General features: G+C 75.3%; 52 protein-coding genes (1 of these 52 running past the window's edge). 33 read left to right on the plus strand and 19 right to left on the minus strand.

The features are described 5' to 3' along the window. The first annotated feature begins 106 nt into the window (after positions 1-106). Positions 107-2,437: a bifunctional diguanylate cyclase/phosphodiesterase gene (locus ASG41_RS04560; RefSeq protein WP_056290685.1), complete on the plus strand. Its 2,331-nt coding sequence runs from the start codon at positions 107-109 to the stop codon at positions 2,435-2,437. 37 nt (positions 2,438-2,474) lie between these two features. Here ASG41_RS04560 and ASG41_RS25155 read toward each other — a convergent pair whose 3' ends face one another. Together ASG41_RS25155 and ASG41_RS04570 are read right to left on the minus strand one after the other, a co-directional pair. Continuing rightward, positions 2,475-3,119, minus strand: a complete 645-nt coding sequence (locus ASG41_RS25155; protein ID WP_056290687.1) for an STAS domain-containing protein — start codon at positions 3,117-3,119, stop codon at positions 2,475-2,477. 124 nt (positions 3,120-3,243) lie between these two features. After that, positions 3,244-4,758, minus strand: a complete 1,515-nt coding sequence (locus ASG41_RS04570; RefSeq protein WP_056290689.1) for a glycerol-3-phosphate dehydrogenase/oxidase — start codon at positions 4,756-4,758, stop codon at positions 3,244-3,246. A gap of 33 nt (positions 4,759-4,791) precedes the next feature. Between ASG41_RS04570 and ASG41_RS04575 the strand changes: the two genes are divergently transcribed. Continuing rightward, positions 4,792-6,483 carry an FAD-binding oxidoreductase gene (locus tag ASG41_RS04575; RefSeq protein WP_056290693.1) on the plus strand — a complete coding sequence of 564 codons (1,692 nt, stop codon included), beginning with the start codon at positions 4,792-4,794 and terminating at the stop codon, positions 6,481-6,483. A gap of 104 nt (positions 6,484-6,587) precedes the next feature. Beyond that, positions 6,588-6,938, plus strand: coding sequence for an STAS domain-containing protein (locus ASG41_RS04580; protein WP_056290695.1), 351 nt, complete (start codon positions 6,588-6,590; stop codon positions 6,936-6,938). A gap of 26 nt (positions 6,939-6,964) precedes the next feature. Here the strand turns inward: ASG41_RS04580 and ASG41_RS04585 are convergent, their stop codons facing one another. After that, positions 6,965-7,207 (minus strand): hypothetical protein, encoded by a 243-nt coding sequence (locus ASG41_RS04585; RefSeq protein WP_056290697.1) that lies wholly within the window; start codon positions 7,205-7,207, stop codon positions 6,965-6,967. Positions 7,208-7,263: 56 nt separating this feature from the next. Between ASG41_RS04585 and ASG41_RS04590 the strand changes: the two genes are divergently transcribed. The 4 genes from ASG41_RS04590 to ASG41_RS04605 all read left to right on the plus strand — a co-directional run bounded on the left by ASG41_RS04590 (position 7,264) and on the right by ASG41_RS04605 (position 10,541). Beyond that, positions 7,264-8,496, plus strand: a complete 1,233-nt coding sequence (locus ASG41_RS04590) for an arginine deiminase (RefSeq protein ID WP_056290700.1) — start codon at positions 7,264-7,266, stop codon at positions 8,494-8,496. A gap of 259 nt (positions 8,497-8,755) precedes the next feature. After that, entirely contained in the window at positions 8,756-9,082 is a 327-nt protein-coding gene (locus tag ASG41_RS04595) for a multidrug efflux SMR transporter (RefSeq protein WP_056290705.1), read from the plus strand. 3 nt (positions 9,083-9,085) lie between these two features. Further along, positions 9,086-9,709: a TetR/AcrR family transcriptional regulator gene (locus ASG41_RS04600; RefSeq protein ID WP_056290709.1), complete on the plus strand. Its 624-nt coding sequence runs from the start codon at positions 9,086-9,088 to the stop codon at positions 9,707-9,709. A 76-nt stretch (positions 9,710-9,785) separates the two neighbouring features. Continuing rightward, positions 9,786-10,541: a DUF4383 domain-containing protein gene (locus ASG41_RS04605; protein ID WP_082556571.1), complete on the plus strand. Its 756-nt coding sequence runs from the start codon at positions 9,786-9,788 to the stop codon at positions 10,539-10,541. Positions 10,542-10,611: 70 nt separating this feature from the next. Here ASG41_RS04605 and araA read toward each other — a convergent pair whose 3' ends face one another. The 7 genes from araA to chvE form a co-directional block, all read right to left on the minus strand. Then, positions 10,612-12,108 carry an L-arabinose isomerase gene (gene araA / locus ASG41_RS04610; protein ID WP_056290888.1) on the minus strand — a complete coding sequence of 499 codons (1,497 nt, stop codon included), beginning with the start codon at positions 12,106-12,108 and terminating at the stop codon, positions 10,612-10,614. Positions 12,109-12,113: 5 nt separating this feature from the next. Continuing rightward, the gene (locus ASG41_RS04615) at positions 12,114-12,860 is read right to left on the minus strand and encodes an L-ribulose-5-phosphate 4-epimerase (RefSeq protein ID WP_082556572.1); all 747 of its coding nucleotides are present in this window, start codon (positions 12,858-12,860) and stop codon (positions 12,114-12,116) included. Continuing rightward, on the minus strand, positions 12,844-14,568 hold the full coding sequence (araB, locus tag ASG41_RS04620; protein WP_056290712.1) for a ribulokinase: 1,725 nt from the start codon (positions 14,566-14,568) through the stop codon (positions 12,844-12,846). The genes ASG41_RS04615 and araB overlap by 17 nt, the downstream gene beginning before the upstream one ends. 108 nt (positions 14,569-14,676) lie before the next feature. Beyond that, the gene (locus ASG41_RS04625; protein ID WP_056290715.1) at positions 14,677-15,669 is read right to left on the minus strand and encodes a LacI family DNA-binding transcriptional regulator; all 993 of its coding nucleotides are present in this window, start codon (positions 15,667-15,669) and stop codon (positions 14,677-14,679) included. A 94-nt stretch (positions 15,670-15,763) separates the two neighbouring features. Next, positions 15,764-17,029, minus strand: a complete 1,266-nt coding sequence (gene mmsB, locus ASG41_RS04630; protein WP_056290717.1) for a multiple monosaccharide ABC transporter permease — start codon at positions 17,027-17,029, stop codon at positions 15,764-15,766. Then, positions 17,026-18,564, minus strand: a complete 1,539-nt coding sequence (mmsA, locus tag ASG41_RS04635) for a multiple monosaccharide ABC transporter ATP-binding protein (protein WP_056290720.1) — start codon at positions 18,562-18,564, stop codon at positions 17,026-17,028. The genes mmsB and mmsA overlap by 4 nt, the downstream gene beginning before the upstream one ends. 180 nt (positions 18,565-18,744) lie before the next feature. Beyond that, positions 18,745-19,899, minus strand: coding sequence for a multiple monosaccharide ABC transporter substrate-binding protein (chvE, locus tag ASG41_RS04640; protein WP_056290723.1), 1,155 nt, complete (start codon positions 19,897-19,899; stop codon positions 18,745-18,747). 403 nt (positions 19,900-20,302) lie between these two features. On the opposite strand from chvE, the gene ASG41_RS04645 reads away from it, so the two are divergent. Then, the gene (locus tag ASG41_RS04645; RefSeq protein ID WP_235564477.1) at positions 20,303-21,397 is read left to right on the plus strand and encodes a GGDEF domain-containing protein; all 1,095 of its coding nucleotides are present in this window, start codon (positions 20,303-20,305) and stop codon (positions 21,395-21,397) included. On the opposite strand, the gene ASG41_RS04650 is transcribed toward ASG41_RS04645, so the two are convergent. Further along, complete coding sequence (locus ASG41_RS04650) at positions 21,384-22,337, minus strand: DUF5926 family protein (protein ID WP_056290727.1); 954 nt, start codon at positions 22,335-22,337, stop codon at positions 21,384-21,386. The two genes, ASG41_RS04645 and ASG41_RS04650, sit on opposite strands and share 14 nt — an antisense overlap. 69 nt (positions 22,338-22,406) lie before the next feature. Between ASG41_RS04650 and ASG41_RS04655 the strand changes: the two genes are divergently transcribed. The 6 genes from ASG41_RS04655 (at position 22,407) to ASG41_RS22775 (ending at position 29,123) form a co-directional block, all read left to right on the plus strand. Continuing rightward, positions 22,407-23,597, plus strand: coding sequence for a cytochrome P450 (locus tag ASG41_RS04655; protein WP_235564478.1), 1,191 nt, complete (start codon positions 22,407-22,409; stop codon positions 23,595-23,597). 67 nt (positions 23,598-23,664) lie between these two features. After that, positions 23,665-25,266: a long-chain fatty acid--CoA ligase gene (locus ASG41_RS04660; RefSeq protein WP_235564480.1), complete on the plus strand. Its 1,602-nt coding sequence runs from the start codon at positions 23,665-23,667 to the stop codon at positions 25,264-25,266. A gap of 114 nt (positions 25,267-25,380) precedes the next feature. Then, positions 25,381-26,193: a polyprenol monophosphomannose synthase gene (locus tag ASG41_RS04665; protein ID WP_200938727.1), complete on the plus strand. Its 813-nt coding sequence runs from the start codon at positions 25,381-25,383 to the stop codon at positions 26,191-26,193. A gap of 131 nt (positions 26,194-26,324) precedes the next feature. Then, entirely contained in the window at positions 26,325-27,623 is a 1,299-nt protein-coding gene (mptB, locus tag ASG41_RS04670; RefSeq protein ID WP_157519034.1) for a polyprenol phosphomannose-dependent alpha 1,6 mannosyltransferase MptB, read from the plus strand. Between the two features lie 64 nt (positions 27,624-27,687). Continuing rightward, complete coding sequence (locus ASG41_RS04675) at positions 27,688-28,851, plus strand: EAL domain-containing protein (RefSeq protein WP_082556573.1); 1,164 nt, start codon at positions 27,688-27,690, stop codon at positions 28,849-28,851. Positions 28,852-28,946: 95 nt separating this feature from the next. Beyond that, complete coding sequence (locus ASG41_RS22775; protein ID WP_082556574.1) at positions 28,947-29,123, plus strand: DUF1059 domain-containing protein; 177 nt, start codon at positions 28,947-28,949, stop codon at positions 29,121-29,123. 43 nt (positions 29,124-29,166) lie between these two features. Here ASG41_RS22775 and ASG41_RS04680 read toward each other — a convergent pair whose 3' ends face one another. After that, complete coding sequence (locus ASG41_RS04680; RefSeq protein ID WP_162245531.1) at positions 29,167-29,496, minus strand: rhodanese-like domain-containing protein; 330 nt, start codon at positions 29,494-29,496, stop codon at positions 29,167-29,169. Between the two features lie 51 nt (positions 29,497-29,547). Between ASG41_RS04680 and ASG41_RS04685 the strand changes: the two genes are divergently transcribed. Beyond that, a complete protein-coding gene (locus tag ASG41_RS04685) occupies positions 29,548-30,078 on the plus strand; it encodes a PH domain-containing protein (protein WP_056290743.1) in 531 nt (176 codons plus the stop codon). Continuing rightward, positions 30,075-31,586 (plus strand): PH domain-containing protein, encoded by a 1,512-nt coding sequence (locus tag ASG41_RS25160; protein ID WP_082556575.1) that lies wholly within the window; start codon positions 30,075-30,077, stop codon positions 31,584-31,586. The genes ASG41_RS04685 and ASG41_RS25160 overlap by 4 nt, the downstream gene beginning before the upstream one ends. 81 nt (positions 31,587-31,667) lie before the next feature. Here the strand turns inward: ASG41_RS25160 and ASG41_RS23390 are convergent, their stop codons facing one another. Next, entirely contained in the window at positions 31,668-32,255 is a 588-nt protein-coding gene (locus ASG41_RS23390) for a TetR family transcriptional regulator (RefSeq protein ID WP_200938728.1), read from the minus strand. A gap of 117 nt (positions 32,256-32,372) precedes the next feature. On the opposite strand from ASG41_RS23390, the gene ASG41_RS04700 reads away from it, so the two are divergent. Then, the gene (locus ASG41_RS04700) at positions 32,373-33,824 is read left to right on the plus strand and encodes an MFS transporter (protein WP_056290752.1); all 1,452 of its coding nucleotides are present in this window, start codon (positions 32,373-32,375) and stop codon (positions 33,822-33,824) included. A gap of 7 nt (positions 33,825-33,831) precedes the next feature. Here the strand turns inward: ASG41_RS04700 and ASG41_RS04705 are convergent, their stop codons facing one another. The 3 genes from ASG41_RS04705 to ASG41_RS04715 all read right to left on the minus strand — a co-directional run bounded on the left by ASG41_RS04705 (position 33,832) and on the right by ASG41_RS04715 (position 37,172). After that, positions 33,832-35,073 carry a glutamate mutase L gene (locus tag ASG41_RS04705; RefSeq protein WP_056290756.1) on the minus strand — a complete coding sequence of 414 codons (1,242 nt, stop codon included), beginning with the start codon at positions 35,071-35,073 and terminating at the stop codon, positions 33,832-33,834. A gap of 120 nt (positions 35,074-35,193) precedes the next feature. Beyond that, positions 35,194-36,819: a cation acetate symporter gene (locus ASG41_RS04710; protein WP_056290760.1), complete on the minus strand. Its 1,626-nt coding sequence runs from the start codon at positions 36,817-36,819 to the stop codon at positions 35,194-35,196. Continuing rightward, on the minus strand, positions 36,816-37,172 hold the full coding sequence (locus tag ASG41_RS04715; protein WP_056290762.1) for a DUF485 domain-containing protein: 357 nt from the start codon (positions 37,170-37,172) through the stop codon (positions 36,816-36,818). The genes ASG41_RS04710 and ASG41_RS04715 overlap by 4 nt, the downstream gene beginning before the upstream one ends. 146 nt (positions 37,173-37,318) lie before the next feature. On the opposite strand from ASG41_RS04715, the gene ASG41_RS04720 reads away from it, so the two are divergent. From ASG41_RS04720 to ASG41_RS04740, 5 genes are all read left to right on the plus strand, one after another. Beyond that, entirely contained in the window at positions 37,319-38,590 is a 1,272-nt protein-coding gene (locus ASG41_RS04720) for a Rieske 2Fe-2S domain-containing protein (protein WP_056290765.1), read from the plus strand. 35 nt (positions 38,591-38,625) lie between these two features. Continuing rightward, on the plus strand, positions 38,626-39,075 hold the full coding sequence (locus tag ASG41_RS04725) for a universal stress protein (RefSeq protein WP_200938729.1): 450 nt from the start codon (positions 38,626-38,628) through the stop codon (positions 39,073-39,075). Between the two features lie 78 nt (positions 39,076-39,153). Then, positions 39,154-39,846 carry an HAD-IA family hydrolase gene (locus ASG41_RS04730; RefSeq protein ID WP_235564482.1) on the plus strand — a complete coding sequence of 231 codons (693 nt, stop codon included), beginning with the start codon at positions 39,154-39,156 and terminating at the stop codon, positions 39,844-39,846. 240 nt (positions 39,847-40,086) lie between these two features. Next, complete coding sequence (locus tag ASG41_RS04735) at positions 40,087-41,697, plus strand: methyl-accepting chemotaxis protein (protein WP_056290768.1); 1,611 nt, start codon at positions 40,087-40,089, stop codon at positions 41,695-41,697. Positions 41,698-41,756: 59 nt separating this feature from the next. Beyond that, positions 41,757-42,113, plus strand: coding sequence for a helix-turn-helix domain-containing protein (locus tag ASG41_RS04740; RefSeq protein WP_082556578.1), 357 nt, complete (start codon positions 41,757-41,759; stop codon positions 42,111-42,113). Here ASG41_RS04740 and ASG41_RS04745 read toward each other — a convergent pair. Beyond that, positions 42,100-42,504: an STAS domain-containing protein gene (locus tag ASG41_RS04745; protein ID WP_082556579.1), complete on the minus strand. Its 405-nt coding sequence runs from the start codon at positions 42,502-42,504 to the stop codon at positions 42,100-42,102. The genes ASG41_RS04740 and ASG41_RS04745 overlap by 14 nt on opposite strands. Positions 42,505-42,605: 101 nt before the next feature. Between ASG41_RS04745 and ASG41_RS04750 the strand changes: the two genes are divergently transcribed. The 10 genes from ASG41_RS04750 (at position 42,606) to ASG41_RS04795 (ending at position 55,523) form a co-directional block, all read left to right on the plus strand. Next, on the plus strand, positions 42,606-43,805 hold the full coding sequence (locus ASG41_RS04750; RefSeq protein ID WP_056290772.1) for a sensor histidine kinase: 1,200 nt from the start codon (positions 42,606-42,608) through the stop codon (positions 43,803-43,805). Further along, on the plus strand, positions 43,802-44,509 hold the full coding sequence (locus ASG41_RS04755) for a response regulator transcription factor (protein WP_056290776.1): 708 nt from the start codon (positions 43,802-43,804) through the stop codon (positions 44,507-44,509). The genes ASG41_RS04750 and ASG41_RS04755 overlap by 4 nt, the downstream gene beginning before the upstream one ends. A 4-nt stretch (positions 44,510-44,513) precedes the next feature. Further along, positions 44,514-46,253 carry a hypothetical protein gene (locus ASG41_RS04760; protein ID WP_056290779.1) on the plus strand — a complete coding sequence of 580 codons (1,740 nt, stop codon included), beginning with the start codon at positions 44,514-44,516 and terminating at the stop codon, positions 46,251-46,253. A 137-nt stretch (positions 46,254-46,390) separates the two neighbouring features. Further along, on the plus strand, positions 46,391-47,197 hold the full coding sequence (locus ASG41_RS04765) for an ABC transporter ATP-binding protein (protein ID WP_235564484.1): 807 nt from the start codon (positions 46,391-46,393) through the stop codon (positions 47,195-47,197). A 1-nt stretch (position 47,198) separates the two neighbouring features. Continuing rightward, complete coding sequence (locus ASG41_RS04770) at positions 47,199-49,652, plus strand: ABC transporter permease (protein WP_056290783.1); 2,454 nt, start codon at positions 47,199-47,201, stop codon at positions 49,650-49,652. Between the two features lie 189 nt (positions 49,653-49,841). Next, a complete protein-coding gene (locus ASG41_RS04775) occupies positions 49,842-50,837 on the plus strand; it encodes a hypothetical protein (protein WP_056290786.1) in 996 nt (331 codons plus the stop codon). A 142-nt stretch (positions 50,838-50,979) separates the two neighbouring features. Further along, positions 50,980-52,167, plus strand: a complete 1,188-nt coding sequence (locus ASG41_RS04780) for a serine hydrolase (protein ID WP_056290789.1) — start codon at positions 50,980-50,982, stop codon at positions 52,165-52,167. Between the two features lie 91 nt (positions 52,168-52,258). After that, complete coding sequence (locus ASG41_RS04785) at positions 52,259-53,221, plus strand: alpha/beta hydrolase (protein WP_235564485.1); 963 nt, start codon at positions 52,259-52,261, stop codon at positions 53,219-53,221. Positions 53,222-53,289: 68 nt separating this feature from the next. After that, positions 53,290-54,351 carry a helix-turn-helix domain-containing protein gene (locus ASG41_RS04790; protein WP_056290793.1) on the plus strand — a complete coding sequence of 354 codons (1,062 nt, stop codon included), beginning with the start codon at positions 53,290-53,292 and terminating at the stop codon, positions 54,349-54,351. 50 nt (positions 54,352-54,401) lie between these two features. Beyond that, the gene (locus ASG41_RS04795; RefSeq protein ID WP_235564486.1) at positions 54,402-55,523 is read left to right on the plus strand and encodes an MBL fold metallo-hydrolase; all 1,122 of its coding nucleotides are present in this window, start codon (positions 54,402-54,404) and stop codon (positions 55,521-55,523) included. On the opposite strand, the gene ASG41_RS04800 is transcribed toward ASG41_RS04795, so the two are convergent. After that, positions 55,516-56,160, minus strand: coding sequence for a haloacid dehalogenase (locus ASG41_RS04800; RefSeq protein WP_056290796.1), 645 nt, complete (start codon positions 56,158-56,160; stop codon positions 55,516-55,518). The genes ASG41_RS04795 and ASG41_RS04800 overlap by 8 nt on opposite strands. Positions 56,161-56,249: 89 nt before the next feature. On the opposite strand from ASG41_RS04800, the gene ASG41_RS24120 reads away from it, so the two are divergent. Continuing rightward, on the plus strand, positions 56,250-57,116 hold the full coding sequence (locus ASG41_RS24120; RefSeq protein ID WP_200938730.1) for a hypothetical protein: 867 nt from the start codon (positions 56,250-56,252) through the stop codon (positions 57,114-57,116). A 33-nt stretch (positions 57,117-57,149) separates the two neighbouring features. Here the strand turns inward: ASG41_RS24120 and ASG41_RS04810 are convergent, their stop codons facing one another. Beyond that, positions 57,150-57,671, minus strand: partial view of an Fpg/Nei family DNA glycosylase gene (locus tag ASG41_RS04810; RefSeq protein ID WP_056290910.1) — the 3' portion only. Its footprint extends 333 nt past the window's final position; 522 of the gene's 855 nt are visible here — the last part of the coding sequence; the start codon falls outside the window, past its right edge; the stop codon is at positions 57,150-57,152.

Raw genomic sequence — 57,671 nt, forward strand, 5'->3', positions numbered from 1 at the left:
TCGCCGCCATCAGCACCGTCATCGACACCATCAACGAGACCCAGGCCGTCATCGGCGGCGTCCTCACCGAACAGGTCGCGGTCACCCGCGCCATCCTCGCCTGACCGTGTCCACCGGAGACGTGCTCGCACGCCCCGACCCCGAGGCGTCGACGGGGGCCGGAGGCGTGCCGCCCCGGCCCGCAGGGGCCGCGCGGGCGCGGTCCCTGCTGACCCTCACGGGTGGGGCGCTGGCCGGCCGGCTGCTCCTGGCCGGCACGTCCGCCCCCGACGCCGCCTGGTGGTGGGCGGTGGACTCGCTGCTCGTCGGTGCGGTCGTCGTCGGCAGCGCGCTGGCGGCGGTCTCCCCCGGGCCCGGGCACTCCCGACCCGGACCGGTCCGTACCGGCACGACCACGGCGCTGCTGCTGCTGGGGATCGCCGTCGTCCTGGGCCGCCCCGGCCCCTCGGGTGACCGGGGCGAACTGCCGGTCAGCTGCTGGCTGCACGTCGCGGGCCTGGCCGTCCTGGTCGTCGTCACCGCAGCGATCGCGCGGGCGGCCGTCGGCCACGGTGCCCGGGCGCGGGCGTCCCTCGCCGTCGACGTCCTCGGGGCCGCGGTGCTGGTCGCGGTCGCGGGGACACCCGTCGCCGCGAACGCCGCCGCGCTCGGGACGCCGGCCCTCTGGTCGGCCCGCGTCCCCGCCGTGGCCACCGCAACCCTCCTGCTGGCCCTCGTCATCGCCGCGGGCGCGGCCACGCGCGCGGACCGCCGACACCCGTTGACGGCGCTCGTGGTCGCCGCCGCGCTGACCTGGCTCGCGGGCCTGCTGCACCTGCTGCCCGACGCGGTACCCGCGGTGCTGACCTCCACCGTCCAGCTCGCGGCACTGCCGGCGCTGGCCGTCGCGGCGGCTCGGTTGCACCTCCCGGCCCCCCAGCCCGCGCGGCCGGACCGCCCCACGGGCCTGCGGTCGACCGTGCTCCCGCTGCTGGGTGCCGCGGCGGCCGTGGTGGGGGTGGTCGCCGTCGACCCGGCCCTGCTGCCGGAAGGGTCGGACGTCGTCTTCGTCGCGCTGGGCCTGACCTGTCTGCTGGCCACCGGCTGGCGCGTGCACGCCGCCCTCCACGCCCCCGACCGCCGGCCCGAGCGGGTGGACGCCACTCTGACCGACCACCTCACCGGTCTCCCGGACCGCCGCGGGCTGCGGGCCCACCTGGACGCACTCACCGGGGAGGCCACCGTCCTCGCCGTCGACCTGGACGGCTTCCGCCGGATCAACGAGGAGGCCGGTCACGAGGTCGGCGACCGGGTGCTGGTCACGGTCGCGGGGCACCTGGTCCGGCTGGCCGGGACCGACGGCACCGCCGCCCGCATCGACGGGGACGACTTCGCCCTCGTCGTCCCCGGCACCGACCTCGAGGACGCCTGGGAGCTGGCCGCCCGGGTGCGCCACACCCTCGGCCAGCCCGTCGACGTGGCCGGACACCGGTTCCACCTCAGCGCCAACGTGGGCATCCTGCTGGGCCACGACGCCCGGCCGGACCCCGGCACCGGCCTGACCGAGTCCCGGACCGACCGGCTGCTGCGCTGCTCGGACCTGGCCCTGCGCGCAGCCCAGTCCAGCGCCACGGGGTTCGCCGTCCACGACGACGAGGCCTGCCGCGCCGGCTCCGACGACCCGCTGCTCGAGGTCGTGGCCGAACTGCACGCCGCGCTGGCCTCGGACACCCAGCTCGTCGTCCACCTGCAGCCCCAGCACCGGCTCGACGTCCCGGGCCCGCTGTCGGCGGCCACGCTGCTGGGCTGCGAGGCGCTGCTGCGCTGGCAGCACCCCGAGCGCGGCCTCGTCGGCCCGGCCACCGTGCTGCGCGCCGCTCGCTCCGGGCACCTCGGGCCGGCCCTGACCGCCCGGGTGCTGGACCTGGCGCTGACGGCCGCAGCCGGCTGGTGGACGACCCGTCCGGTGCCGGTCTCGGTCAACCTGACCACCGAGGACCTCGACGACGAGTCCCTCCCCCACCGCATCGCCGCCGCACTCGCCCACCACGGCCTGCCCGCCGCAGCGCTCACCGTCGAGGTCGTCGAAGACAGCCTCATGCTCGACCCCCGGCGCGCCGTCCGGACCCTCACCGCGCTGCGCGCCATCGGGCTCACCATCGCCGTCGACGACTACGGCACCGGCTACAGCTCGCTGGCCTACCTGCACCGCCTGCCCGTCGACGAGGTCAAGTTCGACCGGTCGCTCACCGCCGGGGTCGCCGACGACCACGCAGCCACCGCCATCGTCAAGCACAGCGTGCGGCTGGCCCACGACCTCGGCCTCACCGTCGTCGCCGAGGGCGTGGAACGCCCGCAGGACCTCGAACGCCTCCGCGAGCTGGGCTGCGACGCCGTCCAGGGGTACCTCACCGGCCGGCCCGTGCCGCTGGCCGAGTGGAGGGAGCTGCTGGGCTGAGCCGCCCGGTCCACCGCGGGGCCGGGGACCCGCCGGGTCAGCCCAGGTGCGTCCACACCTCGGCGACGCCCTGCTCGGTCCGGTGCGTCCGCAGCGGCACCGACCGGCCGTAGACCCCGAACCACCGCGGCCCGTCGTAGACCAGGAACCGGTCGCCCAGGCCCTCGGGCAGCCGGTCGACCTGGCCGGCACGCGGGCCGCCCTCGTGCGCGACCAGCGCCGCCGGCAGCGCCCGCGGCGGGACGCGGCGCGCGGTCCCGGCGGTGGAGCGGGCCGACCGGCGGGGACCGGCCGGACCGGTGCCCCGGGACGGCGTCCGGAACGGCGTCCGCACGTGACTGGCCCGCAACGCCTCCCGGACCACGGGACGGTGACCACCCCGCAGGGTCAGCTCCACCCCGGCCTCGTCCGCCCGGCGGCGGGCGTCGAAGAGGACGCCGACGCCCTCGGCGTCCAGCGCGGTCACCCGCAGGACGTCGACGGCGACCTCACCCCCCGCGCCGCCCTCCCGGGCGCGGGCCAGCGCCCGTTCCAGGCAGGACTCGAGGGGCACGAGCAAGCCGCGGACGACCCGTCCGGCGACGGCCACGGTGAGGGGACGACGACCGGGGACGGCCGGGTAGAGGTCGACGGCGAGGGGGCGTTCGCTGGTCCGCGTGGCGGCAGCGCTGTGCGTGGTCATCGGACACCTCGGGACACGAGGGGCGCCGGATCCGCACACGGCAGGCCGGGCCCCGGAGGGTCGACAGCCTGGTCTGAGCTGATCCCGAACGTACGGCGCCCCGCGACGCCCCGCACCCGGAGCCTCAGGCCTCGGCGAGCACCCGCTCGGCGACGTCCCGGGCCGCCGCCCGGTCGGCCGGGACGAGCCCCACCCGGGTGCGCCGGTCCAGCAGGTCGGCCACCGAGCGCGCCCCCTCCGCCCGGACGGCGAACCGCAGCTCCCCCACCGTCTCGACCCGTCCCGGCGCCACCGGGTCGCCGCCCAGGGCGTGCACCGCGGGGGCCTCGGTGCCGTACCGCCCGACCAGCCGGGACGGCGCGTCGACCCGGTCCAGCGCCCGCCGGGGCGCCGCGCCGACCAGCGGCAGGCCGGCCGTCGGCGAGCGGCGGGCACCGCGCCCCAACCGCTCCACCACCGCGTCCACGGTCTCCTCGGCCATCGCCCGGTACGTGGTGAGCTTCCCGCCGACGACGGTGAGCACCCCGCCCGACCGGTGCAGCAGGTGCCGGCGGGACAGGTCGGCCGTGGCGTCCCCGGGCCCGGTCCCGGCCGACGCCGGGAGCACCAGCGGGCGCAGCCCGGCGTGCGCGCCGACGACGTCCGCGGGGGTCAACGGGTCGGCGAGCACCCGGTTGACCGTGGCCAGCAGCTGGGCGACCTCGGCGGCGGAGGGGACGGGGTCCGCGTCGGGCACCGGGCCCTCCACCGGCTCGTCGGTGATCCCCAGGTGCACGTACCCGGTGGCCTGCGGCAGCGCGAAGACGTACCGGGAGCGGGACCCCGGCAGCGGCACGGTCAGCGCGGCGGTCGGCGAGCCCAGCCGGTCGGCCCGCAGCACCAGGTGCGACCCGCGCGAGGGCATCAGCCGGACGCCGTCGTCCAGGGCGGCCGACCACACCCCTGCCGCGACGACCACGACCCCGGCCTCCACCGCGACGCGCCCGCCCTCGACCTCCACGGTGACCACCGACCCGGCCCGGCCGGGGTCCACGCCCACGACTCGCGCACCGGTGAGCACCGACGCGCCGCGCCCGGCCGCCGTGCGCGCCAGGGCGACGACCAGCCGGGCGTCGTCGACGAGGCGGCCGTCCCAGAACGCCACCCCGCCCCGCCCGGGGCGCACCGCCGGGGTCCACGCGGCCACCTCGGCCCGGGAGACCCGGCGGCTGCGCGGCAGCGACCCCCGGCCGCCGGCCACCGAGGAGCGGACGGCGTCCCCGAGCACCCCGCCCAGGCCGGCGACGGCGCTGACGTCCCGGCCGGCGACGTCGGGGACCAGGAAGGCCAGCGGCGACACCAGGTGCGGCGCGGTGGTGCCCATCAGCACCGCGCGCTCGCGGGCGGACTCCCGGGCCAGACCCACCTCGCCGTGCGCCAGGTAGCGCAACCCGCCGTGCACCAGCTTGGAGGACCAGCGGCTGGTGCCCGACGCCAGGTCGTCGCGCTCGCACAGCAGCACCGACAACCCACGCGACGCCGCGTCCAACGCCACGCCCGCCCCGGTCACCCCGCCCCCGACGACCAGCACGTCGACCCGGCTGCCCAGCCGCTCCAGGTCGCGCGACCGGCGGGCGTCGTCGAGCAGCGTCGCGTCCACGTCCCCACCCTCCCAGGCAGGCAGACTGTCCCGGTGAGCGCACAGCCGGAACTGACCATCCAGGGCTGGGGCCCCGCCGGCTCCCGCGTCGCGCACGTCGCCGACGGCGGCGACCGGCTGGAGCTGACCGCGGACGCCTCGCTCAAGCAGGCGCTGCCCAAGGCCGCCCGCAAGCACCTGTCCCGCGAGCTGGGCTGGACGCCGCGGCACACCCCGCCGGTCCCGGTCGCCGACATCGCGCTGGCGGCGTCCCGGCTGCCGGAGGACGTGCGGGTCGCGCTGGTCGGTCTGCTGGGCGCGGAGAACGTCCGCGACGACCGGGAGTCCCGGCTGCGGCGCACCGGCGGCAAGAGCTACCTGGACCTGGTCCGCCGCCGCTCCGGCGACGCCTCCGACGCCCCCGACGCCGTCCTCACCCCGGCGGACACCGAGCAGACCGCCGCCGTGCTCGCCCTGTGCAGCGCCCACGGCGTCGTCGTGGTGCCCTTCGGCGGGGGGACCAGCGTGGTCGGCGGGCTGTCCGGCGCGGACGCCGACGACCGCCCCGTCGTCGTGGTCGACCTGGGCCGGATGTCGGCGGTCAAGGCCCTGGACGTGCCCTCCTCGCTGGTCACCGTCGGCCCGGGCATGCGGGGACCGGCCCTGGAGGAGGCGCTGAGCACCGACGGGCTGACCCTGGGCCACCTGCCGCAGAGCTGGGAGTTCGCCACCCTCGGCGGGTACGCCGCCACCCGCTCGGCCGGCCAGTCCTCGACCGGCGTGGGCCGGTTCGACGACCTGGTGGCCGGGCTCACCCTGGCCACCCCGGTGGGCGTGCTCGAGCTGGGCAGCCCGCCCGCCTCGGCCGCCGGCCCCGACCTGCTGGGCCTGGCGCTGGGCTCCGAGGGCTCCCTGGGCGTCATCACCGAGCTGCGCCTGCGGGTCCGGCCCACCCCGCGCACCACCGAGTACGAGGGCTGGTCCACCCGCAGCTGGGCCGCCGGGCTCGCCGCCCTGCAGCGGCTGGCCCGGCACGACCTGCTGCCCGACGTCGTCCGGCTCAGCGACCCCGACGAGACCCGCGCCAACCTGCTGCTGTCCTCCTCGGCCGGCGCCCGCGCGCTGCGCGGCGCGCTGCGGGCCCGCCGGCACGGCGAGGGCTGCCTGCTGGTGCTGGGCTGGGAGGGGCTGCCCACCATCGTGGCGGCCCGGAAGCGGGCGGCGTCGTCCCTGCTGCGCGAGGACGGCGCCTCGCGGCTGGGCACCCGGGTCGGCGAGGCGTGGCGGGCCGGCCGCTTCTCCGCCCCCTACCTGCGCGACCAGCTGCTCGACCACGGCCTGCTGGTCGAGACCCTGGAGACGGCGGCGACCTGGTCGGCGCTGCCCACGGTCTACGACGCGGTCCGGCGGGCACTGCGGGACTCCCTGGGCGGCCGGGACTCCCGGCCGCTGGTGATGACCCACCTCTCGCACGGCTACGCCACCGGCGCCTCGCTCTACGTGACCGTGCTCGCCGACCGGGACGACGCCCTCCCGCTGCAGCAGTGGCTGGGCGCCAAGCGGGCCGCCACCGACGCGCTGCTGGCCGCCGGCGGCACGCTGACCCACCACCACGCCGTCGGCGCCGACCACCGGCCGTGGATGGAGCAGGAGGTGGGCGCGCTGGGCGTCGACGTGCTGCGTGCGGTCAAGGACCGGTTGGACCCCCGCGGCATCTGCAACCCGGGCGTGCTGCTGCCCGGGTGACCGCCCACCACCCGCCGGTGGGGACCCACACACCCACGGTGACCTGCACCGACCCGGCGGGACCGGGGGTTTGGGCGGGGCCCGCTGGGTGTACACAGACGGGCATGACCGAGCCTGCTGAGAACGTCGAGTCCACGGCTCCCGAGCACGGTTCCATCACGCTGTCGGAGGACGGGTCGCTGATCGTCGTCACCGGCGAGATCGACAAGGACGTCGTCCGGCACTTCCGGGTGACCGTCCGCCCGTCGCAGTGGCCGGCCCGGGTCGACGCCCGCGGGGTCACCTTCATGAGCTCGGCGGGCCTGGAGCTGATGGTCCACCTGGCCCGCAAGCAGAAGCGTGCCGGCGGCGAGCTGGAGCTGATCGACCCGCCGACGTCGCTGCGCCTGCTGCTGAACCAGACCGGCCTCAACCGGGTGTTCCGCTCGGTGCCGGCCCCCGCCGCGCCGGCCTGACCCCGCACCCGGCCCCACCGGCCGGGTCAGTCCCGGCGGGACACCGGCGGGAGCAACGCCGCGACGGTGCGGGCGGCGAACCCACCGACCACGGCCGACAGCAGGGCGATCACCAGCACGAACCCGCCCCCGACCTGGTCGGCACCCAGCGCGTGCAGGGCGAAGAAGCACAGCGCGGCGACCAGCACCGCCAGTCCCAGGCCCAGCACGACGACGAACCAGGTGGGCTGCCCGGACGAGGGCTCGGCGGGGACGCGCGGGTCGGTCACCGGGACAGTCTCCCCCGGCTGGACCGCGGGGAGTGCAGCCGCCAGGCTCTCTCCCCATGAGCGCACCCCTCCCCCAGGTCACCAGCGAGGTGGGCCGGCTGCGCACCGTCGTGCTGCACCGCCCGGGCGCCGAGCTGCGCCGGCTCACCCCGCGCAACAACGACCAGCTGCTCTTCGACGGCGTGCCCTGGGTGGCCCGCGCTCAGGAGGAGCACGACGCGTTCGCCGAGGCCCTGCGCACCCGCGACGTCGAGGTGCTGCACCTGGACCGGCTGCTGGCCGACGTCATGGCCGTGCCGACGGCCCGCGAGGAGCTCATCGCCTCCGCCGTCGACGACCCCCGGCTGGGCGCCACCCTGCGGCACGTCACCGCCGACCACCTCGCGGGCCTGGCCCCCGACGACCTGGCCGCCGTCCTCATCGCGGGCCTGGCCCACGACGAGCTGCCCGGTGGCCGCGGGCTGGCCTTCGAGCTGATGACCCGCGGGGACTTCGTCGTCCCACCGCTGCCCAACCTGCTCTTCACCCGGGACTCTTCGGTGTGGGTCGGCGGTCAGGTCGCCGTCACCTCGCTGGCCATGCCGGCCCGGCACCGGGAGTCCACGATCACCCGGGCCGTCTACAGCCACCACCCGCGCTTCGCCGGCGCCGAGCAGCTCTACGACTCCTCGCTCGAGCACCTCGAGGGCGGTGACGTCCTCGCGCTGGCCCCGGGCGTGCTGGCCGTGGGCGTCGGTGAGCGGACCACCGCCGGCGGTGCCGAGCGGCTGGCCCGGCGCGCGTTCGCCCGCGGCCTGGCGCACACCGTGCTGGTCGTCCCGGTGCCGCAGGAGCGGGCCACCATGCACCTGGACACGATCTGCACGATGGTCGACGTCGACGCGGTGGTCATGTACCCCGCCCTCGCCGACCACCTGGTCGCCTGGACCGTCACCGCCGGCGAGCAGCTCCCCGACGACGCCGACAGCACCGAGCTGCGGGTCACCGGGCCCGAGCCGCTGCTGACCGCCGCGGCGACCGCGATGGGGATCGAGCGACTGCGGGTGATCGACACCGGCCTGGACCCGGTGACCGCCGAACGGGAGCAGTGGGACGACGGCAACAACACCCTGGCCCTGGCACCGCGCCTGGCGGTGGCCTACGAGCGGAACACCGTCACCAACGCGGCCCTGGAGGCTGCCGGCATCGAGGTCGTCCGGATCGCCGGGTCCGAGCTGGGCAGCGGCCGTGGCGGTCCGCGCTGCATGAGCTGCCCGGTCGTCCGGGACCCGCTGCCGGCGGCCCCCTGACCCCGCACCCGCCGCCCGCTGGCCCCCGCCCGCCACCGCCGGTCGGCGTCGAGTGACACGTGAGCGTGGACGTGACGAGCCGACGTCCACGCTGACGTGTCACTCGCGTCGGACGACGCGGCGACGCGACGACGCGGCGACGCGGCGACGCGGCGAGTGGTACGGCTGTACCGGTTTGGTACGGTCGTACCACTCGGGTGGCCGAGCGTCGGGGCACCCGACCGGCCGCCGACCGAGCACGACCCCCTGGAGGAACCCCGTGGCCTGGGCACTCGTCATCGTCGCCGGCGCGTTCGAGACGGCGTTCGCCGTCTCGCTGAAGAACTCCGAGGGGTTCAGCCGGCTCTGGTGGACCGTCTCCTTCGTCGTCTGCGCCGGGATCAGCTTCACGCTGCTGACCATCGCGCTGCGCACGCTCCCGGTCGGGAGCGCCTACGCGGTGTGGACCGGCATCGGTGCCGCCGGCACCGCGGTCGTCGGGATGGCCGTGCTCGGCGACCCGGTGGGCACGGTGCGGATCCTGTCCATCCTGCTGATCATCGCCGGCGTCGTCGGACTGAACCTGGCGCCCTCCGCGGCGCACTGAGCCGTGCCCACCCCGAGGGCCACACCCCAGGCCACCCCCAAGGGCGGTGCGCGGCGGGCAGCCATCGTCACCGCGGCCGCCGACCTGGTCGCGGACGAGGGCCCGGACGCCGTCTCCCACCGCCGGGTCGCGGCGGCGGCCGGCGTGCCGCTGGCGGCCACCACGTACTACTCCCGCGACCTCGGGGAGCTGCTGGTGGCGGCGTTCACCGAGCTGGGCGAGCGGGAGACCCGGCGCACCACGGCCCTGGTCCAGGAGCTCACCCGCGAGCCCCGGTCGGCCACCTCGACGGCGGCCCTGGTCGGCGACGTGCTGCTGGGCCCCGACCGGCGCACCGACGCGGACGTGCTGGCGTTCTACCAGCGGTTCCTGGCCAGCGGGCGGCACCCCGGGGTCCGCCCCGTGCTCGCCGCGACCCGTCGACGCCTGGACGAGCTGGTGGGCGAGGCGCTCGACCGCAGCGCGGCCCCGGCGGTGCCCCTGGCCCGCCTGGTGGCGGTGTTCGACGGCAGCGCGGTCTCCGCTCTGGTCGAAGGCGACGGCGACGCCCGCGCGACGGCCGAGGCGGCGGTGGCCGACCTGCTGCGCGACCACGGTCACCCGGACGTGGCGCCCCCAACGGCGTAAGCGGCGGTTACCGACGGTGCCAGACGGGTAGTCGGCGCGGGACGTTCAGACCTCGAGCGCAGAAGGGCCTCGCGCCATGAGCACCAAGGACCGTTCCACCCGCACCCCCGCCCCTCCGGCGTCGGTCGACCCGCAGCGACCCGACCAGAGCGGCGCCACCCGGTACGCCGACGAGGACCGCGCCGACACCCCCACCGCCCGCAAGGTCAAGGTCGTGCACCGGGTCGGCGCCTTCGCCGTCGCCGCCGTGCTGGCGGTGTTCGGCCTGCTGGGCCTGATCGGCGGCCTGGACTACTTCTCCACCGACGGCGGCAACGTCGTCGGCCTGTCCAGCAACGGCCTGCTGTCCACCATCTCGCTGCTCACCGCCGCCGTGCTCATCGCCTCGGCGCTGCGCGGCGGGCGCCAGGCCGGAGTGGTGATGATCGGCTTCGGCGCCGCGTTCCTGCTGTCGGCGTTCTGGCACCTCTTCGTGCTGAACAGCTCGTTGAACGTGCTGGCCTTCTCGATGGCCAACGTCATCTTCTCGATCGTCGCCGGCATCGTGCTGCTCACCCTGGGCCTCTACGGACGGGTCAGCGGCAACCTCCCGGCCGACAACCCGTACCACCTGCACACCGCGGGCAGCCGGGAGGGCGACGCCGACGAGGAGCCCGAGCTCCCGCCGGCGACCCCGGCCGAGCGCCGGGCCGAGCGGGAGATGCGGGAGGCCGAGCTGGCCGTGACCGAGCACCGGGCCACCCCTGAGCAGACCCGTCGGGTCCAGGCAATGGGCCGGGTGCGCACCAAGACCGAGCGTCGTCGGGTCTGGATGGCGGACTCCGGGCGCTAGCCCCAGCACAGCGCACGGGGCGGGCCGGTCATCCGGCCCGCCCCGTGGCGTCTGTGGGTGGCGCTGCGGCCTAGATGCCGTTCGCCAGCCGGTGGTAGGCCGCCGACCAGCGCAGCTCCTGCGCCAGGCTGCGGCGGGTGGTCGCCTCGTCGATGACCACCAGCTCGGTGCTGAAGGCCTCGGCCAGCACGGTGAGCTCGTCGGTCGTCACCTGGGTGGACAGCACCGTGTGGTGCGGGGCCCCGGCGGTCAGCCAGCCCTCGGTCGACGTCGAGAAGTCCGGCTTGGGCTCCCAGACCGCGTGCGCGACCGGCAGGTTCGGCAGGGGCGCGGAGGGGGCGACGACGTCGATCTCGTTGGCCACCCAGCGGAACCGGTCGCCCAGGTCCGCCCAGCCGACGACGACACCGGGCGCGGACGCCGCGGTGAAGACCAGCCGGGCCGGGTCCTCGCGGCCGCCGATGCCCAGCGGGTGGACCTCCAGGCGGGGCTTCTCCCCCGAGATCGAGGGGCACACCTCCAGCATGTGGGCGCCCAGGATCTTCGGCGTCTCCGAGGACAGGTCGTAGGTGTAGTCCTCCATGAAGGACGTGCCACCGGGCCGGTCACCGCCGACGACCTTGAGGATGCGCAGCAACGCGGAGGTCTTCCAGTCGCCCTCGCCGCCGAAGCCGTACCCCTCGGCCATCAGCCGCTGGACGGCCAGGCCGGGGAGCTGGCGCAGCCCGCCGAGGTCCTCGAAGTTCGACGTGAAGGCCTTGAAGCCACCGTCGACGAGGAAGGAGCGCAGACCGGCCTCGATGCGGGCGGCCTCGCGGACGCTGTCGTGCCGGTCCCCGCCGGGGCGCAGGTCCTCGGCGACGACGTAGGAGTCCAGGTACTCGGCGACCAGCGCGTCGATCTGCGCGTCGGTCACCTGCCCGACGACGTCGACCAGGTCGTTGACCCCGTAGGTGTTCACCGAGACGCCGACCCGCAGCTCGGCCTCGACCTTGTCGCCCTCGGTGACGGCGACGTTGCGCATGTTGTCCCCGAAGCGGGCCAGCCGCAGCGTCCGGGCCTCGGCGATGCCCAGCGCGGCGCGGGCCCAGCCACCGACCCGGGTCTGCACGGCCGGGTTCGAGGCGTGCCCGGACACCGTGGTGCGCGGGACCTTGAGGCGGGTGAGGGCGAACCCGAACTCCCGGTCGCCGTGGGCGGCCTGGTTGAGGTTCATGAAGTCCATGTCGATCGTGCCCCAGGGCAGGGCGGCGTCGGCCTGGGTGTGCAGGTGCAGCAGCGGCTTGCGCAGCGCGTCCAGGCCGGCGATCCACATCTTGGCCGGGGAGAACGTGTGCATCCAGGTGACGACACCGATGCAGGAGGGGTCCTCGTTGGCCGCGCCCATCGCCTGGCGGATGGCGGCCGAGTCCTTGAGGACCGGCTTCCACACGACCGGCACCGGGACGGCGGTGGCGCCGTCGAGGGTGGCGGCGACGCGCTGGGACTGCTCGGCGACCTGCTGGAGGGTCTCCTCGCCGTACAGGTCCTGGCTGCCGGTGAGGAACCAGATCGAAGGGGTGCTCATCTCGCTCACTTCTGTCCGTAGACGTTCTGGTAGCGCTCGTAGAGCGCGTCGATGTCGGCCTGGGGGATCGGGACCGGCTCGCCGAGCTGCCGGGAGATGTGCACGGTGCGGGCGACGTCCTCGGCCATGACGGCGGCCTTGACCGCCGCCTTGGCGCTCTTCCCGATGGTGAACACCCCGTGGTTCTGCATGAAGACGGCCTTGGAGCGGTGGCCGGCGAGGGTGTCGACGATGCCGCGGCCGATCGAGTCGTCGCCGATCAGCGCGAAGGGCCCGATCGGGATGGGCCCGCCGAACTCGTCGGCCATCGCGGTCAGCACGCAGGGCACCGGCTCGGCGCGGGCGGCCCACGCGGCGGCGTAGGTGCTGTGGGTGTGCACCTGGCCGTTGACCTCGGGCATGGCGCGGTAGACGTAGGCGTGCGCGTCGGTGTCGCTGGAGGGGGCCCGGACGCCGTCGACGGTCTTCCCGTCCAGGTCGCAGACCGTGATGCCCTCCCAGGTCAGCTCGTCGTACTCGACGCCGCTGCCCTTGATGACGAAGAGGTCCTCACCGGGGACCCGCTCGCTGACGTTGCCGGCGGTCCAGGTGACCAGGGCGTTGGTGACCAGCAGGTCGTGCAGGGCCGCCACGTGCTCGCGCTGGGCACGGTGGGTGCCCTGCTCGGAGCGGGCCGCCGCACGGACGGTCAGCCGGGTGGGCGTCGCGCCCTCGACCGGATCGGTCGCGGGGGTGTCACACGCTGAACACATCGGGACGCTCCTCCATCGCGGGGGTCTCGGGCTCGGTGACGGCGGCGGCCGGGCGGGCGGACGCGGCCCGGCGGATGGCCCGCAGCCGGTGCAGCACGTCGTTGCCACCGCGACCGAAGTGGTCGTGCAGCAGCGTGTACTCGGCGAACAGGGCGTCGTAGGCGTCGGCCCGCTCGGGGTCGGGCGTGTAGACCCCGCGCAGCACCTTGCCCATGACGGCGGCGGCGGCCGGCACGTCGGGGTGGGCCCCGGCGGCGACGGCGGCGTGGATGGCCGAGCCCAGTGCCGGGCCCTGCTCGGAGTCGATGACCGACAGCGGGCGGCGGCAGACGTCGGCGTAGGTCTGCATCAGGAAGGCGTTCTTCAGCAGGCCGCCGGCGACCACGAGCTCGGTGACCGGCACGCCACTGGACTCGAAGGACTCGATGATCGTGCGGGTGCCGAAGGCGGTGGCCTCCAGCAGCGCGCGGTAGGTGTCCTCGGGACGGGTGGCCAGCGTCTGGCCGACGACGACCCCGGAGAGCTCGGCGTCGACCAGGACGGAGCGGTTGCCGCCGTGCCAGTCCAGCGCGATGAGCCCGTGCTCGCCGACCTGCTGCTCCTGGGCCAGCTCGGTGAGGTGCTGGTGCACCGAGATGCCGCGCTCGGCGGCGGCCTGCACGTAGGCCGGCGGGACGGCGGTGTCGACGAACCAGCCGAAGATGTCCCCGACGCCGCTCTGGCCGGCCTCGTAGCCGTAGAGCCCGGCGATGATGCCGCCGTCGACGACGCCGCACATGCCCGGCACGTCGGCCAGGGTGTCCCCGTTCATGACGTGGCAGGTCGAGGTGCCCATGACCGCGAGCATCTGGCCGGGCTCGGTGGCCCGGGCGGCCGGTGCGGTGACGTGCGCGTCGACGTTGCCGACGGCGACCGCGATGCCCTCGGGCAGGCCGGTCCAGCGGGCGGCCTCGGCGGCCAGGCCGCCGGCCCGCTCGCCCAGCTGGCCGATGGGCTGGTCCAGCTTGTCGGCGACGAAGTCGGCGAAGTCGGGGTTCAGCGCGGCCAGGAACTCCCGCGAGGGGTACTCGCCGTCCTGGCGGATGCCCTTGTAGCCGGCGGTGCAGGCGTTGCGGACGTAGGTGCCGCACAGCTGCCAGACGATCCAGTCGGCGGCCTCGACCCAGCGGGCGGTGGCCGCGTAGACCTCCGGGTCCTCCTCCAGCAGCTGCAGGCCCTTGGCGAACTCCCACTCGCTGGAGATGAGACCGCCGTAGCGGGGCAGCCAGGCCTCCCCGCGCTCGGCGGCCAGGGCGTTGATCCGGTCGGCGTGCGGCTGGGCGGCGTGGTGCTTCCACAGCTTCACGAAGGCGTGCTTGCGGTCGGCGAACTCGGGGACCTCGCACAGCGGGGTGCCGTCGGCGAGCGTGGGCACCATCGTGCAGGCGGTGAAGTCGGTGGCGATGCCGATGACCGACGCGGGGTCGACGCCGCTGGCGGCCAGCGCCTGGGGCACCGCCGTCTTCAGCACGTCGACGTAGTCCGCGGGGACCTGCAGCGCCCAGTCCGGCGGCAGCTTCTCCCCGGTGCCGGGGAGGGTGCGCTCGAGGACGGCGTGCGGGTAGGGGTGCGTCGCGCTGGCCAGCTCGGCCCCGTCGGACACCCGGACGACGACAGCGCGTCCCGAGAGGGTGCCGTAGTCGACTCCGACGACGTGCTGGTCAGCCATCTGTCCTCCTGTGTGCGGGTGCGGTCCGACGTCCACGTCGTCCTGCAGTCGACGCATGTTAGCGCTAACACAAGTGCGGTGGGCCACACCCCTGCGGGGGAGTCCCGCTCAGCCCCGGACGGGACCGGTCGAGCCACGCACCACGAGCACCGGTGGGACCTGGTCGGGCAGGGTGTCGCGACCGGCCAGCTTGGCCAGCACCAGCTCGACCCCGCGGCGCCCCAGCTCGGCGAAGTCCTGGCGCACCGTGGTCAGCGGCGGGCTGAAGTAGGGCGCCTCGGGCACGTCGTCGAAGCCGACCACGGACACGTCGCCGGGCACGTCGAGGCCCTCCTCGTGCAGGGCGACCATCAGCCCCAGGGCCATCTGGTCGTTGCCCACGAAGACGGCTGTGACGTCCTCGCCGTCCCGGATGCGCTGGGCCAGCAGCCGCCCCGTGCGGTGGCCGGACCCCGGCCACCAGTCCCCGTGCAGCAGCTCGGGGACCGGCGCACCGGCGGCCAGCAGCTCGCACCGCCAGCCCTGCACCCGTCGCTGGGCCTCCAGCGAGTAGGCCGGCCCGGCCAGGTGGTGCACGGTGCGGTGGCCGAGCCCGAGCAGGTGGGCCACGGCCAGCCGGGCACCGGCCTCCTGCCCGACGGTGACGGTCGGGCGGACCTCCTCGGCCCCCATCTGCACGGCGACCAGGGGCACCGGGGGGTCCAGCTCCCGCAGCGCCTCGACCGCCTGGAAGCTCGCGGTGTGCACGACGACGGCGTCCACGGACTGGGCGACGAAGCGGTCGACCGCGTCCCGCATGTCGGCGAACTCCCCGGCGTCCAGGATCGCCACCGAGAGGGAGTAGCCCGCCGCGCGGGCGGCCTCCTCCAACCCGATGAGGGTCTGTGCCGGGCCGTACTGGTTCACGTTGATCGTGACCAGCCCGATCGTCCGGGAGGACCCGGTGACGAGTGCGCGGGCCGCGGTGTTGGGCCGGTAGCCCAGCTCCGCGATCGCCCGCTGCACCCGTTCCCGGGTCATCGCCGCGACGTTGGGGTGGCCGTTGACCACCCGCGAGACGGTCTGGTGAGAGACCCCCGCACGGGCCGCGACGTCGGACATGACCAGTGCCCGTGTCGCGTGCCCCGCGGGAGCGGTCCCGGCTGTCTCCGTCGACACCCTGGCTCCCCGTCCGGTCCGCCCCGTCAGCTCCCGGTCAGCGGGCGGAGCCGGCGCGGCGCTTGTTGTAGACGTCGAAGGCGACGGCCAGCAGCAGGACCATGCCCTTGACCATCGACTGGATCGACTGGTCCACGCCCATGAGCTGCATGCCGTTGCTCATGACACCGACGAGCAGACCACCGACCATGGCGCCCACGACCGTGCCCACACCGCCGGTGACGGCAGCGCCACCGATGAAGGCCGCGGCGATGGCGTCCAGCTCGAAGCTGTTGCCGGCGCCGGGCTGGGCACCGTTGGACCGGGACGAGAACACGACCCCGGCCACGGCGGCCAGGAAGCCCATGTTGACGAAGATCCAGAAGTTGACGGCCTTGACCTTGACGCCCGAGAGCGTCGCGGCGGCCAGGTTGCCGCCGATCGCGTAGACCTGGCGGCCGAAGACGGTCCGCTTGGTGACGACGCCGTAGACCATGATCAGCGCGGCCAGGATGATCAGCACGATCGGCAGACCGCGGGCGGTGGCCAGCTGGTAGGCGAAGGCCATGACGACCGCGGCGACGATGACGATCTGGGCCACGAAGAGCGGGAACGACGGCACGGTCTGGCCGTAGCGGACCCGGGCGATGCGGGTGCGGTACTGGCTGACCGCGTAGGCCGCCACGGCGACGCCGAAGACCAGCAGCGTGAAGGCGTCGAAGCCGTTGCCGCCGAGCAGGCCGTTGAGGAAGCCGGAGGCGATCTTGCTGTACTCCGAGGTGAAGGGGGACAGCGAGACGTTGTCCAGCACCTGCAGGGTCAGACCGCGGAACAGCAGCATGCCGGCGAGGGTCACGATGAACGCCGGGATGCCGACGTAGGCGACCCAGAACCCGTGCCAGGCGCCGATCAGCAGGCCGGTGGCCAGGGCGGCGAGGACGCCGACCCACCAGGGCTGGTCCTGGCGGATGACCAGCACGGCCGAGACGGCCCCGGTGACCGCCACGACGGACCCGACCGAGAGGTCGATGTGCCCGGCGATGATCACGATGACCATCCCGATCGCGAGGATCAGGATGTAGGAGTACTGCAGGACGATGTTCGTGATGTTGCCCGGGGACAGCGAGGTGCCACCGGTCAGGATCGCGAAGAGCGCGACCACCACGACGAACGCGATGTAGATGCCGCTGGTCCGGAGGTTCCGGGTCAGCAGGGCGCGGACGTCGCTGGTGCCGACGCCCAACGCTGCGGCAGGGGCGACGTCCTTGGCCTGCGTGGCCGACGAGGCCTCGGGCTCCGACGTCGGACCGACGGTCTGGGTCATCCGACGAGCTCCTTCTCCTGGGTCATGAGGGTCATGAGGCGTTCCTGGGTGGCTTCGGCCACGGGCATCTGCCCGGTGATGCGGCCGGCCGAGAGGGTGTAGACGCGGTCACAGATGCCGAGCAGCTCGGGCAGCTCGGAGGAGATGACCACCACGGCCTTCCCGGCAGCGACCAGCTTGTTGATGATCGTGTAGATCTCGTACTTGGCGCCGACGTCGATGCCGCGGGTGGGCTCGTCGAGGATCAGCACGTCGGGGTCGGTGAGCAGCCACTTGGACAGCACGACCTTCTGCTGGTTGCCACCGGAGAGCTTGCCGACGATCGACTTCACCGTGGGCGCCTTGATGTTCATCGACCGGCGCCCCTCCTCGGCCGCCTTGGCCTCCTCGTTGGCGTCCACGAAGCCCCGGGTGGACAGCTTGTCCAGGGCGGCGGCCGAGTTGTTGCGGGCGATGTCGTCGATGAGGTTGAGGCCGTACTTCTTCCGGTCCTCGGTGGCGTAGGCGATGCCGGCGTCGATGGCCTCGGCGACGTTGCGCGCCTTGACCTCCTTGCCGTACATGAAGACCCGGCCGTCGACGTAGGTGCCGTAGGAGCGGCCGAAGACGCTCATCGCCAGCTCGGTGCGCCCGGCGCCCATGAGGCCGGCGATGCCGACGACCTCGCCGGCCCGCACGTCGAAGCTGGCGTGGTCGACGACGAGGCGGTCCTGGCTGGGGTGCTTGACCGTCCAGTCCTCGACCCGCAGGACCTCCTCGCCCGGGTGCGACTCGCGCTCGGGGTAGTAGGAGTCCAGGGCGCGACCGACCATCAGCCGGATGATCCGGTCGACGTCGACGGTGGGGTCGGCCATGTCCAGGGTCTCGACCGTCTGGCCGTCCCGGATGATCGTGGTGTGGTCGGCGATCGCGTCGATCTCGTTGAGCTTGTGCGAGATGATGATCGAGGTGATCCCGCGGTCCTTGAGGCCGCGGATCAGCCCGAGCAGGTGCGCGGAGTCGGTGTCGTTCAGCGCAGCGGTGGGCTCGTCCAGGATGAGCAGCTTCACGTCCTTGGACAGCGCCTTGGCGATCTCCACCAGCTGCTGCTTGCCGACCCCGAGCGTGCCGACCGGGGTGGTGGGGCTCTCGTCGAGGCCGACCTCGCGCAGCAGCTTGCCCGCCTCGGCGTTGGCCAGGTTCCAGTCGATGAGACCGAACCGGCCGCGCTTCTCGCTGCCCAGGAAGATGTTCTCGGCGATCGAGAGGTAGGGCACCAGGGCGAGCTCCTGGTGGATGATCACGATGCCCGCGTGCTCGGAGTCGCGGATGCCGCTGAACGAGCAGACCTGCCCGTCGAAGACGATCTCGCCCTCGTACTCACCCGCCGGGTAGACCCCGGACAGGACCTTCATCAGCGTCGACTTGCCGGCGCCGTTCTCCCCGCAGATGGCGTGGACCTCGCCGCGCGACACCGCCAGGGTGACGTCGGAGAGGGCCTTGACCCCGGGGAACGTCTTGGTGATGGAGCGCATCTCGAGGATGTGGTCGGCCATGGACTCCGTCGTCTCACTCGGTGGTGCCGGACTGCTGCTGTGCTCGTGCAGAGGGCGCCCCCTGGGGGACGCCGGGTGGTGCCCGTCGCGGCCACCCGGGGGTGACCGCGACGGTGCCGCGTGGTGCCGGTCGGGTCCGGCAGCCTGCGCTGCCGGACCCGACCGGGTCTGCGGGGTGGGTCAGTCGGCCTGGCCGGCCTCGACCTCGGCCTCGGTGTAGTAACCCGAGTCCACCAGGACCGACGCGATGTCGTCGGCGTAGACCGTCTCGACGGGCAGCAGGTAGGACGGGACCACCTTGACGCCGTTGTCGTAGGTCTCGGTGTCGTTGGCCTCCGGCTCGCCGTCCTCGAGGAACGCGGTCGCCGCAGCCACGGCCTGCTCGGCCAGGTTGCGGGTGTCCTTGAAGATGGTCGAGCTCTGCACACCGTCGTTGATCAGCTTGACCGAGGCGATCTCGGCGTCCTGACCGGTGACCACGGGGAGCGGACGCGGCGTGGAGGCCAGGTCCGGGCCGTAGCCGGTGTTCTGCAGGGCGGTGATGATGCCGCGCGAGATGCCGTCGTAGGGCGACAGGACGCCGTTGAGCACGGTGCCGTCGTTGTACGTGCCGGTCAGCAGGGTGTCCATGCGCGCCTGGGCGGTGGCCTGGTCCCAACGGAGGGTGGCGGCCTGCTCGATCGACGTCTGGCCCGAGGGGACGACGAGCGTGCCGTCGTCGATCAGCGGCTGCAGGATCGACATCGCACCGTCGAAGAAGAAGGTGGCGTTGTTGTCGTCCAGCGAGCCGGCGAACAGCTCGACGTTGAACGGGCCGGTCGCGGTGCCGGCGCCGCCGTCGGCGGTCTGCAGGCCGAGGCCGGTCAGCAGGGCGTTGGCCTGGGCCACGCCGACGGAGAAGTTGTCGAACGTGACGTAGAAGTCGACGTTCTCGCTGTCGCGGATGAGGCGGTCGTAGGCGATGACCTCGATGCCCTCGGCGGCGGCGTTCTCCAGCTGCGGCGCCAGCGCGGTGCCGTCGACGGCCGCGATGATCAGGACGTCGACGCCCTCGGTGATCATCTGGTCGACCTGCTGGGACTGGGTGGGGATGTCGTCGTTGGCGTACTGCAGCTCGACGTTGTAGCCGGCGTCCTCGAGCTGGGACTTCACGTTGTCGCCGTCGGCGATCCAACGCTCGGAGGTCTGGGTCGGCATCGAGACGCCGATCGTGAGGTCGCCGGCGTCGGCGTCAGCCGTGTCGTCGCCGCCGCCGCCGGCGCCACCGCCGCCGCACGCGGTCAGGCCGAACGCCAGTGCGGCGCCCAGGGCGGTCAACCGGAGCTTGTTGCTCACTCGTGTCTCCTCTTCGAGAACTTCTGCCCGCCGTTGATCAGGCGCTCAGGCCCGCTGTGCGAGCGCTCACATTGTGAGCGTTAACAAGCGGGTCCCGTCAAGAGGCGGACCGCAGCAAAGCGTCACGTTCTCGTAACGATGGAGACGGCCGCCTGTAACCCGACGGCGGGGCGAACGGGCTGATCCGGGCGCCGTCGCCCTGGGTGTTCGCGGCGGAACGCAGACAGACGGTTGTGTTCGGGATCACTCGGGCCACACGATGCCGGCGGGCCCCACTCACCCCGACGGGGGTCCTGGACCCGGCCCGGCTGCAGGACCGTCGGGGACCGGTCGAACCACCTGCTGACGACGTACACCGGTCAAACCACGGCCGTGCCGCCCCCGACGAGGAGAGACCCGCGCCGTGGCCCACCGGAAGCCCACCCTGCCCACCCGGGCCGCGCTGCGCCGCGGCACCGGCGCGCGGGACCCCCTGCTCGCCGCCCGCACCGCGACCGCCGTGCTGGTGGCCGCCGCGGTGGTCCTGGCCGTCTTCTCCGTCACCGACCCCGCCACCGACACCCCGGCCGAGCGCAACGGCACCTGGGCCGTCGTCGTCGTGCTGTCGATCGCCGCCGCCCTGCTGCGCCGGGCCGACCCCGTCGCCGTCGACCGCTCCGGGCTGTTCACCATCGTCCCCACCGGCGGCGCGCTGCTGGTCTGCGGGCTCAACGCGTTCACCGCGGACACCTCCGCGGCGGCGCAGGTCTTCGTCGTCCTGCCCACGCTGTGGGCGGCCTCGCAGCTGCGCGGGGTGGGCGCCTGGACCGTGGGGGTCGTCGCTGCGGTCGCCCACACCGCCGTGGTCACCTCGCTGGAACCGCTGGGCCGGGCCGTGCCCGACGTCGTCTTCGTCGCCTGCACCCTGGGCCTGGCCACCGCGCTGCTCGTGCACGCCGGGGACCGGCAGGAGGAGCTCGTGGGCGCCCTGCGCCGGCAGGCCGCCGTCGACCCGCTCACCGGACTGGTCACCCGCCGGGTCCTCGACGACGCGCTGGCCAGCGCCCTGTCCGCCGTCGCCGGACAGGGCACGGCCCTGGTGCTCGTCGACGTCGACTCCTTCAAGTCGGTCAACGACCGGCTGGGCCACCCGGTCGGCGACGACGCGCTGCGCCACCTCGGGGAGGTCCTGCGCAGCGCGGTCCGCGACAGCGACGCCGTGGTCAGCCGGATGGGCGGCGACGAGCTCGCCGTCCTGCTGCCCGGCTGCCCGCCCGAGGTCGCCGAACGTCGTGCCCACGAGCTGCTGACCGCCGTCCGGGCGGCCCCGCTGCCGCTGGCCGACGGCGCCCTCCTGCCGCTCACCGTCAGCATCGGGGTCGCGCACTCCCCCGGGCACGCCGCCGGCCTGCGGCCGCTCTACGCCGCCGCCGACGCCGCCCTCTACGAGGCCAAGCGCGGGGGCCGCGACCGGGTCGGGGTCGCGGGCCCCCGGGGCGTCGCCGTCAGCGGAGGGTGACCTGCCGGGACAGCAGCCCGGCGCGCGACCGGCGCTCGTCGGTGGTCAGCGGGTCGGTGACGGCCAGCGCCGCCTCCAGCCGGGTCTGCAGCTGCGCAGCCGGCTCGGCCCAGTCGGCGGCCGGCGTCTCGGCCGGCACGTCCCACACCGGGACGACGAGGCCGTGCGCGCGGAAGGCCCCGGCGTACTTGGTGCCCTCCCCCAGCGACAGCTGCTCCGCGGCGCCGAGACGGGCCAGCGCGTCCAGCAGCTGCTCCTCGGGCTCGGGGCGCACCCAGCGCACGTGCGCCCGGTCGGTGGCCGGCCGGCACCAGTAGGCGGCCTCGAGCCCCTCGAGCCGCACGGTCGGGATGATCGCCTCGTTGGCGCGCTCGAGCCCGGCCAGCGCGGCGGCGTTGGCGCCGGTGCCCTCGAGCCAGAAGCCGAAGTCCTCGCGGACGGTGACCTCCAGCGGGGCGGCCGGGTCCAGCAGCTCCTGCAGCCGGGGACCTGCCGAGCCCTCCGCGCCGATCGGGCCCGGGTCGACCGGGTTGCCGGCCGGCGCGTCGAGCGCGGCCGCCAGCGCGGTGCCCAGGTCGCGGCTGACGTCGTCGGAGGAGGCGGCCAGCTGGACGCCGATCATCACCTCGCCGTTGGCCCGCACCAGGCCCGGAGAGCCTCCGGGCAGCACGCTGGCCAGGGTGGCCGTGCGGCCGTCCGTCGTGGTCAGCACGGCGGTGGCGGCGGGCACCAGCTCGCGCAGCGCCACCCAGTCGCACTCCCCGGCCAGGCCCTCGAAGGGGCGGGCGACGACGGGGGCGTAGGCCGATCCGTGGCAGTGCTTGTACTTGCGGCCGGACCCGCAGGGGCACGGCGCCTTGGGGTTGACCGCCCCGTCGGCGGCGGGGGCGGTGGAGCCGGCGGGGGCGGCGGGACGACGACGGGGTGCGGTGCGGGCCATGCGCCCGACCCTATGCGGGACCGGGGGCCGACCGGCCGGACCCCGACCGGGCAGGTGCACACTCGCCGGGTGCTCGACCTGACCGATCCCGCGTTCGTCGACGACCCCTACCCCGCGTTCGCCGCGGCCCGCGCGGTGGCGCCGGTGCAGTGGGACGAGGGCCTGGGCATGTGGCTGGCCTACGGGCACGCCGAGGCCAACGCGGTGCTGCGGACCCGCGCGCTGGGCCGGATCTGGACCGACCGGGAGCCCGCCGAGCGGTTCGGCCAGTTCAACCTGGTGCACCGCAACGCGATCCTGGAGATGGAGCCGCCGGACCACACCCGGCTGCGCCGGCTGATCAGCACCGCCTTCGCCCGCGGCCACGTCGAGCGGCTGCGCCCGTGGGTCGAGGAGCTCGCCGGGCGGCTGGTGGACGGGATGGTCGAGGAGTCCGCGGGCAGCGCGCCGGTGGACCTGTTCGCCGGGATGGCCGAGCAGCTGCCGGTCGCCGTCATCGCCGAGCTGCTGGGCGTGCCCGAGGCCGACCGGCACCTGCTCCGGCCCTGGTCCAACGCGATCGTGAAGATGTACGAGTACGGCCGCACCACCGAGGTCGAGGACGCCGCGGAGACCGCGGCCGCCGAGTTCGTCGAGTACCTGCGCGGGCTGGCCGCCGAGCGCCGCCGCGTCCCCGGCGACGACCTGCTCACGCACCTGGTCACCGCCCGGGACGCCGACGGCGACCGGCTGACCGAGGACGAGCTGGTCACCACCTGCGTGCTGCTGCTCAACGCCGGGCACGAGGCCACCGTCAACGTCACCGGCAACGGCCTGCTGGCCCTGCTGCAGCACCCCGGCGAGCTGGCCCGGCTGCGGGCGGACCCGGCGCTGCTGCCGACGGCGATCGAGGAGCTGATGCGCTTCGACTCACCGCTGCAGCTCTTCGAGCGCACCGCCACCGCCGACGTCGAGATCGGCGGGGTCACCGTGCAGCGGGGGCAGAAGATCGCGGCGCTGCTGGGCAGCGGCAACCACGACCCGGCGGTCTTCGCCGAGCCCGACCGGCTCGACGTCGGCCGGACGGAGAACCCGCACATCTCCTTCGGCGCCGGCGTGCACTTCTGCATCGGCGCCCCGCTGGCCCGGGTGGAGCTGCAGGCCTCCTTCAGCGCGCTGCTGGACCGGACCTCGCGGATCGAGCTGCCCGCACCGCCGCGGCGCCGTCCCGAGTTCGTGATCCGCGGGCTGGCCGAGCTGCCGATCGTGCTGCACCGCTGATCAGGGAGCTACCCACCAGTAGATGGTGAGCGCGCTCACTGGCACGATGCGGCCCATGGACGGCCTCATGCAGCAGACGCCCCTGACGATCGACTCCATCTTCCGGTACGTGGAGCGCCACCACGGGCACAAGCCGATCGTCACGAACTCCCCCACCGGCCCGGTCCGGACGACGTACGCCGAGTGGGCGGTGCGCACCCGCAAGCTCGGCGGGGTCCTGGACACCCTGGGCATCAGCGCGGACGGCCGGGTGGGCACCTTCGCCTGGAACTCCGCGCGGCACCTCGAGCTGTACTTCGCCGTCCCGAGCACCGGGCGCGTGCTGCACACGCTGAACATCCGGCTGTTCCCCGAGCAGCTGACCTACATCGCCAACCACGCCGAGGACGAGGCCGTCTTCGTCGACCGCACCGTCCTGCCGCTGTTCTGGCCGCTGGTGGACACCATGACCACCGTCCGGCACGTCGTGGTCATGGACGACGGCGGGGACAACGAGATCCCCGACGACCCCCGGGTCTCCCTCTACGAGGACCTGATCGCCGCCGCAGAGCCGATCGACTTCCGGGTCGAGGACGAGAACCGCGCGGCCAGCATGTGCTACACGTCGGGCACCACCGGGAACCCCAAGGGGGTCCTCTACAGCCACCGCTCGACCGTGCTGCACACCATGGCGGTGGTGCAGCCCAACGTGTTCTCGATGGGCGAGACCGACGTGGTCATGCCGGTCGTGCCGATGTTCCACGCCAACGCCTGGGGCCTGGCGCAGGCCGGCCCGTCGGTGGGTGCCGCGATGGTCTTCCCCGGCCCGATGATGCAGCCCAAGGCGCTCGCGGACCTGATCGTGGACGAGGGCGTCACCTTCACCGCCGGCGTCCCGACGATCTGGCAGGGTGTGCTGCCCGAGCTGGCCGGCCGCGAGCACCGGCTGCGCGACATCGGCTGCGGCGGGTCCGCGGTGCCCAAGGCGCTGTCGGAGGCCTACCGGGAGCAGATCGGGCTGCCGATCCTGCAGGCCTGGGGCATGACCGAGACCCACCCGGTGGCGACGGCCTCCCGGCTGCCGCGCGACCTCTTCGACGGCAGCGACGAGGACAAGGCGACCTGGCGGGCCCGGGCGGGCGTGCCGTTCATGGGCGTCGAGGTGCGCATCGTGGAGGCCGGCACCACCGACGAGCTGCCCTGGGACGACGTCGCCACCGGCGAGCTGCAGGTCCGCGGCTCGACCACGGCGGAGGACTACTACCGGCCCGACGCCGGGGTGGAGCTGTCCACCTCCGACGGCTGGATGAAGACCGGCGACGTGGCCGCGATCGACGCCCGCGGGTCGGTCCGCATCGCCGACCGCACCAAGGACCTGATCAAGTCCGGTGGTGAGTGGATCAGCTCGGTGGACCTGGAGAACGCGATCATGGCCCACCCGGCGGTCAAGGAGGCCGCCGTCATCGGCATCCCGGACCCCAAGTGGGACGAGCGGCCGCTGGCCTGCGTCGTCGTCCGGGAGGGCGAGACGCTGACCGCCGAGCAGGTCATCGAGCACCTGACCCCGCTGGTGGCCAAGTGGTGGCTCCCCTCGGCGGTGGAGTTCATCGACGAGGTGCCCAAGACCAGCGTCGGCAAGTTCTCCAAGAAGGACCTGCGCACCCGGTTCGCGGACTACCAGCCCTCCTGACGGGACCGTGCGGGGGCGCAGGTCACAGCGCCCCCGCACGCCGGACCCCCGTCCTCCCCCGGGAGACCGCGGCGCCGCTGCCTGCCGTTCACCTCGTGCTGGTCCGCTGCCGGGGTGGACGACGAACGCCTGCTGGTGCTGCTGCCCACCTACGACGAACGCGAGTCGCTGCCACGGGTGGTGCGCCGCATCCGGGACGCCGTCCCGGGCGCCGACGTCCTCGTGGTCGACGACGCGTCCCCCGACGGGACCGGGGCGGTCGCCGACGGGCTGGCCCGCTTCGACCCCCACGTGCACGTCCTGCACCGCGGCGGGAAGGCCGGCCTGGGCGCCGCCTACCTGGCCGGCTTCGCGTGGGGTCTGCAGCGGGGCTACGACGTCCTGGTCGAGATGGACGCCGACGGCTCCCACCAGCCCGAGGAGCTGCCCCGCCTCCTGGACGGGCTGACCGGTGCCGATGTCGTGCTGGGTTCGCGCTGGGTGCCCGGCGGCCGGGTGGTGGACTGGCCGCTGCACCGCCGGCTGCTGTCCCGGGGCGGCAGCGCCTACGCGCGGTGGGCGCTGGGCCTGCAGCTGCGCGACGTGACGGGCGGCTACCGGGCGTTCCGGCGGGAGGTGCTCGAGGAGCTGGACCTGACCCGGGTGGCCTCCCAGGGGTACTGCTTCCAGATCGACCTGGCGTGGCGGGCGCTGCGGGCGGGCTGCCGGGTGGCGGAGGTGCCGATCACCTTCGTCGAGCGCACCAGCGGCGCCTCCAAGATGAGCGGCTCGATCGTCGGTGAGTCCCTGGTCCGGGTGACCGGCTGGGCCGTGGCCGAGCGGACCGCCCAGCTGGCCCGGGTGCTGCGGGGCGAGCCGACGCGGGTCCGGCCGGTCCCGGTCCGGCACCGCCGGGCGGACCGGCTCGAGTTGGACGGCGCGGCCTGACCGCGGCCCCGGCCCGGGCCGCGCGGCGCCCGCGGGCGGCTGTCGGCACCGGCCCGCTGCTGCTGGCGGGCTGTCTCCTGCTGCCGTGGGTCGTCGCGCTGTCCTCGGCCCAAGCCGGCCTCACCCAGCTGGTGGACCTCCCGGACTGGTGGGGCGCCTGGCCGGTGCGCGCGCCCGGCGACCAGCTGGGCTGGCGGGTGACCGGGGTGCTGGCGACCACGGCCTGGGCGGGCTGCTGGGGGGCGCTGCTGCTGCGCCTGGTCCGGGCCCGCCGCACCGGACGGGGTCCGGGCACCCGGGCCCTGCTCGCGCTGGCCGCCGGCTCGGCCGCGCCCTTCCTCACCGGCGGTCCGGTGGGCAGCCTGGACGTCAACAGCTACGCCGCGGTCGGCCGGCTGGCCCACCTGGGGCTGGACCCCTACCGGGTCTTCCCGATCGCCCTGGACGACGCGTTCGGCGCGGCGGTCGACCCGCTCTGGCGGCAGACACCGACGCCCTACGGACCGCTGCAGGTGGCCCTGTTCCGCGGGGTCGCCGAGCTGGCCGGCACCGACCAGCGACTGGCCGTGCTGCTGGTGCGCGCGGTGGCCGTGCTGGCACTGGTGGCGGCGGTCGCGCTGGTGGTGCGGGTCGCCGACCCCCGCGACCGGGCGCTGGCCGTCGCCCTGACCGCGGCCAACCCGCTGGTCGTGGTGCACGTCGTCGCCGGGGCCCACGTCGACGTGCTGATCGGGCTGGGTGCGGTCGCGGTCGTGCTGCTGGCCGGCCGCGGGTGGGTGACCACGGCGATGGCGGTCGCGGTGCTGCTCGCCTTCGTCAAGCTCCCCGGGGCCGTGCTGGCCGGGTACGTGCTGCTGCGCGTCGTGCGCACCCGGGGCCCCGTCGTCCCGACGGTCGTGTCCGCGCTGCTGACGACCGGGCTGGTGCTGGTGCTGCTCCCGCACCCGTTGGGCTGGGTGGAGGCCCTCGGCGTGCCCGGGCAGGTCCGCAACGGGACGGCGCCGAGCACCTGGCTGGCCTACGGGCTGGCCGAGGTGGTGCCCCCCCTCGGGCTGGACGGCGCCCTGGGTGCCGCGCGTCTGGTCGTCGCCGTGGTCGGGGTCGTCCTGGCCACCCTGGTGCTGTGGCGGGCGGCGGGCGCAGGCACCCGGCAGGCCACGGGTCTGGTCGGGGTGGCACTGGTGCTCGTCGCGCTGAGCGGGCCCGCGCTCTACCCCTGGTACCTGGCCTGGGGCGCGCTGGCGGTCGCCGCGGGCGGCAGCACCCGGGCGCGCTGGGCGCTGGTCGCCCTCTCCGCGTACCTGACGCTGGCCGGCACCCTGACCGAGGGCCCGGTGGCGCAGCTGGTCTGTGCTGCCGCCGCCGCCGCTCTCGCCGCCGGCGCGGTCCGGTACACCCGCCCGGGGGTGCCGGCAGCGGTGCGGGCCTGACCCGATCGGGCCAGGTCGGGGCGTTCGGCTGGAGCGTGCGCCCCGGGCGGCCGACGACGAGGTCGTGACAGCGCTCGACAGCACACCCGGGACCGTCCGGGACCCGGACTGGCCGGCCGAGCTGGACCGGCTCGCCGCCCGACCGGAGACCCTGCAGCTGGTCTTCCAGCCCATCGTCGACGTCGCCCGCGGGGTGGTCGCCGGCTACGAGACCCTGGCCCGGTTCCAGGACGCCGACGGCGGTCCCAGCCCGGCCACCCCGGACCGCTGGTTCGCCGCGGCCGACGCCGCGGGGGTGGGGGCCCGGGTGGAGGCGCTCGTCGTCCGACGGTGCCTGGACCTGCGTGCGGACCTGCCGCCCAACTGCTTCCTCACCGTCAACGTCAGCCCGCACCTGCTCACCGAGCCCGAGCTGGCCGACCTGCTGCTGTCCGCCGGGGACCTGGCACCCCTGGTCCTGGAGCTCACCGAGCACCAGGACGTCGCCGACCTGCGGCCGCTGCTGGACGTGCAGGACCGGCTGCGCGACCGGGGCGCGCTGGTCGCCCTGGACGACGCCGGCTCCGGGTACTCGGGCCTCCAGCAGCTCACCGCCGTCCGCCCGCAGCTGATCAAGCTGGACCGGGCCCTGGTCGACGGCGCCGACCGCGACCCGGTGAAGCTGGCACTGGCCCAGCTGCTGGGCGAGTTCGGTGCCCGGATCGACGCCTGGCTGCTCGCCGAGGGCGTGGAGACGTGGGGCGAGATGGAGGCCTTCTCCCGGCTCGGTGTGCCGCTGGCCCAGGGGTACCTGCTGGGCCGCCCGGCGCCGCCGTGGTCCTCGCTGGACCCCGCGGTGGCCGCCCGGCTGCGCGAGGTGCACGTGCGTGGACGGCTGCGGGAGAACGTCGTCAGCCTCGTGGAGCCCGTCGAGCTGGTGCCGGTCGAGGGGGCTCCCACCGGCCGCGGCGCCGCCGTCCGGGTCGACGCCCACGGCCACCCGGTCGCCCTGCTGCTCCCGTGGCGCCGCGACCAGGACCCCGGCGGGCACCGGTCGGCGCCGGTGTCGCTGCGGGTGCCGGCCTCCACCGGGACCGCCGAGCTGGCCCGCCGGGTCGCCACCCGGCCCGAGGAGACCCGCTTCGACCCCGTCGTCTGCGTGGACGACGTCGGCGCGGTGGTCGGCCTGGTCCGCGTCGAGCACCTGCTCGCCCGGCTGGCCGAACAGCACGACGGCGACCCCGCCTGACCCCTGCACCGCCTGACCCAGACCCCCTCGTGGAGCCCACGCGAGACCAGCACGACCCGAGCACCGCGCCGCGGTGCCGACCCGAGGAGAACACCGTGAAGAGCTTCGCCTGTGGGGACGTCGTCCCCGGTTGCGGCCGTACGTTCAGCGCCGCCGACGAGGACGGCATCCTGGCCCAGGTCGCCGCGCACGCCGGCGCCGACCACGGCCTGACCGAGGTCCCGCCGGCCCTGGTCGCCCAGGTCCGGTCGCGGATCACCGTCGCCGGCTGAGTGGAGGGCGGGGGCGCAGGAGACCTGCGCCCCCGCCCTCCGCTCAGACCACGCGCGGGGGGTTGCCGGTCTCGCTGACCATCGGGCGGCCGGCGTCCTGCCACTCGCCCATGCCGCCGCCCACGTTGACGGCCTCGTAGCCGTTCTGGTTCAGCCAGGCGGCGACCCGGGCCGACCGGCCGCCACCACGGCAGGTCACGTACAGCGGGTCGCCCTCGGGCAGCTCGTCGAGCCGGGCCGGGACGTCGCCCATCGGGATGTGGGTGGCCCCGTCGATGTGCCCGGCGACCCACTCGTCGTCCTCGCGGACGTCGAGCACGACGGCGTCGGCGGGGACCTCGGCGGCGGGCACGGTCGGGACCTGCTGCGGCATCGTCACGCTCTCCATCGTGGCACGCGCCACCGACTGGGAGGATGGCCCACGATGACCCAGCTGCCGCCCGACCGGCCCGCGCCACCCGCCCCGCCCACCGCGGCGGCCCGGCTGCCGGCGTGGTCGCTGTCCCGCGACGCGATCGCGCTGTGGACCGTCGAGGGCGTGCTCGGGAGCCTGTTCTGGGTCGCCGTGGTGACGGCGCTGGAGGTCTTCGCGCCCCTGCCCACCTGGCTGCGCGTGCTGCTGCCGGTGCTGGTCGCCGTCGACGCGGTGGTGATGATCGGGGTGCGCCCGCGGCTGCGGTACCGGGTGCACCGCTGGGAGGTCACCGACGAGGCGGTCTACACCCTCACCGGCTGGCTGTCCCGGACCTGGACGCTGGTGCCGGTCTCCCGGATCCAGACCGTCGACGTGACCCGCGGGGTGGTGCAGCAGCTGTTCGGGCTGGCCACCGTGGCGGTGATGACGGCGTCGTCCCAGGGCACCGTGCGGGTGCTGCACCTGGAGGCCGACGTGGCCACCCGGGTGGCCGACGACCTGGCCAGGCGGGCGGAGCGGGTGCGGGACGAGGCCACGTGAGCGGTCCCTGGGGTCAGCCGCAGCCGCACTCGCCGCAGGCGGACCCGGCGCACCCGCCGGCCGGCCGGCGCACGTCGTGGCGGGTCGTGCTGGTGCACACCGCGACCTTCCGGCAGGCCCGGTCGTTCGTCCCGGCCCTGCTGGGGCTGGGCGCCGTCGTCGGCACCCGGCTGGACGCCGGGCCGTGGACCGTCGTGGCCCTCGTGGTCGGGGTGACGCTGGCGTCCCTGGGGTTCGCCGCGCTGTCGTGGTGGCGGTTCAGCTACACCGACGGCGAGACGGCGATGGTGGTGACCCGCGGCCTGCTGTCCCGCTCGGTGCGCACGGTGCCCAACGACCGGGTGCGCGGCGTGGAGGTCGAGGCGCCCGCGCTGCACCGGGTCTTCGGGCTGGTCCGGGTGCGGGTGGACGCGGCCGCCGGTGCGGTCTCCAACGACGAGGAGGAGCTGGTCGTCGACGGGCTGACCCCCGCCGAGGCCGACCGGCTGCGCACCCACCTGCTCACCCGGCGGGCGCCGGACGTGCCGGCCGAGGCGTTCGAGCCCGAGCCGGTGGAGGAGGAGTTCGCCCGCTTCGACAACCGCTGGCTGCTCTACGCCCCGCTGGTGGGGAGCTACCTGGCCGTGCCGCTGGCCGCCGTCGGCGCGCTGTTCCGGCTGACCGACGAGCTGCCCGACCGGTGGCGGCCGGAGCTGGACCGGCCCGACCTCGCCGACGGCACGGTCGTCGTCCTGGTGGTCGTGGCGGCGGCCCTGCTGCTGGTCGTCGGGGCCGTGGTGGGCAGCGCGCTGGTGAACTGGCGGTTCCGGCTGGTCCGCCGCGGCGGGTCGCTGGTCGCCGTCCGCGGCCTGGTGACCCGGCGGCACACCGAGCTGGAGGTCGACCGGATCCGCGGGGCGGCGGTGTCCGAGGGCCTGGGCATGCGGTGCGTGCGGGCCGCTCGGGCCACGGCCCTGGTCACCGGACTGGGCGATGCGACCCGGCGCGGTCAGCTGCTGCCGCTGGGCCCCCGCGAGGAGGCCTGGGCGCTGGCCCTGCGCCTGGTCGAGGACCCCGGCCCGCTGCGCGCGCACCCGCCGGCCGCGCGCCGGCGCCGGGTGGTGCGGGCGGTCGCCGGCGGGGTCGTGGTCACCGCGGGCGGGGTGCTGCTGCTGGCGCTGACCGGGCAGTGTTGGCTGCTGGCCGTCGGGGTCGTGCTGGCCGTGCTCGGCGTCCCGCTGGGCCTGGGGCGGTACGCGGCCCTGGGGCACGCGGCCGGGCCCCGGTCGTTCACCGTGCGCTCGGGCTGGCTGGTGCGTGAGCAGGTGGTGCTGCAGCGGCGGGCCGTCGTCGGCTGGCAGGTCCGGCAGTCGTTCTTCCAGCGGCGGCAGGGGCTGGCCACCGTGGTGGCGGCCGTCGGGGCCGGCAGCGGTGGCTACCAGGCGCTGGACGTCGCCGCCGCCGACGCCGCGCCCTTCGCGGCCGCGGCATCGGGCCGCTGGGCCGCGACGCTCAGCGACCCCGGCTGAACGACCGCTGCACCGGCACCGCGACGGCGGCCACGAGCACGCCGGCCGAGAGGCCGCCCCAGGTGGGGCGCGGCAGCCACCTCAGGAGGCGTCGAGGACCTCGCGCAGGTGGGCCATCGGGTCGCCCTCGACCGCCCCGTCGACCAGGTCGTCCAGCCACACCCGGAAGGCCGCGGTGCTGCGGGCCACGGTGAGCCGCACCCGCCAGTCGACGGTGCCCCCGGTGCGGTCCACCAGCGCTGCGGCGACCACGCGCTCCCGGTCCCCCAGGCGCATCAGCGGGTGCGCCCGGGCCGCCGGGGCCTGCCGCAGCACCCGGAACAGCCCGGCCGCCCGCTGGTCGTCGGCCACCAGCTCGGCGCCCACCACCAGCAGGGCCGCGTGCAGGGCCGCGGTGTCCGAGACCCTGGCCGGGGTCGCCGCGAGCTCGGCCTGCACCCGGTCGGCGAGGACCCGGGCCGGCTCGGTGAGCACGTCGTCCTTGGTCGGGAAGTAGCGGAAGAACGTGCGCGGGGCGATGCCCGCGGCGGTGCAGACCTCGGCCACCGTCACCTCGTCGTAGCCGCGCTCGGCGAACAGGCCGAAGGCCACGTCGACCACCCGGGCCCGGCTGTCCGCCCGCTTGCGCTCCCGCAGCCCGTCCACGTCGTCCTCTCCGCTGTGGTGCACCCGACCCGGTGTACGGGACAACGAAGTGGCACACTCTGCCTCGTGGCACAGTCTGCCACTTCCTGTCCTGGCCAGTACACCGTCGTGCCGCGGGACCACGATCCGTTGGAGGACCCCGTGTCCGGAGCCACCCGCACCGCCGCAGCGCCCGCCGCTGCCGCCGAGCCCGACGAGGGCTGGACGGCGCCACAGGTCACGGCACTGTCCGTCGTCGCCGTCCTGGGCGTCATCGTCGCACTCACCACCTCGCTGCTGGTCCCCGTGCTGCCCCAGCTGTCCGCGCAACTGGGGCCCGACACGCCCTGGCTGCTGACCGTCACGCTGCTGGTCGGCGCCGTCGCCGTCCCCGTGTTCGGCCGGCTGGCCGACCTCTACGGCAAGCGGCTGATGCTGATCGTCGCCGCCGTCGCGCTGACCGTGGGCTCGGTGGTCTGCGCCCTGTCGGACACCCTGGCCTGGCTGATCGTCGGCCGCGGCATCACCGGCCTGGCCACCGCGGCCATCCCGCTGGGCATCAGCCTGATCGGCACCGTGCTGCCGCCGAAGCGGGCCGGCACCGGGATCGCCCTGGTCAGCGCGACGCTGGGCATCGGCGGCGCCCTGGGCCTGCCGCTGGCCGCCTTCATCGCCGAGCACACCGACTACCACGTGCTCTTCTGGATCTGCGCCGTCGGCGGGCTGGTCGCGGTCGTCGGCATCCTGACCGTGCTGCGTGAGGTCCGCACCGAGACGCGCGGCCGGATGGACCTGCCGGGCTCGGTCCTGCTGGCCGCCGCCCTGGTGTCCCTGCTGCTGCCGCTGGCCCAGGCCTCCCGCTGGGGCTGGTCGGACCCGAAGACGATCGGGCTGCTGGTGCTGGCCGCCGTCCTGCTGGTGGTCTTCGTCCTGGTCGAGCGACGGACGGCGTCCCCGCTGGTGGACATGGTCACCAACGCCCGCCCGGCGCTGCTGCTGACCAACGTCGCCTCGGTCTGCGTGGGCTTCGCGCTGTTCGCCAGCCTCATCGGGACGGCGTCCTACGTGCAGGCACCGGAGGCCTCGGGGTACGGCTTCGGCTCCTCGGTGCTGGTCAGCGGCCTGTGCCTGCTGCCCAGCGGCATCGCGATGATCCTGCTGTCCCCGGTGTCGGCGAAGCTGTCGGTGCGGTTCGGCCCCAAGGTCACCCTGGCGCTGGGCTCGGGCGTCATCGCGGTCGGCTTCCTGGGCCGCATCCTGTTCACCGGCTCGTTGTGGGAGGTCGTGGTCTTCACGACCGTCGCCGGTGCCGGCACCGGCATCGCCTACGCCGCCATGCCCAGCCTGGTGCTGCGGGCGGCGCCGAGCTCCGAGTTGGCCGCCGCCAACGGGCTGAACACGCTGGCCCGGTCGGTGGGCAGCTCGCTGGCCAGCGCCATCGGCGGCACCCTGCTGGCCGCCTCCACCCTCACCCTCGGGACGACGGTGCTGCCCTCGCTGACCGCCTACCGGGTGTTGTTCGCCGCCTGCGCGGGCGCCGCGGTGCTCGGTGCGGTCATCGCACTGCTCATCCCGGCGGCGACCCCGGCGGAGCGGGAGGCCGTGCCCGCCTGAGCCGGGGTCAGGCCAGCCGGGAGACCAGTCCGCGGGCGGCGGCGGGGTGGTCCCCGGCGAGCAGGCCGGCGGCGGCCAGCACGTACCGGTCGTCGACGGCGACCTCGGTGCCGGTGAGGACGCCGCCGGCGCCGCCGCGGTCCCCGCCCAGCCGGGCCACGACGGCGTTCCGGGCGGTGCGGTCGGCGTGCCGGAAGACACCGCCGGACAGCACCACCAGACCCACCCCGCGGGCGCTGGCACCGCCCGGGCCGTAGGCGGCCTCGGCCCGCAGGTGCCGGCGCAGCGCGACGGTGGCCGCCGCCTCGCCCAGGGCCAGCGCGCCGTCGGCCAGCGGCGGCAGGCCCTCGGCCCGGGCGGCGGCGCGCAGGTCGGCGACGGCGTGGTGCACGCCGAGGTCGCCCTCGACGGTCCGCCGGTGCGCGGGGACGCCGACGGCCTCCCGGCGCAGCGCGGCCTGCTCGGGGTCCAGGTCGGGCACGCAGTAGACGTCGGTGGTGGCCCCACCGACGTCGAGCACCACCACCCCGGGGACGTCGGCCTCGGCACGCAGCCCGGCCAGCACGACGACGCCGTCGAGCACCGCGTCGGGGGTGACGGCGCGGACCCACTGGCGCAGGCGCGGGTCGGTGGACAGCCGGTCCCCGCCGATGACGTGCTCGAGGAAGACCGCCCGGATGCCGGCCCGGGCCTCGTCGGGCGCGAGCTCGCCGATGTCGGGCAGCACGTTGGCGCAGACCGTCACCGGGTGGCCGCCGGCGCGCAGCACCGCGGCCACCTCGGCCGCGACGTGCGCGTTCCCGGCCAGCACGACCGGTACGGACCCGTCCGCACCGGCCAGCGCGCCGGCGTTGTGGGTGAGCACCGCGGTGTCGCCACCGTCGGTGCCCCCCACCAGCAAGACCACGTCGGGACGGGCCGCGGCGAGGGCGACCAGCGCGGCGTCGTCCAGCCGCCCCGCGGCGACGTGCACGACCCGTGCGCCGGCGGACAGCGCCGCGCGGTGCCCGGCCTCGGCGCTGATGAGCTGCTCGTAGCCGACGACGGCCAGCCGCAGCCCGCCCCCGGCGCTGGAGCAGGCCCGCACCGGCACACCGCCGAACCCGGCGGTCGCCGCCAGCACCCCGCGGACGACGTCGTCGAGCGTGGTGGGCGCCTGCGCGGTCGCCAGCAGCTCCCCGGTGGCGACGTCGACCAGCGCGGCCTTGGTGTACGTCGAGCCGATGTCGACGCAGGCCACGGTGCTCACCCCCGGAACCCAACCAGCCCCGCCCTCCGACCGGAGGACGGGGCAGGTGAGGCGCTGGAACGGCCCCGGTGCAGGGACCCGCGACGTGCGGAGCGCGTCGTGGGGCACCGGGGCCCTTCTTCAGTGCGGGGTGGCCTTCTCGGCGCCGATCCCGGTCAGGGAGCGGACCTCGAGCTCGGCGTACTTGTCGACGTCCGGCTTCTCCTTGCTGAGCATCGTGCCCAGCCAGCCCAGGAAGAAGGCCAGCGGGATCGAGACCAGACCCGGGTTGTTCAGCGGGAACCAGGAGAAGTCGACGTCCTGGACGAGCGACGTGGACTTGCCCGTGGCGGGGTTGATCGCGCCGCCGGAGACGACCGGGGAGAAGAGGATCAGCACCAGGCAGGAGATCAGCCCGCCGTAGATCGACCACAGCGCGCCCTGGGTGGTGAAGCGCTTCCAGAACAGCGTGTAGAGGATCGTCGGCAGGTTCGCCGAGGCGGCGACGGCGAACGCCAGCGCCACCAGGAAGGCGATGTTGAGCCCGGCCTGCAGCGCCAGGATGCCCAGCCCGATCGCGACCGCACCGATGACCACCGAGGTGATCCGGGCGACCCGGACCTCCTGCTTGCCGTCGGCGGCACCCTTCTTGATCACCGAGTTGTAGACGTCGTGGGCGAAGGACGCCGATGCGGTGATCGTGAGCCCGGCGACGACGGCCAGGATCGTGGCGAAGGCGACGCCGGCGATGATGCCCAGCAGCACGGTGCCGCCGAGCTCGAAGGCCAGCAGCGGTGCCGCGGAGTTGACCGCACCGGGGGCGGCGAGGATCTCGTCGGCCCCGACCAGGGCACCGGCGCCGTAGCCGATGACCAGGCTGAACAGGTAGAAGAACCCGATCAGCCAGATCGCCCAGACCACGGACTTCCGGGCGTCCTTGGCGGTGGGCACCGTGTAGAAGCGCATCAGGACGTGCGGCAGGCCGGCAGTGCCGAGCACCAGGGCCAGGCCCAGGGACACGAAGTCCAGCTTGGAGGTGCCGGTGGCGCCGTACTGGCCCATCGGGGAGAGCACGTCGCGCGGGGTGGCCTGCTGGGCCGCGGTGTCGGCGGCCCCGCCGAGCAGCGAGGACAGGTTGAACCCGTACTTCCCGAGCACCCACACGGTCATCACGAACGCGCCGATGATCAGCAGGGTGGCCTTGATCAGCTGCACGTAGGTGGTGCCGCGCATGCCGCCGACGAGCACGTAGAAGATCATCAGCGCGCCGACGACGACGACGGTGAGGGCCTGGGCGGCCTCGCCGCTGACCCCCAGCAGCAGGGTGACCAGTCCGCCGGCGCCGGCCATCTGGGCGAGCAGGTAGAACAACGAGACGGTCAGCGTGGACAGCGCCGCCGCCGTCCGGACCGGGCCCTGCCGCATCCGGAAGGCCAGGACGTCGGCCATGGTGAACCGGGCGGTGTTGCGCAGCAGCTCGGCGACCAGCAGCAGCGCGACGAGCCACGCCACCAGGAACCCGATGGAGTAGAGGAAGCCGTCGTAGCCGTAGACGGCGATGGCGCCGGCGATGCCCAGGAACGACGCGGCGGACAGGTAGTCACCGGCGATGGCCAGGCCGTTCTGGGTGCCGGAGATGTTGCGCCCGGCGGCGTAGAAGTCGGCGGCGCTGGCGTTGGTGCGGCTGGCCCGGAAGGTGATGACCAGCGTGATCAGGACGAAGACGCCGAAGATCGAGATGTTGATGACGGGGTTGCCGATGGTCACTGCTGCTCCCCCGGGAGGAACTGGTGGGCCTCGAGCCGCTCGCGCATCTCGTCGGCCACCGGGTCGGTCTGGCGGGCCGAGTAGGCGACGTAGAGCTGGGTGATGAGGAAGGTCGTCACGAACTGGCCCAGGCCCAGCAGGATGCCGAGGTTGACGTTGCCGAACACGTGGGTGTTCATCAGGTCCACCGCGTAGGTGCTCAGCAGCACGTAGGCCAGGTACCAGGTCAGGAAGGCCACGGTCATCGGGACCGCGAAGCGGCGGAAGCGCCGCTTGAGCTCGGTGAACTCCGGGGAGTCCTGGGCCTGCCGGTACTCCTCGGGGGTGAGCAGCCGGCGTTCGGGTTCGGTCACGGGGTGGCACCTCGCTGTGGGTCCGCTGTGTGGGTGCGCTCACACTAAGGGGTGCCGGTGACGTTCCGGAGTGACCCGGCCCCCGGCGCACCGCAGACGTCACCCGGTGGCAACGCGGGAGGAACGCGGCGGCGGTTGCATGGCTCATGGCCCCGTCCAGGACTGCCCCCTCCCCCGGCTCCACCGGCTGGTTCCCGGTCGCCCGCGCGGCCGACGTCGGCTCCGCACCGCGCGCGGTGGGTGCCGGCGGCCGGCCCTTCGTCGTCGTCCGGTTGCGGCCCGGCGCCGAGGTGACCGCGCTGTCGGCCCGCTGCCCGCACCGCCTGGTGCCGCTCACCACCGGCACCGTCGTCGACGGGCGGCTGCAGTGCGCCTCGCACGGCTGGCAGTTCAACGCCGAGGGCCGCTGCGTGGACATCCCCTCGCTGGGCGCCGAGGGCACCCCACCGCCCCGGGCCGACCTGTCCACCCCGTGGGCGGTGGAGGAGCGGGACGGCTGGGTGTGGATCGCCCCGGAGCGGACGCTGCACCACCGGCCGCCGCGCGCGGTCGCGGGGACGTCGGCCGAGCCGGTGCCCGCCCTCCCGGAGCCGGCCGGCCCGGTGCTGGACAACCTGGACCCGGCCCTGGAGCACGCCTGGCACCCGGTCGCGCTGTCCGACGAGCTCCGGGACGGCGGCTGGCTCGCCGTCCGACTGCTGGGGCGGACCCGGACCCTGGAGCGTCGGGGCGGGGTGCTGACGGTCGACCCGCCCGCGTGGGGGGTGCGCGAGCGGCACGGCGTCGTCCAGGTCGCCCCGCAGGAGCCCCGGGGCGCCGACCTGGAGGTGCCCGGCGAGGACGCCCGGTCGCGCTCGGCCTGGCTCCCCCCGGTCCGCACCAGCGCGCCGGCCGCGCCGCTGCTCGACGTCCTGCTCGACGCCGCCCACGCCCCGTTCGCGCACGGCGCCGGGGCCCGCGAGGTCGCCGTCGCCGAGGTCCGGGTCGAGCACGGCGGCTTCTCCGGGGTGCGGGACGACGGGGTGGACCGGTGCACGGTCGTCCTGCGCCCGCCGTTCCAGCTGCTGGTGCGCCGCGTGGCCCCCGACGGTGCGACGACGACGCTGCTGGTGCTGCTGACGCCCGAGGACGCCGACTCCACCCGGGTGTGGACCCGGGTGCTGCTGGGCGGCCCGCAGCGGCCGACCCGCACCGCGGTGGCCACGGAGGCAGCGCGACAGCAGACGCTGCTGGCCGAGGACCTGGCCCTGCTGGAGCTCTCCGGCAGCCCGGGGCTGCCCCTGACCCCACGCGACGAGCTGCACGTGCCCGCGGACCGGCTCGGCGTCGCCCTGCGGCGGGCGTTGGGCGACTTCGTGGTGGCCGCCCGCACCCCGCTCCGGGAAGAGAGCCGGGAGGAGGGCGACGTGGCCGCCTGAGACCGGCCGTCGGGGCCGGGTGCACGATCGGGGACGTGAGCGACGTCTTCGAGCGGGGCACCGACGGGCCCAAGGTCATCGTGGTGGGCGTCGACGGGTCCGACACCTCGCTGCGGGCGGCCAGCTACGCGGCCGGGCTGGCCCGCCGCCAGCACTCCCGGCTGGTGGTCGTGCACGTGCGCACCGGCTTCCCGCCGATGGCCGGGTTGGTGCCCGGGTCGGCCGCGGTGGCCGCCGAGACGGCGACCGAGGTGTCCGCGGAGCTGGAGCGGATGGTCGTGGACGGGGCCGCGCACATCGGCATCCCGGTCGAGTTCCACTCGGTGCGCGGGGACCCGTTCGCCGAGCTGACCCGGCTCGCGGACTCCCTGCTCGCCGACGCCGTCGTCGTGGGCGCCTCGGAGCAGGCCGGGCACCGGCTGGTCGGCTCGATCGCCGTCCGGCTGGTGCGGTCGGGCCGGTGGCCGGTGACCGTCGTCCCCTGACCCGGGGGCACCGGGCCGTCACCGGCCGGCAGGCCGCTGGCCACCGCCCCGTCCCCGGCGGGTGGGAGGATCGGTCGCGTGCAACGGACCACGCCCAGACCCGGCGCCTTCCTCGAGCTCGACCAGCTCGCCGACCGGACCTTCGACGGCGTCCTCCTGGACATGGACGGGACGCTGATCGACTCCATGGGCGGGTCGATGCGCGCCTGGCGCACGTGGGCCGCCGAGCACGACGTGGACCCGGCGGCGCTGACCGCGCTGGGCGGCCGCCCGGCCAGCCAGATCGTCGCCTCGCTGCTGCCCGCCGACCGGGTGGCGGCCGGGCTGGCGCGCATCCACGAGCTGGAGGTCGCCGAGGCCCTCGCCGGCATCGCCGTGCTGCCCGGGGTGCTGGAGGCCTTCACCGCGCTCCCGGCGAACCGGGTCGCGATCGTGACCTCCTGCACCGGTCCGCTGCTGGAGGCGCGACTGACCGGGTCCGGGCTGCGCCGCCCGCGCGAGGTGGTCTGCGTGGACGACCTGACCAACGGCAAGCCCGCGCCCGACCCGTTCCTGCTGGGCGCGCACCGCATCGGCGTCGACCCGCACCGGTGCCTCGCCGTCGAGGACGCCCCGGCCGGACTGGCCGCCGGGCGGGCCGCCGGCTGCGCCACCCTGGCCGTGGGCGACACCCACCACCACAGCGAGCTCGAGGCGGACGGCTACGCCCCGCACCTGGGCCACGTCCGGTTCGGCAGCACGCCGGCGGGGATCACCGTCACCGCTCGCTGATCCCCACGCGGGGCGTCGACGAGAAGGTCACCGGCCATTCGGTGTCGACACGTCACCATGGCGACAGGAATGGTCGATGACCATTCCTGGGATCCTTTCCAGGAATTGCACGACTCAAGTGGATTACTCGTGTCAGCAGTCGTAACCAGGGGCGTCGCCGCAGGTCGAGGCGGCGCGACCCCGCCCCTCGCTGCGTGCGGGTCGCTCATCCCCCGCGTTCCCTGCTCCGAGGAGTCCCCCGTGTCCGACAGCCAGAAGCCCTCCGTTCTCACCGGTTGGTTCGCCGACCGGCCCGTCCGCACCAAGGTCCTCGGGGCGGTGGGGGTGGCCGCGGTGGCCGCGACCGCGATCGGGGTCCTGGGTCTCGCGGCGCTGTCCTCGAACGCGGAGCGGAGCGAGACGGTGATCACCGAGAACGTCGCCAAGCTGGAGCAGCTGAGCACCATCCGCGACGACCTGCGCGAGCTGCGGATCGCGGTCCGTGACCCCCTCATCGCCCCCGACGCCGCCGGCCTGGAGACCGCGCTGTCCACGATCGACGACAGGCTGGCCACCGCGCGGACCGACATCGGTGTCTACGCCGCCGGGGCCGGCGGTCAGCAGGCCACCCTGGTGCAGGACCTGGGTGCCAAGGTCGACGAGTGGGAGGCGTTCCACACCTCGACCCTGCTGCCCTTGGAGCGCGCCTCGGACAACGCCGGCTGGGTCGCCGCCAACGACAGCCAGCGGCTGCTCCCCGAGGCGATGGATATCGCCGTCTCACTGGGCGAGCTGGACGAGGCCGCCAGCAGTGCCGCCATCGCCGACATGCAGTCCTCGGCGGCCACGGCCCGCACCACCTCGATCGCCGTCCTCGTCGGCGGGCTGGCCGCCGCCCTGACGATCGCCTGGTTCGTGGCCGGTGGCATCGCCGGCGGGGTCCGGAAGGTGCAGGTCATGGCCCAGGCCCTCGCCGACGGCGACCTGACCAAGACCACCGGGCTCACCAGCGCCGACGAGATCGGCCAGATGGGCCGCGCGCTGGACGGCGCCGTCGCCGACCTGCGCACCCTGATGGCCTCCGTCGTGGCCTCTGCCGACGCGGTCGCTGCCTCCAGCGAGGAGCTGTCGGCGTCCTCGGCGCAGATCTCGGCATCGGCGGAGGAGACCGCGGTCCAGTCCGGCGTCGTGTCCGGAGCGGCCGACGAGGTGTCCCGCAGCGTGGCCACCGTCGCCGCCGGTGCCGAGGAGATGAGCGCGTCGATCCGGGAGATCGCGCAGAGCGCCAACGAGGCGGTCCGGGTCGCCGGAACCGCGGTGACCGAGGCCGAGGCCACGAACGCCACCATCACCAAGCTGGGGCTGTCGTCGAAGGAGATCGGCGACGTCGTCAAGGTCATCACCTCCATCGCCGAGCAGACCAACCTCCTGGCCCTCAACGCCACCATCGAGGCCGCCCGCGCCGGCGAGGCAGGCAAGGGCTTCGCCGTCGTCGCCAACGAGGTCAAGGAACTGGCCCAGGAGACCGCTCGCGCCACCGAGGACATCGCCCGCCGGGTGGAGGCCATCCAGGCCGACACCGGAGGCGCCGTCGCCGCGATCGGCCGGATCGGTGAGGTCATCGGCCAGATCAACGACTACCAGATGACCATCGCCTCAGCCGTGGAGGAGCAGACCGCCACGACCAACGAGATGTCGCGCAGCGTGGCCGAGGCGGCGGGCGGCACCACCGAGATCGCCGCCAACATCACCGGTGTCTCCACCGCGGCGGGCACCACCACCGAGGCACTGGGCCAGACCCGGGTGGCCGTGGACGAGCTGTCCCGGATGGCCGCCGACCTGCGCACCACCGTCGGCCGCTTCACCTACTGACCCCGGAGGGGGCCCGGCAGCTCGTGGCACGCACCGGCCGCACGTGCCAACCTGGACGCGTGGTCGTGTTGTCAGAGCTGCCGGGCCGCCCCTGCCCCATCGCCGCGGCCCTCGAGGTGGTCGGGGACCGGTGGGCGCTGCTGGCGGTGCGCGAGGTGCACCTGGGCGCACACCGCTTCTCCGACGTGCTGGCCGGCACCGGCGCACCGCGCGACCGGCTCGCCGCCCGGCTCAAGGACCTGGTGGCCGCCGGGGTGCTGGAACGCCGGCCCTACCAGGACTCCCCGCCACGCTCGGACTACCACCTGACCGAGGCCGGGCAGGACCTCGTGCCGGTGCTGGGCGCCCTCAAGGCGTGGGGACGGCGGTGGGCCGTGGACGAGCCCGCCGCCGAGGAGGAGCTCAGCCCTCGTTGACCCGCAGCCGGTCGAGCAGACCGGTGACCTCCAACGGGCCGGTGACCACCCGGTGCGTGGCGACGATGCGCAGCTGCTTGCCCGCCGCGTCCGCGGCCTTGCTCACCTCGACCAGCGCGGTGATCCCGGCCGACCCGAAGAAGTCCACGTCGTCGAGGTCGACGGTGAGCCGCGCCGGGGCGTCGCCGAGCGCGGTCAGCAGCTGGCGGGGCAACCGCGGGTTGGAGTAGTTGTCCAGCACCCCGGAGACCGCGACGCGCAGGTCGCCCGCGGTGTCGGGCTCCCCGACGGTCAGCTGGAACGGCCGTCGGCCCTCGTCGGCGGGGTCGGTCGTCGTGCTGTTGATGATGTCCTCGTTCCAGCGCTGGTCAGGCCTCGGAGAGCGTGACACCGGTCGTGGCGGTCCGCACCCGCAGACCTCCCCCCGGGGGCGGACCCCACCTCGTCCCGGGGGACGACGACAGGGCCCGCCGGGCTGCCTAGGGTCGGGGCGTGGAGCGGCAGCCGGTGGTGGAGCGCGTCTCGCGCCGACTGCGCGCGCACCCCTTCGCGGTCGACGCGGTCGTCGCCGGGCTGCTGGTCCTCGTCTGCCTGGCCCTGGGGACCTCCACCTACCCCTCCCAGCCCGGGACGGCGGCGCTGGTCTCCCTGGCGTTGCTGGTCCCGCTGGCCTGGCGCCGCACGTCGACGGTGCGCGCGGCCGTCGCGGTGCTGGGCGCGGGCCTGGTCGAGGTGGTCCTGGTCAGCGACTTCCTGCTGGCGAACGTGGCTGTCCCGGTCATGGTCCACGCCCTGGCCGCCTACGCCCCGCGACCCTGGCGCAAGGCAGGCCTGGTGCTCGGACTGCTCGGCGCACTGCTGGCCGCCTTCCGCTACTTCGGCGGCGTCTACATCGGCAGCAGCACCGACCTGATCCGGGGGACGGTGTTCTCCGCCGTGGCGATCGGGGTGCTGGTGCTGGCCACCTGGGCGCTCGGCGACCTCAAGCGGTCCCGGCTGCAGCGCGAGCAGGCCCTGCGCGAGCGGGCCGACCTGCTGGAGCTGGAGCGCGACCAGGAGATGCGCCTGGCCGCCGGGGCCGAGCGGGCCCGGATCGCCCGGGAGATGCACGACGTCGTCGCGCACTCGCTGTCGGTGGTCATCGCCCAGGCCGACGGCGGTCGGTACGCCGGGCGCACCGACCCGGCGGCGGCCACCGGCGCGCTGGAGCAGATCGCAGCCACCGGGCGGCAGGCGCTGACCGACATGCGGTCGCTGCTGGGCGTGCTGCGCGAGGACGGCGTCCAGGAGTTCGCCCCGCAGCCCGACGTCGCGGCGATCCCCGGGCTGGTGGAGGACGTGCGGCGCAGCGGGTTGGACGTCGACCTGATCACCGAGGGCCAGCCGGTCGAGCTGGCCGCCGGGTCCCAGCTGGCGGCCTACCGGATCGTCCAGGAGTCGCTGACCAACGTGCTCAAGCACGCCGGGCCGGCCAGCCGGGCCTGGGTGCGGCTGCAGTGGCGGGCCCAGGCCCTGGAGCTGTCGGTCCTGGACGACGGCCGCGGGGCCTCCGCGGCGACGGACGGCGCCGGGAACGGCGTGCTCGGCATGCGCGAGCGCGCCCAGCTGCACGGCGGGCGGCTGGAGGCCGGCCCCCGGCACGGCGGCGGGTTCGGGGTGCACGCGGTGCTGCCCTACCGTCAGGCCCGATGACGAGCACCCAGCCGATCCGCATCGTCCTCGTCGACGACCAGCAGATGGTGCGGGCTGGGTTCCGGATGGTCATCGACTCCCAGCCCGACCTGACGGTCGTGGGCGAGGCCGGGGACGGCTCGCAGGTGGTCGACGTGCTGCGCCGCACCCCGGCCGACGTCGTCCTGATGGACGTCCGGATGCCCGGCACGGACGGCATCGAGGCCACCCGCGCGGTGACGGCGCTGCCCGACCCGCCCCGGGTGGTGGTGCTGACCACCTTCGACCTCGACGAGTACGTGGTGGCTGCGATCGGGGCCGGGGCCAGCGGCTTCCTGCTCAAGGACGCCGCCCCGGAGGAGATGCTGGCCGCGGTCCGCACGGTGCACGCGGGGGACTCCGTCATCGCGGCCAGCTCGACCCGACGGCTGCTGCAGCACGTGGCCCCGCTGCTGCGCGAGGAGCGCAGCGCCGGCCCGCAGGGGCCCGAGCCGGCCCTGGCCGAGCTGACCCCGCGCGAGCGGGAGGTGCTGGTGCAGATGGCCTACGGCGCGTCGAACACCGAGATCGCCACCGGCCTGTTCGTCAGCGAGGCCACGGTGAAGACCCACGTCGGCCGGGTGCTGGCCAAGACCGGCTCGCGCGACCGGGTGCAGGCCGTGGTGCTCGCGTTCCGGTCCGGGCTGGTCCGTCCCGACGACCTGCTGCGGGACGCCGCACACTGAGCCGGTGCGGGAGTCCCGGGTCGTCGCCGCGCACCGCGCCGACCTGCTGACCACCGCCTTCCTGCTCGAGGCCGGCGGGGGGGACGAGGCTGCCGCCGAGGACCGGGTCGACCGGGCCCTGGCCCGGCTGCCTGCCGACGCCGACCGCACCGCGGCACTGCGTGCCCTGCTCCGCACCCGCCGGACCCGCAGCGCACTGGCCGGCGAGCCGGCCGCCCCGTGGTGGGTGTCCCCCGCCGACCTGGCTGCCGCGCGCACGACCGCGGTCGCACTCGGTGGCCTGTCCGACGCCGACCGGGCCGCGGTCGTGCTCGCCGACCACGAGGACCTCGACCCGGCCGGGCTGGTGCCCGGCCCGGTCGCCGAGCGGCTGGCCCGGGCGCGGGCGGCCCTCGGCGGGGACGCACGGGCCGGGCTCGCGCGGCTGGCCGGCACCCGCCGTCCCCCCGCCCGCGACGACGACGAGGCGGTGGCCGCCGTTCGCGGGCTTCGCCGGCGGCGGCTGCTGCGACCGGTCGCCGTGCTGGCGGTGCTCGCCGTCCTGGCCGTGCTGCTGCCCGGGGCCCTGCAGCGGATCGGCGGTCCGGCCGCGGAGCGGCCCGGTCCCTCGGCACCGCTGGCCGGGCCGGCGCGCGGCTCTCTGGCCGGCGACGACGACCTGCTCGCCGCCCTCCGCGACGCCGCGGGCACCGACGCGCTGACCGACCGCCGGGTGGTCTTCGCCGGGGACCTGCTGGACCGGCGGTGGGTGCTGGTCGTCGGCACGGACGGCGGCACGGACGGCGGCACCGACGGCGACCCCTCCGGCGGGGACCTGCTCGGCCTGTGGTCGACCGGCCCGGCCGGCGCCGGACCCGCGGAGCTGACACCGGCCAACCGCCCGGTCGTGCTGCGTCCCGACCAGCCCGCCGCGCTGCTGGAGGGCACCGCCCTGGTGGTCGTGGCCGGCCGGGAGGAGGGCGTGCGGGTCTCCCCCGGCCAGCTGGTGGGCCCGGCGGGGAGCGTGCAGCGGGTCTACGTCGCGCAGCCGGTGGCCGACGGGGTGGCCGCCGTCGCGATCGCGACGCCGGACACCTCGGGCCGGGCGGTCCGGGTGCAGGTGGCCCGGACCGGGACGACGAGCCCGCTGACCCTGACCCCGGTGCCCGTGACCCTCGCCGACCGCCCGGTCGCGCGGCCGGCGCTGCCCACCGCCGTCCCGGTCCGGCCGACCGGCGTCCCCGACCCCGACGCCGTGGCGGCCGCCCTGCTGTCGGTCACCGTGCCGACCGGTCTGGACCCCGCCCCGCTCACCCCGGCGCTGCTGTGGGCCGGAGCGGTGCCCGGGCCCTCCGGCCGGGTCGTGCAGGGCGTCGTCCTGGCGGTGACCGTGCCCGGGGGCGCCGTCGTGGTGAGCACCGCGGTGGCCGGCCGGCGTGCCGACGGCACGCTGCAGCAGGTGGGGTGCGGCATGCAGACGTGGCCGGCCGGCACCCCGGTCGCGGGCCTGGTGGTCGCCGCCCGGTGCACCGTGGGCGACCGGGTCGCCGACGTCTCCTCCAGCACCGTCCTCGTCGTCGCACCCCCCGGGACGGCGTCCGTGACGCTGCTCGACGGCGGCGCCGACGTGCCCCCGGCCCTCCCGTTGCCCGGCGGGGTGGGCCTGCGGCCCGACGACGACCGCACGGTGACCGCCGTCCAGCTCCCCGACCGGACCCGCCAGGCGGTCACCGCAGCCGGGCCGGGGGACCTCCTCGAGGAGTGAGTCCGCCCCGGGGACGACCCGGGTCCACCCACGGGGGCAGCACGGGGAGGACACAGTCGGGACCCAGCTCCGACGCGGCGGGGGCCCGGCACGCAGCACGGTGGACACGTCCCGGTCCCCCGTCCTCAGGAGCCCCCGTGCCCGACAGCGCCGTCCCCCTCATGACCGTCCCCGGTGGTGGGCCCGGTGGTGGGCCCGGTGGTGCGTCAGCCCCGCCGGTCACCGCCGCCGTCCGCGCGCAGGGCCTGCGCAAGACCCACGGCCGCGGCGACACCGCCGTGCACGCGCTGGCCGGGGTCGATGTCGCCTTCGACCGCGGGGCCTTCACCGCGATCATGGGCCCCTCCGGGTCGGGCAAGTCCACCCTGATGCACTGCCTGGCCGGGCTGGACACCGCGACCGCCGGGCAGGTCTGGCTGGGCGACACCGAGCTGACCAGCCTGCCCGACGACCAGCTCACCCGGTTGCGGCGCGAGCGGATCGGCTTCGTGTTCCAGTCGTTCAACCTGCTGCCCGTGCTGGACGCCCGGGACAACATGGTGCTGCCGATGCAGCTGGCCGGGCGGCGCCCGGACCCGGCCTGGATGGACGACGTCGTCGCCCGGCTGGGCCTGCGGGACCGGCTCGGGCACCGCCCGCACGAGCTGTCCGGCGGCCAGCAGCAGCGCGTGGCCGTCGCCCGTGCCCTGCTGCCCCGACCCGACGTCGTCTTCGCCGACGAGCCGACCGGCAACCTGGACTCCCGGTCCGGTGCGGAGGTCCTGGGGCTGCTGCGCTCCAGCGTCCGGGAGACCGGGCAGACCGTCGTCATGGTCACCCACGACCCGGTCGCCGCCGCCTACGCCGACCGGGTCGTCCTGCTGGCCGACGGGCGGCTGGCCGGCGAGGTGCACTCCCCCACCGCCGACGCCGTGATCGACGCGCTCCGCGGGCTGGGTGGCTGACGTGCGCACCGTCCTCCTCGCCCAGGTCCGGGCCAACGCCGGCCGGCTGATCGCCTCGATGCTGGCGATCGTCATCGCGGTGGCCTTCGTCGTCGCCACGCTGGTCCTCAACGAGACCACCCGCTCCACCGTGCTGGCCTCGGTCGGCGCGCAGTACGTCGGCACCGACCTGGTGCTGACCTCCACGGACGGCGAGTCGCTGGCCGACATCGTCGAGCCGGTGTCCGGCGTCCCCGGGGTGCAGGCCGTCGCGCCCGAGTGGGACACCTCCGTCCAGGCCGTGCTGCCCGACCGGACCGGCGCCCGCTACGTCGCCGTCACCGCCCTGGCCGAGGACCCGCTGCTGCGCTGGCAGCAGCTGTCCGCCGGGGCGTACCCCACCGGTCCGGGCGAGATCCTGCTCGCCGAGACCGAGGGCGTGGCCGTCGGCGACACCCTCCCGGTGACCTCCTACGACGCCGCCGGCCAGCTGGTCGAGGGCGAGGTGACCGTCACCGGCCTGGTCGACCTGTCCGGCACGGTCACCGGGGGCCTGTTCACCCAGGGCTTCGTGACGCCGGACCAGGCCCGGGCCTGGGGAGCGACCGTCACCGAGCTGCGCATCGCCGGCGACCCCGACCGGACCGAGCTGCAGATGTCCTACGCGACCCGCTACACGGAGCTGACGACCGGCGAGGAGACCGCGGAGCAGGCCGCCGCGGCGATCACCGGCGGGGCCACCGCGCTGACCGCCGTGCTGCTGGTCTTCGCCACCGTGGCCGTGCTGGTCGCCGGGCTGGTCATCGCCAACACCTTCGCCGTGCTGCTGGCCCAGCGGACCCGCGAGCTCGCCCTGCTGCGCTGCGTGGGCGCGACCGCCCGGCAGGTGCGGCGCAGCGTGCTCGGCGAGGCGCTGCTGACCGGCGTCGTCGCCTCCGTGCTCGGCGTGCTGGCCGGCATCGGGCTGGCCGCCGGGGTCTCCGCGGTCGCCGGCGCGCTGGACTCGCCGATCCCGCTGTCCGGGGTCTCGGTGCCCCCGCTGGCCGTCGTGGTCGGCCTGCTGCTGGGCACCGTCGTCACCGTGGTGGCGGCGCTCGCCCCGGCCCGGGCGGCGACCCGGGTGGCCCCGCTGGCCGCGCTCCGCCCGGTCGACCCGGCGCCGCTGCGTTCCCGCGGCGGCGTGCTGCGCCTGGCCCTGGGGCTCGCGCTGGCCGTCCCGGGCGCTGCGCTGACCGTCTACGGCGCTGCCGTCGGCCAGGTGCTCGTCGCCCTGCCCGGCGGGGCGCTGAGCTTCCTCGGCGTCGTGCTGCTCGCCCAACGCGCCGTCCCCCCGGTGGTCGCGGCGGCCGGTCGGCTGCTGGGCCGGGTCGGCGGGGTGCCCGCCCGGCTGGCCACCGGCAACGCGACCCGCAACCCCCGCCGGACGGCGGCGACCGCGACGGCGCTGCTCATCGGCGTCACGCTGACCACCGCGATGGTGGTGGGCGCCGCCTCCACCAAGGCCACCGCCGCGGCCGGGCTGGACGCCGCCTACCCGACGGACGTCGTCGTGGACGACTTCGGCTCCGCGCTGCCGCCCTCGCTGCTGGACCAGCTGACCGGTGTGGACGGCGTCCAGGCCGGCGTCGGCATCACCGTGGGCACGGTGACCGGCCCCGACGGCGAGCCGGTCGAGGTCGACGGGTTCGACACCGCCGCGACGCAGCCGGTGCTGCGCTCGGGGACCGACCAGCCGCTGCCCGGGCTGGGTGAGGTCGTGCTGCCGGCGTACACGATGGACCTCTACGGGGTGTCGGCCGGCGACCAGGTCACCTTCACCCAGGACGGCCGCTCGCTGACCATGACCGCGGTCGCCGGCACCGACGACGTGTACACCCCCCGGCTGACCGCGACGGAGCTCGCCGCCCTGGTCCCCGACGCCCCGGTCGGGCGGCTGTGGCTGCGGCTGGCCGACTCCGCCGACGCGGACGCCACCGCCGAGGAGGTCACCGACCTGGTGGGCACCGCCGTCCCGAGTGCGCTGGTCACGGGCCTGGCCAGCGAGCGGGCCGCGCTGGACGGCGTGCTGGACACCATGCTGCTGGTGGTCACCGGCCTGCTGGGCGTCGCGGTGGTGATCGCGCTGATCGGGGTGGGCAACACCCTGGCCCTCTCGGTGGTGGAACGGCGGCAGGAGTCCGGCCTGCTCCGGGCGCTGGGTCTGACCCGCGGCCAACTGCGTGGGCTGCTGGCCTGGGAGGCCGCCCTGGTCGCCGGGGTCGCCGCCGTCCTCGGGGTGCTGCTGGGCGGGGCGTACGGGCTGGCCGGGGCGGCCTCGGTGCTCGGCGCGCTGTCCCCCGACGGCACCGTGGTGAGCGTGCCGTGGACCCAGGTGCTGGCCATCGTCGTGGTGGCCACGGTCGCGGGGCTGCTGGCCTCGGTGCTGCCGGCCCGGCGGGCCGCCCGGACCTCACCGGTGGCCGCGATCGCCGGCTGAGCCCCGCCCGCACCCCCGTCGCCCCGCCCTCCGGTCGTCGCCGGTGGGCGGGGCGACGGACGCGTGCAACGGACCGTCCGTACCCGCATCCTGACCCACAGCGACGAATACGCAGGTCAGGACGGTGATCGACGTGCGCGGACGGCGCCACCGTGCTGCCCTGGGGTCGACGACGGGGAGGTCGAGCACATGGTGCGTGACGACGGGGCCGACGACGACCGGCCCGAGGACGACCGGCCCGAGGACGACGCGACCGCCGTGCTGCCCTGGCTGGACCCGGACGCCTCGACCTACGGCAAGCACGCCGACACCGGACCGCTGCCGGTCGTCGTGGTGTCGGACCCCGTGGTGGCCGACCCCGCGCCCGCCGCGCCGCGCCCGCTGGTCACCGCCCGGCCGGTCACCCGCCCCCCGGCCCGCCGCCGGGCGACGCCGGTCGCCGCGGTGGCCCTGGGCGCCGGGGCCCTCGCCGTCGGCGGGCTGGCCGTGCTGGCCGCTTCCGGCAGCCCCGACGCCGACGTCACCGACCCGTCCGTGGCGGCGGCGGAGGCCACCACCTCGGCGCCCGGCACCGCCGCGGACACCACGGTGGGCGGCCCCACCGACGGCCTCCCCACCGACGACCAGGACCTCGGCGCGGTGAGCGCCCCGCCCAGCTCGCCCGTCGCCCAGCCGCCGTCCGCCCAGCCGCCCGCCGCCCAGCCGCCCGCTGCCGCGACGCCCGACCCCGGCACGGTCCCGCCCGCCGCCGAGTCGACCGCGGCGGGGGACCCCCTCCCCGCCCCGCTGGACGACGCGCCCGTGGAGCCGGACCCCGCGCCGGCCCCCGCCACGGAGCAGCCGGCCGGGGGACCCGCCGCCGCCACACCGACACTCCCCACGGACGCGGTGCCCTCCGACCGGGAGGGCGGGACGACGGCCGCCGCCGCAGAGGACCCGCCCCCCACGACGCCGGCGGGCACCTCCACGCCCCCGCCGACGACGGCGCCCACGACCCAGCCCGACGGCACCCAGCCCGCCACGACGGCACCGGCCACGGCGGCGACGACGGCGGCGACGACGGCGCCCACGACGACCGCCCCCGCGAGCACGGCGGAGCCGACCCCGGACCGCGACCCGGCGCCGTCACCCACGACGGACGGGACGGCCACCATCCCCACCGCCGCCCCCACCACCACCGGCTGAGGGGACCGGCCGCCGCGACCCGCCAGGTGGCGGGTAGGGAGGCCCGATCCGCGTCGTCCCGACGGTTACCCCGGTCACACCCGGCGGGCCAGGCTCGTCAGGCCCGGGCACCGGTGCCCGGCACGGCGAGTGGAGGCACGCGATGGCACGGACCGAGAGCGGCAGGATCGACGGCGCCAGGATCGACGAGGTGCTCGCCCGGGCGGTGGAGTCCGGCGAGGTGCCGCACGTGGCGGCGATCGTCGCCGACCGGGACGGCGTCCTCTACGAGGGCGGCGCCGGGGTCCGGGTCGTCGGGGAGAGCACCGACCCGGTGACGACGTCGACCCAGTTCCGGATCATGTCGATGACCAAGATGGTCGCCACGACGGTGGCCCTGCAGCAGGTCGAGCGGGGCGAGCTGGACCTCTCCGCCCCGGTCGCGGACTACCTGCCGGAGTTCGCCGACCTGCAGGTGCTCACCGGGTTCGACGGGGACACCCCCCAGTACCGTCCGCCGGCCAGCCAGGCCACGGTCCAGCAGCTGGTCACCCACACCTCGGGTCTCGGGTACTGGTTCTGGAACGCCGACCTGGTCCGCTGGGAGGCCGCCACCGGCACCCCGAACGTCGTCCCCGGGACGATGGCGGCCTTCCGGGCGCCGCTGACCGCGGACCCGGGCACCTCGTTCGTCTACGGCATCAACACCGACTGGCTCGGCCGGGTGGTGGAGACCGTCGCGGGCACGACGCTGGACCGCGCCGTCGCCGAGGGCGTCACCGGCCCCCTGGGGATGCACGACACGATGTTCCTGCTCGACGAGCAGCGCGCCGGCAACCTGGTCACGGTGCACGTGCCCGGCGAGGACGGCGGCTGGACCTCGGCCGGGGAGATCCTCAACCAGTCCCCGGAGTGGTTCGCCGGTGGCCACGGCCTCTACTCCACGCCCCGCGACTACACCCGCTTCGAGCGGGCCCTGCTGCGCGGCGGGGAGCTCGACGGCGTCCGCATCCTGCGCGAGGACACCGTGGACGCGGCGTTCACCAGCCAGCTCGGCGACATCGCCTTCCCGACCGAGATCCCCACGGCCGACCCGGCGATCACCGACACGTTCCACCCCGGTCCGGGGTGGACCTGGGGCCACGGCCTGCTGATCAACACCGTGGACGTCCCCGGCGGCCGGCGGGCCGGTACCGGGGCGTGGGCCGGGCTGTTCAACACGCACTTCTTCATCGACCGGACGACGGGGATCTGCGCCTCGGTCTACACCAACAGCCTGCCCTTCATCGCCCAGGGCGGGGCGTGGAAGACCTACACCGACGTCGAGCAGGCGGTGTACGCCTCGCTCTGACCACCCCGGACGTGCGGCCGGCCCTCGAGACCAGGGGGTCGGCCGCACCCAGGCAGGATGACCGCACCCCACCGGCGCGAGGAGGAACACCGTGGACACCCCTCCCCGGCCCGCGTTCGACCCGGAGCTCAAGGCCGGACTGGCGGTGGTCGGCGGCATGTTCCCCCCGACCATCACCCCGGACCTCATCGGGTTCATGCGCACCTCCTACGCCTCACCGCCGGTCGAGGGCACCCTCCGGGACCGCCGGATCACCCGGGTCGACCGGGAGGTCCCCGGTCACCGGGGCGACCCCGTGACCATCTCGGTGCTGACCCCGCACGGCACCTCCGGGCGGCGTCCCGGTGTGTTGTTCGTGCACTCGGGCGGGCTGGTGTTCGGCGACCGGTTCAGCGGCATCGACCTGGTGCTGGACTGGGTGCAGCACCTGGGCGCCGTCCTGGTGACCGTGGAGTACCGCCGGGCCCCCGAGCACCCCGAGCCGTTCCCCCGCGAGGACGTGTACGCGGCCCTGGAGTGGACCGCCTCCCACGCCGGCCAGCTCGGCATCGCCACCGACCGGCTGCTGGTGTGCGGCGCGAGCAGCGGCGGGGGGCTGGCCGCCGGCCTGGCGCTCGCCGCCCGGGACCGCGGCGGCCCGGCGCTGTGCGGGCAGGTGCTGGACTACCCGATGCTCGACGACCGCGGCACCACGCCCTCCACCCACCAGTTCGACGGCGTCGGCGTCTGGGACCGGGTGAGCAACGAGACCGGCTGGACGGCGCTGCTGGGCGAGGCCCGCGGCGGACCCGACGTGTCGCCCTACGCGGCACCGGCCCGAGCCACCGACCTGGCCGGACTGCCACCGGCCTTCATCGACGTCGGGTCCGCGGAGGTCTTCCGCGACGAGGCGATCGACTACGCCACCGGCCTCTGGCGGGCCGGGTCCTCGGCCGAGCTGCACGTGTGGAGCGGGGCCTTCCACGCCTGCGACGTCTTCGCCCCGCACACCGCCGTCGCCCGGCAGATGATCCGCGCCCGTGACGCCTGGGTCGAACGGGTCCTCGCGGACTGAGCCGGGACCTCCCCCCGGGCCCCCGACCGGGGCTACTGTCCGGGCACCGCGCGAGACGAGGACGTGACGTGCAGGAGCTGCTGGGCCGCATCACCCGCCTGGACCCGCAGGCCAGCCTCGCGCTGCGGGTCATCGCCTGCTTCGACGAGCTCACCGTCGGCAACGTCAACACCCGCGGTCTGCTGGCCGCAGCCGCCTCGCTGGCCGGCTGCGTCGCCGGCTTCGGGCAGCAGCGTCCCGCGCGCACCGTCCGGGTCACCCCGCGCGGCGAGCTCGCCGAGCCGCTGACCACCCCGGCCGGCTCACCACCGGCCGCGGCCACCGCCGTCCCGGCCGCCGCCGGGACGTGCGTGTGGCTGGAGCGCACCGGCCCGGCCGAGGCCAACGACGCCATCGTGCTGGAGCGGCTGGCACTGGCCGTCCGGCTGCGGCACGACCGCCGGCCGGGCACGCCCGATGCCCGCCGTCACCTGGCCGTGCTGGTCGACGGCACGCTGCCCGACGACCACCGGCGCACCGCAGCCGCCGCCCTGGGGCTGTCCGCCACCGCCAGCCACCGGGTGGTGGTCGCGCCGCTGTTCGCCGTCTGGACCGAGCACCCCGGCGGGCCCGAGGACGTCGTCCCCACCGCACACGGGCCGCTGCACACCCTCGTCGTCCCGGCGGTCACCACCCAGGTGCAGGCCGGGCCGTGCGGGGTCGGCGTCGCCACCACCCCGGACCACCTGGACCACTCCTTCCGCACCGCCGTGGTCGCCCTGCGGCTGTGCGCCCGGGGCGCCACCAGCTCGGTCGGCGCGGACGCCTACGCCGGGCTGGTGAGCATGTTCGCCGAGGAGCCCCCCGGGGCGCACCACCCCGACGTCGAGCTGGTCGCCGCGATCACCGCCCACCCCTGGGGCGCCGAGACGCTGGACGCACTGGTCACCAGTGGATCGGCCCGCCAGGCCGCCCGCACCCTGGGCATCCACCACAGCACCCTGCAGGGCCGGCTGGAGACGACGACCGCCACCCTGGGCTTCGACCCGCTCGACGGCTTCGGCCGGGTCCGGGTGGGGGTGGCCTACCTGGCCTGGCGGCTGCGGACCAGCCGGGTGCTGGACCTCCCCGCACCCACCACCGGACACTGAGCCGCGACCTCCCGCCGCACGGCCGGCGACGACCGGGGATGCTGGTCGGCGTGTCACCGACCCTCCGCCGCGCCGCCGTCCGCGCTGCCACCGCCGCCGCCCTCGCCGTCCCCGCCGCGCTGATCGGCCGGGCCGCCTGGGGCATCCCCGCGAGCATGGGCGCCAGCCGCCGCCGGCTGCGGCCGCTGGTCACCGGCTCCCCGCACTTCTCGGAGGGGAAGTTCTGCAACACCGTGGCCACCACGACGATGCAGCCCGGCTCGACCGGTGACTTCGTCCGCGAGGCGCGCAAGGGCCGGCGCGCGGGCGTGCCGAGCTCACCGGTGCCGCTGGTGACCCCGCAGCTGCCCACCGAGGCCGCCGAGCTCGCCGTCACCTGGTTCGGGCACGCCAGCGCCCTGCTCGAGGTCGACGGCCACCGCGTCCTGGTCGACCCGGTGTGGGGCGAGCGGGTGTCCCCGTCGGCCGTCGTCGGGCCCAAGCGGCTGCACCCGGTGCCCGGTCCGCTGGAGGAGCTGCCGCAGGTCGACGCGGTGCTCATCAGCCACGACCACTACGACCACCTGGACCTGCCCACCGTCCGCCGGCTGGTCCGCGAGCAGACCGCCCCCTTCGTCGTCCCGCTGGGCATCGGGGAGCACCTGCGCGGCTGGGGCGTGCCCGAGGACCGGGTCGTCGAGCTGGACTGGGACGGCACCCACCGGGTCGGCGGGCTGACCCTGGTCTGCGCCGAGGCCCGGCACTTCTCCGGCCGCGGCCTGTCCCGCGACGACACGCTCTGGTCCTCCTGGGTGGTCGCCGGGCCCCGGCACCGGGTCTTCTTCGGCGGCGACACCGGGTACCACCCGGCGTTCGCCGCGATCGGCGCCCAGCACGGCCCCTTCGACCTGACCCTGCTGCCCGTCGGGGCCTACAGCCCGCAGTGGCCGGCGATCCACATGGACCCGGAGGAGGCCGTCCGCGCGCACGGGGACCTCGGCGGCGACGTGTTCCTGCCGATCCACTGGGCGACCTTCAACCTGGCCTTCCACCCGTGGGCCGAGCCGATCGACCGGCTGCTGGCCGCGGCCGCCCGGTCCGAGGTGTCCGTCGTCGTCCCCCGGCCCGGGGAGCGGCTGGACCTCTCGACGTCCACCCCGACCACCACCGACTGGTGGACCGCGGTCAGCTGAGCCCGGCGAGCGCCGCGGGCAGGTCCCGCAGGTCGGTGACGACGACGTCCGGCGCGGGACCGGTCGGGTCGACCACGTGCCCGGGCCGGGCCACCCGGACCACCCGCATGCCCGCCTCGAGGGCGCCGCGGGTGTCCCGGGCCGATGCCGGCACGTGCACCTGGACGCCGGCCTCGACGGCCCGCCGGTAGAGCAGCGCGGCCGGCTTGTAGGCGTGCAGCCGCTCGCTGGTGAGCCGGTCCTGCTCGGCCACCAGCGGGGCCACCCGGGTGCGGGCGAGCAGGGCGTCGTCCACGTTGGACAGCACCCCCACCCGGTGCTCCCGGGCCAGCGCGGGCAGCGCCGACTCGACGTCGGGCCACAGCGGCCAGTCCGGCAGCGAGGTCAGCAGCGCCGCCGTGGCCTCGTCCGCCCCGGACCAGCCGCGGGCGGCCCAGGTGCCGGCCAGCGCCCGCCGGCAGTGCTCGGCGAAGGGCACCCACCCGGGCAGGTCACGCTGGGAGGCCTTGTTCCGGGCGTCCCAGTCGTCGTAGAGCTCCCCGCCGTCGGCACCCACCGGGGCGACGGCGGCCAGCGCGGCCCCCGCACCGGTCCGGCTGTCGACCAGCGCGCTGAAGAGGTCGATGGTCACGAACACGGCGGGAAGGGTTGCACAGGGTCCACAGCGGGCACCCAGGATCGACGACCGGGCCGCTGTGGCGCCGGCACACCGATGGAGGGTCGACCATGGCCGACAGGGACACCACACCCGGCAACACACCGGCCGACGCCGTCGGGCGGCACGGCACGGACCCGCAGACCCAGGCGTACGGCGCCACCCCGGCGGGTGCGACGCCGGCCGGCGCCACCTCCGGCGCGGGGTACGGCAGCACCGACCGGCACGACCGGGACGGCGACGGCCGCGACGACCGGCTGGAGCGGGCCGGGACCCGGGTCCACGACCGGGACGGCGACGGCGTCGACGACCGGCGTCAGCACGCCGTCGACCGGGACGGGGACGGGCGCGACGACCGGACCGGCGCCGCGGTCCCCACCACGGCCAAGGAGATGGCGGCGGTCCAGCGGGCCCGCTTCGGCGGGCTGCACATGGGCTCGGCGTTCTTCGGCTGGCTGTGCGCGACCGGCGTCGCGGTGATCCTGCTGGCGGTCCTGTCCGCCGCCGGGCTGGCGTTCGGGCTGAACACCGGCGTCGACACCGCGGACGAGGCGGTCGACCAGGCCAGCACCGGCATCGGCCTGGGTGCGGCGATCGCGCTGCTGGTCGTGCTGTTCCTGGCCTACCTGGCCGGCGGCTACGTGGCCGGGCGGATGGCCCGGTTCAACGGGGCCAAGCAGGGCCTGGGCGTCTGGCTGTGGCTGATCATCATCACCGTGCTGGCCGCGATCGCCGGCCTGGTGCTGGGCTCGCAGTACAACGTGTTCGACCAGCTCAACCTGCCGGCGCTGCCGGTGGAGTCCGGCACCGCCACCACGGCCGGGCTCATCGCCCTGGGCGCGGTGCTGGTGGTGACCCTGGTGGGGGCGCTGCTGGGCGGCAAGCTCGGCTCGCGCTACCACCGCAAGGTCGACAAGGTCGGTTTCGAGACCGTCTGACGGGTCCGAGGGGCGTCCCGTCCGGGGCGCCCCTCAGCGCAGCAGCTTGGACATCCGCCGGTCGGCCAGCGGCTTGCCGCCGGTCTGGCAGGTGGCGCAGTACTGCAGCGAGGTGTCGGCGAAGGACACCTCCCGCACGGTGTCGCCGCACACCGGGCACGGCAGCCCGGTACGGGCGTGCACCTGCATGGTGGCCCGCTTCTCGCCCTTGAGCGTCGCGGCCCTCTGCCCGACCTGGCGCTCCAGCGCAGCGCTCAACGTCGTCCGGACGGCGTCGTAGAGGCGCAGCACCTCCTCGTCGGTGAGCTTGTCCGCGGACTTGAACGGCGACAGCCGCGCCACGTGCAGGATCTCGTCGGAGTAGGCGTTGCCGATCCCCGACAGCAGGGTCTGGTCGGTCAGCGCGCCCTTGAGCTGGCCCTTGCGCCCGGCCATCAGCGCCCCGAACGCCTCGACGTCCACCGCGAGCGCATCGGGGCCCAGCCGGGCGATGCCGGGCACCTCGGCCGGTGACCGGACGACGTACACGGCCAGCCCCTTGCGGGTGCCCTGCTC

The sequence above is a fragment of the Modestobacter sp. Leaf380 genome, assembly GCF_001424485.1.
In the GTDB taxonomy this organism is placed as follows: domain Bacteria; phylum Actinomycetota; class Actinomycetes; order Mycobacteriales; family Geodermatophilaceae; genus Klenkia.

What these genes read in the sequence shown, in the direction of transcription:
- ASG41_RS25155 (WP_056290687.1), bottom strand. Translation starts at nt 3,119, where the DNA reads ATGACCACGCACAGCGCTGCCGCCACGCGGACCAGCGAACGCCCCCTC.
- ASG41_RS04580 (WP_056290695.1), top strand. Translation starts at nt 6,588, where the DNA reads ATGACCGAGCCTGCTGAGAACGTCGAGTCCACGGCTCCCGAGCACGGT.
- ASG41_RS04590 (WP_056290700.1), top strand. Translation starts at nt 7,264, where the DNA reads ATGAGCGCACCCCTCCCCCAGGTCACCAGCGAGGTGGGCCGGCTGCGC.
- ASG41_RS04605 (WP_082556571.1), top strand. Translation starts at nt 9,786, where the DNA reads ATGAGCACCAAGGACCGTTCCACCCGCACCCCCGCCCCTCCGGCGTCG.
- araA (WP_056290888.1), bottom strand. Translation starts at nt 12,108, where the DNA reads ATGAGCACCCCTTCGATCTGGTTCCTCACCGGCAGCCAGGACCTGTAC.
- ASG41_RS04615 (WP_082556572.1), bottom strand. Translation starts at nt 12,860, where the DNA reads ATGTGTTCAGCGTGTGACACCCCCGCGACCGATCCGGTCGAGGGCGCG.
- araB (WP_056290712.1), bottom strand. Translation starts at nt 14,568, where the DNA reads ATGGCTGACCAGCACGTCGTCGGAGTCGACTACGGCACCCTCTCGGGA.
- ASG41_RS04625 (WP_056290715.1), bottom strand. Translation starts at nt 15,669, where the DNA reads ATGTCCGACGTCGCGGCCCGTGCGGGGGTCTCTCACCAGACCGTCTCG.
- mmsB (WP_056290717.1), bottom strand. Translation starts at nt 17,029, where the DNA reads ATGACCCAGACCGTCGGTCCGACGTCGGAGCCCGAGGCCTCGTCGGCC.
- mmsA (WP_056290720.1), bottom strand. Translation starts at nt 18,564, where the DNA reads ATGGCCGACCACATCCTCGAGATGCGCTCCATCACCAAGACGTTCCCC.
- ASG41_RS04650 (WP_056290727.1), bottom strand. Translation starts at nt 22,337, where the DNA reads ATGGCCCGCACCGCACCCCGTCGTCGTCCCGCCGCCCCCGCCGGCTCC.
- ASG41_RS04660 (WP_235564480.1), top strand. Translation starts at nt 23,665, where the DNA reads ATGCAGCAGACGCCCCTGACGATCGACTCCATCTTCCGGTACGTGGAG.
- ASG41_RS04680 (WP_162245531.1), bottom strand. Translation starts at nt 29,496, where the DNA reads ATGCCGCAGCAGGTCCCGACCGTGCCCGCCGCCGAGGTCCCCGCCGAC.
- ASG41_RS04685 (WP_056290743.1), top strand. Translation starts at nt 29,548, where the DNA reads ATGACCCAGCTGCCGCCCGACCGGCCCGCGCCACCCGCCCCGCCCACC.
- ASG41_RS04720 (WP_056290765.1), top strand. Translation starts at nt 37,319, where the DNA reads ATGGCCCCGTCCAGGACTGCCCCCTCCCCCGGCTCCACCGGCTGGTTC.
- ASG41_RS04755 (WP_056290776.1), top strand. Translation starts at nt 43,802, where the DNA reads ATGACGAGCACCCAGCCGATCCGCATCGTCCTCGTCGACGACCAGCAG.
- ASG41_RS04775 (WP_056290786.1), top strand. Translation starts at nt 49,842, where the DNA reads ATGGTGCGTGACGACGGGGCCGACGACGACCGGCCCGAGGACGACCGG.
- ASG41_RS04780 (WP_056290789.1), top strand. Translation starts at nt 50,980, where the DNA reads ATGGCACGGACCGAGAGCGGCAGGATCGACGGCGCCAGGATCGACGAG.
- ASG41_RS24120 (WP_200938730.1), top strand. Translation starts at nt 56,250, where the DNA reads ATGGCCGACAGGGACACCACACCCGGCAACACACCGGCCGACGCCGTC.